Source organism: Gordonia sp. JH63 (assembly GCF_009856645.1).
Classification (GTDB): Bacteria; Actinomycetota; Actinomycetes; order Mycobacteriales; family Mycobacteriaceae; genus Gordonia; species Gordonia hongkongensis.
In genome coordinates, this window is record NZ_CP047235.1 from 4,660,613 (window position 1) to 4,718,283 (window position 57,671).

At 68.5% G+C, this 57,671-nt stretch carries 47 protein-coding genes and 1 pseudogene (2 of these 48 running past the window's edge); 18 read left to right on the forward strand and 30 right to left on the reverse strand.

What is annotated here, in order from left to right:
* Positions 1–80, forward strand: the final stretch of a protein-coding gene (locus GR168_RS20670) for a serine/threonine-protein kinase (RefSeq protein ID WP_159371987.1). The gene continues 2,521 nt to the left of window position 1, outside the view; only the last 80 of its 2,601 coding nucleotides appear in the window; its start codon lies off the left edge, out of view; it ends in the stop codon at positions 78–80.
* Positions 81–82: 2 nt separating this feature from the next.
* On the opposite strand, the gene GR168_RS20675 is transcribed toward GR168_RS20670, so the two are convergent.
* The 7 genes from GR168_RS20675 to GR168_RS20705 all read right to left on the reverse strand — a co-directional run bounded on the left by GR168_RS20675 (position 83) and on the right by GR168_RS20705 (position 9,356).
* Positions 83–1,834, reverse strand: a complete 1,752-nt coding sequence (locus GR168_RS20675) for an HNH endonuclease signature motif containing protein (protein WP_159371578.1) — start codon at positions 1,832–1,834, stop codon at positions 83–85.
* Positions 1,835–1,989: 155 nt separating this feature from the next.
* Positions 1,990–3,192 carry an acetate kinase gene (locus GR168_RS20680; protein WP_159371579.1) on the reverse strand — a complete coding sequence of 401 codons (1,203 nt, stop codon included), beginning with the start codon at positions 3,190–3,192 and terminating at the stop codon, positions 1,990–1,992.
* Positions 3,189–5,387, reverse strand: a complete 2,199-nt coding sequence (pta, locus tag GR168_RS20685; RefSeq protein ID WP_159371988.1) for a phosphate acetyltransferase — start codon at positions 5,385–5,387, stop codon at positions 3,189–3,191. The genes GR168_RS20680 and pta overlap by 4 nt, the downstream gene beginning before the upstream one ends.
* A gap of 42 nt (positions 5,388–5,429) precedes the next feature.
* Positions 5,430–7,085, reverse strand: a complete 1,656-nt coding sequence (locus GR168_RS20690) for an FAD-binding oxidoreductase (RefSeq protein WP_203235873.1) — start codon at positions 7,083–7,085, stop codon at positions 5,430–5,432.
* The gene (locus GR168_RS20695) at positions 7,082–7,687 is read right to left on the reverse strand and encodes a TetR/AcrR family transcriptional regulator (RefSeq protein WP_159371581.1); all 606 of its coding nucleotides are present in this window, start codon (positions 7,685–7,687) and stop codon (positions 7,082–7,084) included. Before GR168_RS20695 ends, GR168_RS20690 begins: the two co-directional genes overlap by 4 nt.
* A gap of 17 nt (positions 7,688–7,704) precedes the next feature.
* Positions 7,705–8,307: a hypothetical protein gene (locus GR168_RS20700; protein WP_159371582.1), complete on the reverse strand. Its 603-nt coding sequence runs from the start codon at positions 8,305–8,307 to the stop codon at positions 7,705–7,707.
* Complete coding sequence (locus GR168_RS20705; RefSeq protein WP_159371583.1) at positions 8,265–9,356, reverse strand: DMT family transporter; 1,092 nt, start codon at positions 9,354–9,356, stop codon at positions 8,265–8,267. The genes GR168_RS20700 and GR168_RS20705 overlap by 43 nt, the downstream gene beginning before the upstream one ends.
* A gap of 96 nt (positions 9,357–9,452) precedes the next feature.
* Here GR168_RS20705 and GR168_RS20710 point away from each other — a divergent pair, with 96 nt between their 5' ends.
* Entirely contained in the window at positions 9,453–10,352 is a 900-nt protein-coding gene (locus GR168_RS20710; RefSeq protein WP_058249597.1) for a LysR family transcriptional regulator, read from the forward strand.
* On the opposite strand, the gene fgd is transcribed toward GR168_RS20710, so the two are convergent.
* The gene (fgd, locus tag GR168_RS20715) at positions 10,353–11,363 is read right to left on the reverse strand and encodes a glucose-6-phosphate dehydrogenase (coenzyme-F420) (RefSeq protein WP_065630452.1); all 1,011 of its coding nucleotides are present in this window, start codon (positions 11,361–11,363) and stop codon (positions 10,353–10,355) included. It abuts the gene before it with no gap.
* A 233-nt stretch (positions 11,364–11,596) separates the two neighbouring features.
* Between fgd and GR168_RS20720 the strand changes: the two genes are divergently transcribed.
* Positions 11,597–13,513, forward strand: coding sequence for an ABC transporter ATP-binding protein (locus tag GR168_RS20720; RefSeq protein WP_159371584.1), 1,917 nt, complete (start codon positions 11,597–11,599; stop codon positions 13,511–13,513).
* A 205-nt stretch (positions 13,514–13,718) separates the two neighbouring features.
* On the opposite strand, the gene GR168_RS20725 is transcribed toward GR168_RS20720, so the two are convergent.
* From GR168_RS20725 to GR168_RS20735, 3 genes are all read right to left on the reverse strand, one after another.
* Entirely contained in the window at positions 13,719–14,000 is a 282-nt protein-coding gene (locus tag GR168_RS20725) for a hypothetical protein (RefSeq protein ID WP_159371585.1), read from the reverse strand.
* A gap of 75 nt (positions 14,001–14,075) precedes the next feature.
* Positions 14,076–14,483: a DUF202 domain-containing protein gene (locus GR168_RS20730; RefSeq protein ID WP_159371586.1), complete on the reverse strand. Its 408-nt coding sequence runs from the start codon at positions 14,481–14,483 to the stop codon at positions 14,076–14,078.
* A 4-nt stretch (positions 14,484–14,487) separates the two neighbouring features.
* The gene (locus tag GR168_RS20735) at positions 14,488–15,462 is read right to left on the reverse strand and encodes an alpha/beta hydrolase (protein ID WP_159371587.1); all 975 of its coding nucleotides are present in this window, start codon (positions 15,460–15,462) and stop codon (positions 14,488–14,490) included.
* A 159-nt stretch (positions 15,463–15,621) separates the two neighbouring features.
* Between GR168_RS20735 and GR168_RS20740 the strand changes: the two genes are divergently transcribed.
* Entirely contained in the window at positions 15,622–19,488 is a 3,867-nt protein-coding gene (locus GR168_RS20740) for a Pls/PosA family non-ribosomal peptide synthetase (protein WP_159371588.1), read from the forward strand.
* A gap of 83 nt (positions 19,489–19,571) precedes the next feature.
* Here GR168_RS20740 and GR168_RS20745 read toward each other — a convergent pair whose 3' ends face one another.
* The gene (locus GR168_RS20745; RefSeq protein WP_068971230.1) at positions 19,572–20,159 is read right to left on the reverse strand and encodes a DUF308 domain-containing protein; all 588 of its coding nucleotides are present in this window, start codon (positions 20,157–20,159) and stop codon (positions 19,572–19,574) included.
* A gap of 107 nt (positions 20,160–20,266) precedes the next feature.
* On the opposite strand from GR168_RS20745, the gene GR168_RS20750 reads away from it, so the two are divergent.
* Positions 20,267–21,145: an acyl-CoA thioesterase domain-containing protein gene (locus GR168_RS20750; protein WP_159371589.1), complete on the forward strand. Its 879-nt coding sequence runs from the start codon at positions 20,267–20,269 to the stop codon at positions 21,143–21,145.
* An 80-nt stretch (positions 21,146–21,225) separates the two neighbouring features.
* Positions 21,226–22,296 (forward strand): DUF4185 domain-containing protein, encoded by a 1,071-nt coding sequence (locus GR168_RS20755; protein WP_058252206.1) that lies wholly within the window; start codon positions 21,226–21,228, stop codon positions 22,294–22,296.
* A 44-nt stretch (positions 22,297–22,340) separates the two neighbouring features.
* Here GR168_RS20755 and GR168_RS20760 read toward each other — a convergent pair whose 3' ends face one another.
* The 4 genes from GR168_RS20760 to GR168_RS20775 form a co-directional block, all read right to left on the reverse strand.
* Positions 22,341–22,850 carry a nitroreductase/quinone reductase family protein gene (locus GR168_RS20760; protein WP_159371590.1) on the reverse strand — a complete coding sequence of 170 codons (510 nt, stop codon included), beginning with the start codon at positions 22,848–22,850 and terminating at the stop codon, positions 22,341–22,343.
* Between the two features lie 153 nt (positions 22,851–23,003).
* Positions 23,004–23,651, reverse strand: coding sequence for a DUF305 domain-containing protein (locus GR168_RS20765; protein ID WP_159371591.1), 648 nt, complete (start codon positions 23,649–23,651; stop codon positions 23,004–23,006).
* A gap of 103 nt (positions 23,652–23,754) precedes the next feature.
* Positions 23,755–24,171, reverse strand: coding sequence for a hypothetical protein (locus GR168_RS20770; protein ID WP_159371592.1), 417 nt, complete (start codon positions 24,169–24,171; stop codon positions 23,755–23,757).
* A 17-nt stretch (positions 24,172–24,188) separates the two neighbouring features.
* Positions 24,189–25,478 carry a phosphatase PAP2 family protein gene (locus tag GR168_RS20775; RefSeq protein ID WP_238994957.1) on the reverse strand — a complete coding sequence of 430 codons (1,290 nt, stop codon included), beginning with the start codon at positions 25,476–25,478 and terminating at the stop codon, positions 24,189–24,191.
* 236 nt (positions 25,479–25,714) lie between these two features.
* Here GR168_RS20775 and GR168_RS20780 point away from each other — a divergent pair, with 236 nt between their 5' ends.
* Both GR168_RS20780 and GR168_RS20785 read left to right on the forward strand, forming a co-directional pair.
* On the forward strand, positions 25,715–25,930 hold the full coding sequence (locus tag GR168_RS20780) for a hypothetical protein (RefSeq protein ID WP_058252309.1): 216 nt from the start codon (positions 25,715–25,717) through the stop codon (positions 25,928–25,930).
* Between the two features lie 115 nt (positions 25,931–26,045).
* Positions 26,046–26,816 carry a deoxyribonuclease IV gene (locus GR168_RS20785; protein WP_068971224.1) on the forward strand — a complete coding sequence of 257 codons (771 nt, stop codon included), beginning with the start codon at positions 26,046–26,048 and terminating at the stop codon, positions 26,814–26,816.
* Between the two features lie 8 nt (positions 26,817–26,824).
* Here the strand turns inward: GR168_RS20785 and GR168_RS20790 are convergent, their stop codons facing one another.
* Positions 26,825–27,391, reverse strand: coding sequence for a hypothetical protein (locus GR168_RS20790; RefSeq protein ID WP_058252212.1), 567 nt, complete (start codon positions 27,389–27,391; stop codon positions 26,825–26,827).
* A 252-nt stretch (positions 27,392–27,643) separates the two neighbouring features.
* Here GR168_RS20790 and GR168_RS20795 point away from each other — a divergent pair, with 252 nt between their 5' ends.
* Positions 27,644–29,479: an acyl-CoA dehydrogenase gene (locus GR168_RS20795; protein ID WP_159371593.1), complete on the forward strand. Its 1,836-nt coding sequence runs from the start codon at positions 27,644–27,646 to the stop codon at positions 29,477–29,479.
* Positions 29,480–29,491: 12 nt separating this feature from the next.
* On the opposite strand, the gene GR168_RS24030 is transcribed toward GR168_RS20795, so the two are convergent.
* The 8 genes from GR168_RS24030 to GR168_RS20835 all read right to left on the reverse strand — a co-directional run bounded on the left by GR168_RS24030 (position 29,492) and on the right by GR168_RS20835 (position 40,925).
* Complete coding sequence (locus GR168_RS24030) at positions 29,492–30,400, reverse strand: hypothetical protein (RefSeq protein ID WP_238995116.1); 909 nt, start codon at positions 30,398–30,400, stop codon at positions 29,492–29,494.
* A gap of 162 nt (positions 30,401–30,562) precedes the next feature.
* The gene (locus GR168_RS20805; protein WP_238994958.1) at positions 30,563–31,168 is read right to left on the reverse strand and encodes a hypothetical protein; all 606 of its coding nucleotides are present in this window, start codon (positions 31,166–31,168) and stop codon (positions 30,563–30,565) included.
* A 337-nt stretch (positions 31,169–31,505) separates the two neighbouring features.
* A complete protein-coding gene (locus GR168_RS20810; RefSeq protein ID WP_159371595.1) occupies positions 31,506–33,590 on the reverse strand; it encodes a TerD family protein in 2,085 nt (694 codons plus the stop codon).
* Between the two features lie 118 nt (positions 33,591–33,708).
* Positions 33,709–34,926, reverse strand: coding sequence for a glycerate kinase (locus tag GR168_RS20815; protein ID WP_159371596.1), 1,218 nt, complete (start codon positions 34,924–34,926; stop codon positions 33,709–33,711).
* Between the two features lie 94 nt (positions 34,927–35,020).
* Positions 35,021–36,583, reverse strand: a complete 1,563-nt coding sequence (locus GR168_RS20820; RefSeq protein ID WP_159371597.1) for an SLC13 family permease — start codon at positions 36,581–36,583, stop codon at positions 35,021–35,023.
* Positions 36,584–36,730: 147 nt separating this feature from the next.
* Positions 36,731–37,510: an SDR family NAD(P)-dependent oxidoreductase gene (locus tag GR168_RS20825; protein WP_058252218.1), complete on the reverse strand. Its 780-nt coding sequence runs from the start codon at positions 37,508–37,510 to the stop codon at positions 36,731–36,733.
* 106 nt (positions 37,511–37,616) lie between these two features.
* Positions 37,617–39,314 carry a VanW family protein gene (locus tag GR168_RS20830; RefSeq protein WP_238994959.1) on the reverse strand — a complete coding sequence of 566 codons (1,698 nt, stop codon included), beginning with the start codon at positions 39,312–39,314 and terminating at the stop codon, positions 37,617–37,619.
* Between the two features lie 297 nt (positions 39,315–39,611).
* Positions 39,612–40,925, reverse strand: coding sequence for an acetyl-CoA C-acetyltransferase (locus GR168_RS20835; protein WP_058252220.1), 1,314 nt, complete (start codon positions 40,923–40,925; stop codon positions 39,612–39,614).
* A 90-nt stretch (positions 40,926–41,015) separates the two neighbouring features.
* On the opposite strand from GR168_RS20835, the gene GR168_RS20840 reads away from it, so the two are divergent.
* Both GR168_RS20840 and GR168_RS20845 read left to right on the forward strand, forming a co-directional pair.
* The gene (locus tag GR168_RS20840; protein WP_159371598.1) at positions 41,016–42,380 is read left to right on the forward strand and encodes a 3-oxoacyl-ACP reductase; all 1,365 of its coding nucleotides are present in this window, start codon (positions 41,016–41,018) and stop codon (positions 42,378–42,380) included.
* On the forward strand, positions 42,380–43,267 hold the full coding sequence (locus GR168_RS20845) for a MaoC/PaaZ C-terminal domain-containing protein (RefSeq protein ID WP_159371599.1): 888 nt from the start codon (positions 42,380–42,382) through the stop codon (positions 43,265–43,267). Before GR168_RS20840 ends, GR168_RS20845 begins: the two co-directional genes overlap by 1 nt.
* A 114-nt stretch (positions 43,268–43,381) precedes the next feature.
* Here GR168_RS20845 and GR168_RS20850 read toward each other — a convergent pair whose 3' ends face one another.
* On the reverse strand, positions 43,382–43,984 hold the full coding sequence (locus GR168_RS20850; RefSeq protein ID WP_058252311.1) for a TetR/AcrR family transcriptional regulator: 603 nt from the start codon (positions 43,982–43,984) through the stop codon (positions 43,382–43,384).
* A 98-nt stretch (positions 43,985–44,082) separates the two neighbouring features.
* Complete coding sequence (locus GR168_RS20855) at positions 44,083–45,246, reverse strand: glycoside hydrolase family 3 N-terminal domain-containing protein (protein WP_159371600.1); 1,164 nt, start codon at positions 45,244–45,246, stop codon at positions 44,083–44,085.
* 98 nt (positions 45,247–45,344) lie between these two features.
* On the opposite strand from GR168_RS20855, the gene GR168_RS20860 reads away from it, so the two are divergent.
* The 5 genes and pseudogenes from GR168_RS20860 to GR168_RS24285 form a co-directional block, all read left to right on the forward strand.
* Positions 45,345–45,902, forward strand: coding sequence for a universal stress protein (locus tag GR168_RS20860; RefSeq protein WP_058252224.1), 558 nt, complete (start codon positions 45,345–45,347; stop codon positions 45,900–45,902).
* A gap of 389 nt (positions 45,903–46,291) precedes the next feature.
* A complete protein-coding gene (locus GR168_RS20865; RefSeq protein WP_159371601.1) occupies positions 46,292–47,257 on the forward strand; it encodes a GlxA family transcriptional regulator in 966 nt (321 codons plus the stop codon).
* A gap of 36 nt (positions 47,258–47,293) precedes the next feature.
* A complete protein-coding gene (locus GR168_RS20870) occupies positions 47,294–48,016 on the forward strand; it encodes a DJ-1/PfpI family protein (RefSeq protein WP_078113247.1) in 723 nt (240 codons plus the stop codon).
* Positions 48,017–48,091: 75 nt separating this feature from the next.
* The gene (locus tag GR168_RS20875; RefSeq protein WP_004023745.1) at positions 48,092–48,292 is read left to right on the forward strand and encodes a DUF2613 domain-containing protein; all 201 of its coding nucleotides are present in this window, start codon (positions 48,092–48,094) and stop codon (positions 48,290–48,292) included.
* A gap of 139 nt (positions 48,293–48,431) precedes the next feature.
* Positions 48,432–50,459, forward strand: a pseudogene (locus tag GR168_RS24285) (DUF3367 domain-containing protein); the annotation flags it as partial.
* A gap of 2,072 nt (positions 50,460–52,531) precedes the next feature.
* On the opposite strand, the gene GR168_RS20885 reads toward GR168_RS24285, so the two are convergent.
* A complete protein-coding gene (locus GR168_RS20885; RefSeq protein WP_203235874.1) occupies positions 52,532–53,872 on the reverse strand; it encodes an acyltransferase in 1,341 nt (446 codons plus the stop codon).
* 44 nt (positions 53,873–53,916) lie between these two features.
* Between GR168_RS20885 and GR168_RS20890 the strand changes: the two genes are divergently transcribed.
* Positions 53,917–55,101 (forward strand): DUF3068 domain-containing protein, encoded by a 1,185-nt coding sequence (locus tag GR168_RS20890; protein ID WP_159371602.1) that lies wholly within the window; start codon positions 53,917–53,919, stop codon positions 55,099–55,101.
* Between the two features lie 12 nt (positions 55,102–55,113).
* Here GR168_RS20890 and GR168_RS20895 read toward each other — a convergent pair whose 3' ends face one another.
* Both GR168_RS20895 and GR168_RS20900 read right to left on the reverse strand, forming a co-directional pair.
* Positions 55,114–55,584 (reverse strand): SRPBCC family protein, encoded by a 471-nt coding sequence (locus GR168_RS20895; protein WP_078113249.1) that lies wholly within the window; start codon positions 55,582–55,584, stop codon positions 55,114–55,116.
* 49 nt (positions 55,585–55,633) lie between these two features.
* Entirely contained in the window at positions 55,634–56,818 is a 1,185-nt protein-coding gene (locus GR168_RS20900) for a polysaccharide biosynthesis protein (RefSeq protein WP_159371603.1), read from the reverse strand.
* A gap of 162 nt (positions 56,819–56,980) precedes the next feature.
* Between GR168_RS20900 and GR168_RS20905 the strand changes: the two genes are divergently transcribed.
* Positions 56,981–57,671: the 5' portion of a CoA ester lyase gene (locus GR168_RS20905; protein ID WP_058252230.1), read on the forward strand. It continues 248 nt past the right edge of the window; the window shows 691 of its 939 coding nt (coding positions 1–691); its start codon is at positions 56,981–56,983; its stop codon lies off the right edge, out of view.

The window sequence follows — 57,671 nt, forward strand, 5'->3', positions numbered from 1 at the left end:
GCCTGACCCGCACCAACCGGGACCACCGGTTCATGCTCGTCGACCTCGCCAACTACGTCCGGCCGAATACGTTGTTCTAGGGCTATCCGAAGAACGTCCCTGCTGCGTTGCGCACGAGAGGGTCTTCGCCCAAGAGCTCCGCGAGGTGGGCCTCGACCGGTGACGGACGGGTGCTGCGACGCACGCGCAGTGGCGGTCGGACGTCGATGACGTGGCTGGTTTTCAGCCATGAGCGGCGCGCTTGATCGCCGGGCCCCCTGCTCCCTGAGGAGCGCCCGGAGCTTGCGGAGGGCGCGTCACCCCAGCTCCCTGAGGAGCACCCGGAGCTTGCGGAGGGCGCGTCACGAAGGGTCCGGCGACCGAGCCCGCGAAACCCTTGTGTGGTCGGTCCGTGGATCTCGTCGCGCACGGTATTCAGGTGTTCTGCGAACCGCCGCTGTATGTCGGGTCGGCGGTTCAGGCGACCGGGATTGGGTGGGGCGCCGGGTTCAGCGTTCAATCGCCAGACGCAGCGGCCTTCATCAGGTCCCGAGCGCTCGATGTGCATGGTGTACTGGCCGGGATTGTCGCCGACCATCCGGTTGTGTCGCGGGCAAGCCGGCGCGAGATCGTCGATGTCGGTGAGACCGCCCTTGGCCCAATCCTTCTGGGCGTGATGCATGTCGACGTGGGTGGCGGGCTGATCGCAGCCGGGAGCCGAGCACACTTCACCGTCAGGGCGAGCAAACGAAACGAGTCGTTGTTCGCGGGTGGCGAGGCGTTTGCCGCGCCCGAAGTACAGCGGGACGGTGGTGGCGTCTTTGAAGATCGCCAGCCAGGGTTGCGCATCGGCTGCCAGCCGGATGACGTCTTTGACGGGGAGCAGGGTGCCGGTGGCGGTGGTCGCGAGTCCGGCTTCGCGGATCAGGTCCCCGAGGTCGGCTTTGATGATCAGTTGCACGGGCAGGCCGCGGTGCGAGGTGCCGAGTGTTCCGTCGGCGAAGCCTGCGGCGAGTGCGGCGTCGAGGGCGTCGTGATTGGTCTGGGCGAGGGTGCGTTGGTCGCGGTCGGCTGCGGCGGTCAGGGCGTCGGGGTCGGCGGTGCCGGCCGGGCCTTGGGGCGACTGTGGGTCGTCGGGGTTGTTGAGTCCGGGTTTGGCCCACACCGCGAACATCATGGTGAGCCGGGCGGCGAGTGCGGGGGTGAGGGTGCCGGAGATCTTGGCGGTGCCGTCGGCGCGTTGCCGGCCGATCCACAGGCCGCGGCGTCGTTTCTGGTCGGTGTCGTCGGACAGTGTGCCGTCGGGATCGAGGTGGGCGAGCAGCCGCGAGCCGAGCTGGGTGATCTCGGCAGGCGTGTGGGCTTCGGCGATCTCGGCCATCTGTCGCTCGGCGGCGACCTTGATGTCGTGTTCGACAGCATGCGGGATCTGGTCGAGGACATCGATGGCGGCCTGGACATGCCCGGTTCCCACGGCACCTTTGGCGAAAGCTTCTGCCAGCGTCGGGTGTTCGGGTTCGAGACGGTCGCCGTTGAGGCAAGTCAGCGCGGCAGTGGCGTTCAGCTGCTTGCGTCGACGCATCGGGTTGGAGATCCGCAGCCGATGGGTCATGAACTGCATCAGAGTGCGGCAGCCGGTCTTGCGGGGCAGATCACGAGCCTCGATTTCGGCGACTTGCCGGTCGCCGGCGTAAGTGGTTCGAGCGATCGCGCGTTCGGTAGCGGCGGCGACTTCCATCAGTTCTTCGTCGGTGCACTGGGACAAGTTGACGGTCTGCAGTTTGTCGAGGGTCGCGTGCAGCTCGGCCACCAACTCGACGGCGCGCGGTTGCGGCCTGCTTGATTCGTCAGACATTGTCACCCCCCGGAGACGATTGCGCGAATGCATGTTGTTCGAGTGTAGCCGCTATAGCGCTGGTGTGCAACGCTTTTCGTTGTCCAGTCGTATAGCGCATTCTGTCGGTGGTGCGTGGTAGGGGCAGCCGATTCTCGCACCTGCGGCCTGGGGGGTCAGCCCGCCACCACCGCCGCCGACTGCCGCGCGATGGCCAGCTCCTCATTGGTAGGCACAACAAGCACGTCCACCGCACTGTCATCCGCCGAGATGCGTCGAGCCTCTTTGCCACGCACAGCGTTTCGCTCGTCATCGACGACGATCCCGAACCCTTCCAACCCCGCCAGCGCACGGGCGCGGACCACGGCGGAGTTCTCCCCCACGCCGGCCGTGAACGTGATGGCATCGACGTGGCCGAGGGCGAAGGCGTAGGCGCCGAGGTAGCGGCGCAGGCGGTGGATGTAGACGTCGAAGGCGCGTCGGGCGGCGTCGTCACCGTTGTCCATCAGCTCGGTGATGGCGCGGAAGTCGTTCTCGCCGCACAGACCTCGAAGTCCCGAACGCTTGTTGAGCAGCGTGTCGATCTCGTCGACGGACAGGTTCGCCACCCGGTTCAGATGCAGGACCAGTCCGGGGTCGAGGTCACCGCTGCGGGTCCCCATCACCAGCCCCTCGAGCGGGGTCATACCCATCGACGTGTCGATCGGCTGCCCGCCCGCGATGGCCGACGCCGACGCGCCGTTGCCGAGGTGCAGCACGATCTGGTTCATCGACGCCGGGTCACGGTCGAAGAACTCGGCCACCCGGCCGGAGACGTATTCGTGGCTGGTGCCGTGAAAACCGTAGCGGCGGATGGCATGTTCGTCGGCGACCGCACGGTCGATCGCGTACGTCGCCGACGCGTCAGGGAGCCCGTGGAAGAACGCGGTGTCGAACACGGCCACCGAGGGGACGTCGGGGAGCAACTCCCGGGCCGCCAGGATGCCGACCAGGTTGGCCGGATTGTGCAGCGGCGCCAGCGGGGAGATCCGCTCGATCTCCGAGATCACCTCGGGGGTCACCACCGTCGGCTCGTAGAACGACCGGCCACCGTGCACCACCCGATGTCCGACCGCGCTCAGTCCCGCGTCGGCCAGATCGGTTCCGTTGTCGGCGAAGTAACGTTCCGCCCGTCGGACCGCGGCGAGGTGATCGTCGAGTTCCAGTGTCTCGGTGACGGTCTCGCCATTCTGTTCGTGTGTCATCGACGAACCGGAGTCGCCGATCCGCTCCGCGATGCCCTCCGCGATCACCGTGCCGTCCGCCGGCTGCACCAGTTGGTATTTCAGCGACGACGAGCCGGCGTTGAGCACCAGCACCGCACCCGACGCCCCGCTCATCGGGGGCCCTCGGCCTCGGCGGAGGCGACGTTCTCGGCGAGTGGGTCAACACCTTCCTGCTGGGCCTGGATCGCGGTGATGGCGACCGTGTTCACGATGTCCGAGACGAGGGCGCCGCGACTCAGGTCGTTGATCGGCTTGTTCAAGCCCTGCAGCACCGGGCCGATCGCGACCGCGCCCGCGCTGCGTTGCACCGCCTTGTACGTGTTGTTGCCCGTGTTGAGGTCGGGAAAGATCAGCACGGTCGCACGGCCGGCCACCGGCGAGTCGGGCATCTTGGTCTTCGCCACCGAGGGTTCCACCGCGGCGTCGTACTGGATCGGCCCCTCGACCAGCAGATCGGGTTGCCGCTCGCGCACGAGTTCGGTTGCGGTCTTGACCTTCTCGACGTCGGCACCCGATCCGGACGTCCCGGTCGAGTACGACAGCATCGCGACCCGGGGATCGATACCGAAGGCCGCCGAGGTCTGCGCCGAGGAGATGGCGATGTCGGCGAGCTGTTCGTCGGACGGATCCGGGACGATGGCGCAGTCTCCGTACGCGAGCACCTTGTCGGCCAGGCACATGAAGAACACGCTCGACACGGTGGACACCCCCGGCTTGGTCTTGATGATCTCGAAGGCCGGCCGGATCGTGTGGGCCGTGGTGTGCGACGCCCCCGACACCATCCCGTCGGCGCGCCCGGTGTGCACCATCATCGTGCCGAAGTAGGACACGTCCCGCATCTTCTCCTGTGCCCGTTCCAGATCCATGCCCTTGTGCTTGCGCAGCTCGGTGTAGATGCGGGCGAACTCGTCGAGATACTCCGACTCGGCCGGGTCGATGACCGTGACGTCGGAGAGGTCGAGGCCGAGTTCGATGGAACGCTCGCGCACCGCTTCGGGATCACCGAGCAGAGTGAGGTCGGCAACGCTGCGCCGCGCAAGCCTGTTGGCGGCCCGTAGGATTCGGTCGTCGTCGCCCTCCGGTAACACGATGTGCTTCCGGTCGGCGCGCGCGCGGGAGATCAGCCGGTACTCGAACATCTGCGGCGTCACCACGGTCGGCGTCGACACGTTGAGGTTGCGCATGACCTTCTCGGGGTCGACATGGGTCTCCATCATCGCCAGTGCGGCCTCGATCTTGTGTACCGAGCCCACCCCCACCTTGCCGCGCGTGTGAGCGGCGGTACGCGCGGTGTCGTAGGTGCCCTGCGGGCAGCTGATGATCGGCAGGGTCGGCTTCAACCCGCTCACCAGCGCCTCGATCATCGGGTGCGGCTTGAGTCCGCCGTTGAGGATGATGCCGGCGAGACGCGGGAAACCCTGTGCGGTGTTGGCGTTCACGAGTGCGAGGAGAACATCCGACCGGTCGGCGGGCGTGATGACCACGGTGCCGTCGGTGAGCCGCTCCAGGATGTGCTCGACGGTCATGCCACCGACCATCACCCGGAGCGCCTCGCGGTCGAGCAATTCCTCGTCACCGCTGTACATCGTCGCGCCGAGCGCCTCCTTGAGCTCCCCCATCGTGGGGGCGAAGAGCACCGGCTCCTCGGGTAGGCACAGCGCCGGAATCCCGGTGCTGCGCAACTGGTCCCGGATCTCGTCGAGGCGATCGGGGTCACACCGGTTGGCGACGAGCGCGACGGGGGTGGCATGGGCAGCGGTCACCTCGGCGATCAGCCCCTCGGCCAGACCGTGCATCTCTTCCGGCGACCGGTCGATCGCCTTGATCGCCAACACCATCGGCGCCGACAGATTCGCGGCGATCCGGGCGTTGTAGCTCAGCTCCGACGGGGTGCCGACGTCGGTGTAATCCGAACCCACGATGACCACGCGGTCGCAGCGGGACTGGATCGCGTGGAAGCGCGCGACGATCTCGGCAACCGCGCCCTCGGGATCGTTGTGCACCTCCTCGTAGGTGACACCGAGACAGTCCTCGTACGGGAGGTCGGCCGATTCGTAGTCGAGGAGGAGATCGAGGATCGGATCACGATCCTCCGCGGCCGTCCGCGAGATCGGACGGAACACCCCGACCCGCCCGCCGGTCGCCGACAGCAGGGCCAGCAACCCCAGCGCGACGATGGACTTACCGGTCTCGCCTTCAGCCGAGGCGATGTAGATGCTGGTCGTGGGGTCGGAGACGATCTGATCCGCGCTCGCGGGTCCGTCGGCGTCGGCGGTCTGGACTCTATCCGTGGCCATGCGCCCCAGCATAGTGGCGGACGGGCCGGGCAACCCCGGTCCCGGAGTCGGGCGTCAGAGCAGAATACCCGGATTGCACACACCGTCGGGATCGAGCGACTCCTTGACCGCCCGCAACGCGTCCAGGGCCAGGGGCCCGATCTCGTCGTGGTACGCGTCACGATGATCCCGCCCGACCGCGTGATGATGGGTGATGCTGGCACCGGACGCCCGGATCGCGGAATTGGCCGCGACTTTCGCCGCCCCCCACTGCGCGAGCGGGTCGTCGGCGAACGGTGCGACGACCGTGAAGTACAGCGAGGCACCCGACGCGTAGACGTGACTCACGTGGCACATGATCAGCGGCGGCGTACCCGACGCAGTGAGCGAGTCCGTCAGGGCGGCCGTCACCGCGGCGCGCGCATCGTGCAGCCTCGACCAGAACGCGACCGTCTCGAGCGTCTCGACCAACACCCCGGCATCGAGCAACGGATCGCGAAGGTACGGCCCCGCGAAACGTCCTGTCCGCCAGGCCTCTCCGGGACCCTCCCCCAGCGCCCCGCCACCGGCTTCGATCAACACCGACGACGCCGCATCGCGTCGCCGCGCCACCTCGTCGGCCGCACCCTCGTACCCGGCGACGACCAGACACCCGGCCCCGTCATCGCCGTGCTCGCTTCCGGCGCCGGCGTCATCCGGCGACCCGCTCGCTTCGCTCCCGGCGCCGGCGGGATCAGCGAGTTTCAACGCCGTCTCCACCTCGTCGGACAGGCGGAGCACCGTCGGCAGGGGACCGTCCTGGGCCAGCCGACGGAGAGCGGTCGCGCCCTCGGCGAACGAGGCGAACCGCCAGGCGTCGAAGACGCGGGTGGTCGGGGCCGGGCGGATACGGATCTGCACGCTCGTGATGACACCGAACACGCCCTCCGACCCGAGGACGAGCTGACGCAGGTCGGGTCCGGCCGCCGACCGCGGCGCGGTACCGAGTTCGATGGTTCCCCGCGGAGTCGCCAACACGAGACCCTCGACCATCTCGTCGAAGCGCCCGTACCCAGCCGAGGACTGGCCGGCCGAGCGAGTCGCGGCATATCCACCGATCCCGGCGCCCTCATAGGACTGCGGGAAATGACCGATGGTCCAACCCTTCTCGCGCAGGATCGCCTCGGCCGCGGGTCCGCGCAGACCGGCCTGCAGGGTCGCCGTCCGGGAGATCTCATCGATCTCCACCACGCGGTCGAGGCGGCGCAGGTCGAGACTGATCACGCCGGCGAATCCGGCGCGGTCCGGCGTCAACCCACCCACCACGGACGTCCCGCCGGTGAACGGCACCACCGCGATCCGTCGCTCCGAACACAACCGCAGGATCGCGACAACTTCCTCGTGGTCGCCCGGGTACACGACGAGGTCGGGCGCGTCGTCGGCGTCACCCGCGCGCAACCGCAGGATGTCCGGGGTGGAGTACCCGCGCGTGTGCTGCACCCGTGCCGCGTCCGCGTCGGAGACGTGGTCGGCGCCGACGACAGCCGAGACCTCTTCGCGGACAGCAGCATCGACCGTCGACCGAGCCGGCGAGATCGTCCCCGGGTCGACGCCGGCGTCGGTTTTCCGGTCCCCGGCCAGCGCAGCCGCGGCGCCGGGCAGTTCGGCCGTGCGCGCCGGGTCTCCCCAGCGCGGCCGAAGCATCCCCACGACGGGGATCGCGGTTTCGTCGGACACGTGCTCGCCGGTCATCGGACCGGGCCCGGCCGGTTGCCGCCCGTCGGCGCGCCACCGCTCTCGGTGTCGTCTCGGACGATCGCCCGCACGACCAGTTCGGCGATCTGCTCGTCACTCAAGAAGCTGTCGGGGATGAGCATGAGGGAGTAGATGGTGCGCACGAGGAACTCCGCGGCACCCCGCGGGGTGGGGAACAGCTGGTCCCCGATCTCGGGTTCCAGATCGGGCAGGGCCTCCGACACGATCTGATGGATGAGGGTGGGCCCGGCCGAATCGTTGGTGGCGACGAGCGCGCGGACCACTTCCTCCGGCTCCTTGCGCAGCACGTACTGCAACGCGTCGTGGTTGCGGATGTAGGGCAGCACGTTCACCACCTGCGCGTGGATCTTGCCCGCCGCGTCGGGCGCGGTCGCCGACCACTCGATCAACTTGCCCCGGAGCAGCGACACCTCGCGTTCCACGATGGCCGTGACCAGCGCTTCGCGGCCGCCGAACATCCGGTAGGCGGTCGCCCGCGCCACCCCGGCGTGCCGGGCCACCGACGTCAGACTCAGCGTCTTGGCCCCGAACCGGGACACCAGCCCGACTCCGACATCCACCATGCGGTCACGATCCATGCGAAAACCGTAGCGAATCAGGATGAGGCGGGAACCGTCGTGGTGGTCGTCGTGGTGGTCACGGCGTTGCCCGGTGCGGCGTCCTCGGTGGTCGGAGGCGTCGTGGTGATCTCGGCGGGGCCCTCCGGCTCGGATGACGTCGAGGGCGCCGACGGGACAGGCGCCGGTGACGTACGGCGGACCGAAGGCGTCGTCCGCGCCGGCTCCGGCGTCTCGGCGCGCGCGGTGATCGTGGTCTGCCGGTCCACGCGGTCGGCGCCCGCACCGCCGCCGAGGCAATGGACGACGAAGGTCCTCGGCAAATTCGGATACACCGACGCCGTGAGGGCCCCACGCGACCCCGGCCCCATCGTGGTGGCGGCGGTGGGGTGGACCGCGCCGCTCGGTGTGAGGGTGCATTCCACCGCCGGATTGCGCGTCGCATTGTTGTAGAGACCGATCTGCAACCGGGTCCCGTCGACGCGGTACGAACACCCGGGGATCGGTCCGGAACCGGTGAGCGGTCCGCAGTTCACACTGGGCGACGCCGCGGGCGACTCCGAGTCGACAGCCAGAAGCGTTGTCGCCGTGGCGAAAGTCAGCGATCCGCCGATGGCGAGGCCGGCGACGAACTTGCGCATGGCGATGTCTCCTCGGTTGCGGTCGTGCCGGGAACGCGTCGTGTATCGGAGGGCGTCATCGTCGGCGACGACACGTCCAGGCTACGCGCCGACCGGCCCGTACGCGGTCTCATCGGCAGCAATCGGCGGGCGATGGCGACCCCACCGAGACAGAGGAGTCCCCCGACAATGCCGACGCCGGTGGGCAACTCGTCGAGCAGCGCCCACGACAGGACGATGACGATTGCGGGGACCACGAGAGTGGTGGCCGCCATCGCACTCGCGTCGGTGCGGGCCAGCGCATAGGCCCACGTGGAGAACGCGATCGCGGTCGGCCCGACCCCGAGGTAGATCACCGCCCAGATCGCCCCCGACTCGGCGCCGGACAGCTCGGTTACGGCGACGGGGGCGAAGGGCGCGGTGGCCACGAGACCGGCGACCGCACCGAGCCAGGTCGCGGTCAGCGCGTCGACGCTGCGTAGGGCCGATTTTTGGATCAGCACACCGGTCGCGTAGAGAACCGCCGCGGCGACCCCGAGCACGATGCCGAGCCAGTCGGCGTGCGCGTCCGCGGTGGCGGACCCGCCGGCGGCGATCAGCACCACACCGGCGAAGGCGATCGTCATACCGATCACGAGGTGACGCGGGAACCCTTCTCCGAGAAAGAGTCCCGCGGCGACGGCCACGAGGATCGGTGCCAGGTTCACCAGCAGCGCCGCGGTCCCGGCGTCGAGGTGGCGTTCGGCCCAGTTCAGCAGGACGGTGTAGCCCGCGAACCAAGCGACCCCGTACGCCGTCACCAGGGCGAGCGCACGGCCGCGCGGTAGCAGCGGACGGGCCGACGCCCCGGTTGTCCGTGCGCGCAGACGTACCACCATCACGATGAGCGTCAGCGGGATCACCGCAGCCAGCAACCGCAGGAACGCCATGGAACCCGGTGAGAACGTGTCACCGAGCGCGCGGATGCCGATGAACGCCGACGCCCACAGCACGACGGTGACGACGGCGGCCAGAGCCGGCAGGGAAGCGGTGGCGGACCCAGCCGATGCCGGTGTCGGGCGCGAGGACATGTGTTCCAGATTCACTCATCCGGCACTTCAGGACAAGTGAATACTTGTTCCGAACATTTCAGCGCCGCTGCACAGTTGCCGCGGTATCGTCGCCCCATGGTCGACATCCACCGCCTTCGGGTTCTGCGCTCGGTCATCGGCGAGCAGTCCATCGGCGGAGCCGCGGCCTCGCTCGGATACACGCCGTCAGCGGTCAGCCAGCACATCGCCACCCTGCAGCGCGAGACCGGGTTGTCGCTGGTGGAGCGAGACGGTCGCGGCATCGTACCCACCGAGGCCGGCACCATCCTGGCCCGCGAGTCCGACACCGTCTTCGAGCAGATCGCCCGTATCGACGGTCTGATCTCGGAGCTGCGCGACGGCCGGCTCGGTCAGCTGCGCATCAACTACTTCGCCTCGGCGGGCGCCACCTGGATCCCGCCGATCGTCGCCACCATCTCGCGCGAATTCCCCGGATTGCGATTGGATCTCCGCCTCATCGAGCTGATGGGCCCGTCGTCGGCGGCACCCGACATCGAGATCTATGTCGAGGACAGTCAACGCCCGTCCGCGGACGTGGCCGGGTTCGTCGGACGCCGGCTGACCACCGACCCGTATTCCGCTGTCGTACCCGTGGATTCAGCATGGGCGGCGCTGGAGTCGGTGACCCTGCGCGAACTGTCCCAGGTCCCGTGGGTCGACAACGACGTGGCGCGGGGACCCTGCCGGCAGGCAGTGCTCGACGCATGTACGTCGGTCGGTTTCGTACCCGACTTCAGCGTCGAGACCCAGGACTATCCGACCGCGATACGGTTCGTCGCGGCCGGGGTCGGACTCACCGTCGTCCCCCGGCTCGCGCTCGTCGACCTGCCGCCCGGCGTCACGGCAGTTCCCATCGTCGACCCAACGCCCGCACGCGAGGTGCGGGTCCGGGTACGGCAGAGCGGACTCGACCTGCCGCCCGTCCGACGAGTGCTCGAGATGCTCGACGCCGCCGTCGCGCAGGGGTTTTCGTGATCAGCCGAGCTTGCGCAGGCGCGGGGCGAGGTCGCGTTCGAAGTTCTCCAGGAACCGCTGCTGGTCGTGCCCGGGGGCGTGGAAGACGAGGTGGTTGAGCCCGGCGTCGGTGTAGAACTTGACCTTCTCGACGGCCTCGTCGGGGTCGGAGGAGACGATCCACCGCTTGGCGACCTGTTCGATCGGGAGCTCGTCGGCCAGCCGCTCCATCTCGGTCGAGCTGTTGACGCTGTGCTTCTGCTCCGGGGTCAGCGACAGCGGGGCCCAGAAGCGGGTGTTCTCCAGCGCCAGTTCAGGATCGGGATCGTAGGAGATCTTGATCTCGATCATCTTGTCGATGGTGTCGACATCGCGCTCGGCCTTTGCCGCTCCTTCGGCGACCGCGGGCAGCAGCTTCTCGGTGTAGAGCTCGGGCCCCTTGCCCGAGGTACAGATGAAACCGTCGCCGGCACGGCCCGCGTAGCGTGCGACCACCGGCCCGCCGGCGGCGACGTAGACCGGGATCGGTTGCTCGGGAATGTCATACATGTAGGCGCCCTGCGTGTGGTAGTACTCGCCGTCGAAGTTGACCTCTTCGCCGGTCCACAGTTCGCGCATGAGTTTGATCGACTCGCGCAGGCGCGCGAAGCGTTCCTTGAACTCCGGCCACTCTCCCTGGAACCCGGTCGCGTACTCGTTGAGCGCTTCGCCCGTGCCGACACCGAGCATGATGCGTCCGGGGTAGAGGCAGCCCATCGTGGCGAAGGCCTGCGCGATGACCGCGGGGTTGTAGCGGAAGGTCGGGGTCATGACCGAGGTGCCGATCTGCACGCGCTTGGTGCGCTCGCCGACCGCCGCCATCCAGGCCAGCGAGAACGGGGCGTGGCCGCCGTTGTGCCGCCAGGGCTGGAAGTGATCGCTCACCGCAACCGAATCCATGCCGTGCTCTTCAGCCGCGACCGCGATCTCCACCAGCTCGCGCGGATCGAACTGCTCCGCCGACGCCTTGAAACCGAGCTTGAGTTCTGCCATGTCCATCGCTCCTTCGCCACCGGCCCTCACCCGCCGGCGCGGGCCGGTCTGCGGAGTCGGCCCAATCGTCGTGTGACCTCGCATACCAACGTAGAGCATGCGGACAGACGCCGACGTCGGGAGCCGGACGGGACCTCAGCCGGCCGGGGCGACCCAGCATGTTCGCACTCGGGATTCCTCTGGCAGCGAACAAGCTGGACCTCAAGTTGGGTTTAAGTTCTACCGTGGACGGCATGAGTATGCAGTCCGTGGCCTGGGACATGATGTACAAGTCCTCCACCCAGCCCAGCAGCAAGCGATTACGGGGCGACCGCCGGGTGACACTTCGCCGTATCGGTGGGTTCGCCCGACCGCACCGACGCCGGATCGGATGGTTCCTCCTGCTGTCGGTCTTCACCGCGGTGCTGACCGTCGTGACCCCGCTGTTGGCGGGTCGCGTCGTCAACGTCATCACCGAGAGCGGCTCGGAGATGATGATCGTCGGACTCGCGGTCGCCATCGCGCTGATCGCCGTCGCCGAGGCCGCCGCGGGAATCGGGGTCCGGTGGCTGTCGGCGAACATCGGGGAGGGTCTCATTCTCGACCTACGGCGAGCTGTCTTCGACCACGTGCAGCGGATGCCGATCGCGTTCTTCACCCGCACCCGCACCGGGGCCCTGGTGAGCCGGCTCAACAACGACGTCATCGGCGCCCAGCGGGCATTCAGCGACACCTTGTCCGGCGTCGTGTCCAACATCGTCACACTCACCCTGACGCTGGGCGTCATGATCGCGATCAGTTGGCAGATCACATTGCTTGCGCTGATCCTGCTGCCGGTCTTCGTGATACCGGCGCGGCGGATGGGCCGGCGCATGGCCGCACTCTCCCGCGAGGCCGCCGAGCACAACGCCCGGATGTCGACGCAGATGACCGAGCGCTTCTCCGCCCCCGGCGCCACGCTGGTGAAACTGTTCGGGCGCCCCGATCTCGAGTCGCGCGAGTTCGCCGACCGCGCCGACCGGGTCCGCGACATCGGCGTACGCCGGTCGATGTTGCAGGCGTACTTCATGACGACGCTGATGCTGGTGTCCGCGTTGGCCCTCGCCCTGGTCTACGGGCTCGGCGGATGGCTTGCGGTACAGGATCATCTGTCCGCGGGCGCGGTCGTCTCTCTGGCGCTGCTGCTCACCCGGATGTATGCGCCGCTGACAGCTCTGGCGAACGCCCGCGTCGAGATCATGAGCGCCCTGGTCAGTTTCGAGCGCGTCTTCGAGGTCCTGGACCTACAACCCCTCATCGCTGACGCACCCGACGCGATCCCGGTGCCCGGCACCGAGAGCGGGCGGCCCGTCCCGGTGTCCGTCCGATTCGAGGACGTGTCCTTCGCCTATCCGGCGGCGGACAAGGTGTCGCTGGCATCACTGGAAGAGGTTGCCCAACTGGATAATCGGGCCGGCACGACGGTCCTGCACCATGTCGACCTAGACGTCCCGGCCGGCAGCATGGTGGCTCTCGTGGGCAGTTCCGGTGCCGGCAAGTCGACCATCGCGAGTCTCGCGACCCGCCTCTACGACGTCGACGAGGGCTCGATTCAGCTGGCCGGAGTCGACATCCGGAAACTGCAGACCGCATCGGTCCACCGGACCGTCGGTCTCGTCACCCAGGACGGCCACCTCTTCCACGACACCATCCGGGCGAATCTCGTGCTCGCCCAGCCGAACACGTCCGATGACGAGATCTGGGACGCACTGCGACGGGCTCGGCTCGACGAGCTGGTCGGCTCACTGCCCGACGGACTGGACACCGTCGTCGGCGAACGCGGGTACCGGCTGTCCGGCGGTGAGCGCCAACGCATGACGATCGCCCGTCTGCTGCTCGCACAACCGTCGGTGGTCATCCTCGACGAGGCGACCGCGCATCTCGATTCGACGTCGGAGGCGGCGGTCCAGGCGGCGCTCGGCGAGGCCCTCGAGGGACGGACCTCGATCGTCATCGCGCACCGGCTGTCGACGATCCGAGCCGCCGACGAGATCGTCGTGCTCGAAGCCGGGCGTGTCGTCGAACGCGGTGATCATCCGACGCTCCTGGCGCGCAACGGACGCTATGCCGAGCTCTACCGGACGCAGTTCGCCGAGGACGACCCCGAGGACTCGGATTCGCTGACGGCGTGACCCTTCGTGACGCGCCCCGGTTTCCTGCTCCCTGAGGTGCGAACGAAGCGAGCCCAACCACCGCTCCCTGAGGTGCGAGCGAAGCGAGCCACGAAGGGTCTCGCAAGGTGTCTCACCAGGCCCTTCGTGGCTCGTCGCTAGCGCTCCTCGCACCTCAGGGAGCAATGGATATGTCGTTCTCTCGGATCAGGGAGCAGGGGTGAGCTCAGTCGTCGAGGTCGTCGAAGTTGTCGATCAGGCCGCGGCGCCGGGGGCGATCGTCGGTGTCCTTGACCCGCTCACCGAGGCGGCGGCGGAGCTGCATGGCGATCAGCACGACGTTCACGATCACCACGGCGATCCCGACGGCCACCCAGAACCACCGGCCGTCCTGCCACCAGCCGACCGTCAGCCAGCCGATGCAGAAGATGAGGATGGTCGCGCCGACGATTGTCAGCGTCATCGAGAACGTCTGCGCGCTCCGCGAGAAGTCGGGGCCGGTGGTCACGATGATCTCCTGCAGTGGTGGACAGCTGATGGTCGCGGCCGCCGACATGGGCAGAGTGCCGTTGTGGAGCGCAGGTCAGGACTGGATCACCATGGCAACCGCGACGAGGACGGCCACCACCACTATCGCAGCGACCACGAGCATGACCTGCGCCGGCCCCGGCATCTCGCCGCCGGTGGTCAGCGCTCGCGTGGTCCGTCGCCACCGCCAGGCGCCGAGGACCGCCAGCGAGGCACCGAGTCCGACCATCACGACGCCGAGCGCGACGTCGACCATCGGCGTCGTCTCGTCGGGAGCGAGGTAGACCACCGCGATACCGGCCGCCATGAAGCCGAGTGCGGTCCGCACCCAGGCGAGCAGCGTTCGTTCGGCGGCGAGGGTGAACCGGGCGTCCACTGCGCCGGGCGGTCTGGTCTCCAGCTCGTCGGCGTACGACTGCCCCGGGTTCACCGCATCCGGAGTCGCCGGGTTCGGGGTACTCACCCCGTCAGCCGGCCCGTTTGCCCGTTCGCTCGTCAGTGCTCTTGCCCTCTCGGATCGCTTCGGCGGCGAAGGCCGCGGTCACCTCGACCGCGTCCAGGGTCTCCGGGTGGCGGGCGCTCAACACCGGGAAGGCGTGCACCTGCCATGCGTAGAGGTGCGCCACGGCCGTGACGCCCGCAGCGTCGAGCGACTCGACGAGGTCGATGACGTCGGGCTCGAGCATCTCACCTTCGGCCGCGACCAGCACGGTCGGCGGGAACGAGGTGAGATCGGCGTCGGCGATGCGGCGCACGCCGGTCAGCTGGACGGGCCCCTGATCGAACTGGGGCGCCAACCGGGCCATCTTCGACTTGGGCAGATAGGCGTCGGATCGACTCGAACGGTCCGGGTGGACCCCCAGGTCCATGTCGAGGAGTGGCGAGAACCCGATCAGCGCCGTGGGTGTGGGCAGGCCGCGCGCCGTGGCCGCCTCGACCACCTTCGCGGCCAAGAAACCGCCGGCCGAGTCACCGGCGACGATCACCCGCCGGAAGCCACGCTCGTTGATCAGCTCGGCGTAGGCGTCGACCGCGTCCACGACGGACGTCCCGACACCGGCCTTCGGCAGCTGCCGGTACTCGAGTGAGAACACCGGCACCTCACACGCCCGCGCCATCCGCGCGGCGATCGATCGGTGGGTGCCGAGCCCGCAGACCACGAAGGCGCCGCCGTGCAGGTAGAGCATCGCGGTGTCGCCGTCCCGGCGGGACGGTCCGACCGGCATGATCAGCTCGGCGGGCCGCCCGGCGAGGACCAGCTGCTCACGGACCACGCCGCGGGGTTTGGGTCCAACGGCAAAGATGCGGTCGATGAGGAACAGCCCCGCCAGCCCCTGCTTGTTGATCGGCCACAGCGCCAGGGTCGGTTTCAGGAGCGCACGCGCACCGAACCAGATGGGGAACGACCGCAGGCTCGGCCGACGGTGATGAACGATGGGCATCAGATTCCTCCTGTGCCCGAACGTACACCCCGGGAGCGTCCGTTTCAGTCCGTTCGTCGGGGTCGCCGTTCACGGTGTCGAGGTCGTTCGGTCACCTTCGTCGGCTATATTCTCGGACTCGTGACCAGATCGCGGATGCGCCCGGCAGGTGCCGCTTAGGTGCCCATTCCACCTCAATTCCTCCTGTCTGCACAGGCAGACCCGCCGCGCACCCTCTGCGACGTGCTCACCGCCACCGCGCGTGCACACCCGGATGCCGCGGCCATCGACGACGGCGAGATGACCCTCACCTACGGCCAGTTGCTGGCCGTGGTCCGCCGCACGGTCGCACGTCTCGGCGAGGTCGGCGTCGGGCGGGGAAGCCGGGTCGGCATCCGGATGCCGTCGGGGTCGCGGGACCTGTACGTCGCGATCCTGGCGACCCTCTATGCCGGCGCCGCGTACGTGCCGGTCGACGCCGACGACCCGGACGAACGCGCCGAGCTCGTCTTCGGCGAGGCCGAGGTCGACGCCATCGTCGACGCCGACGGACCCCGTTCGACGAAACCGGCGTCGACGCCCGCGCAATCTCCTGCCCGCCCCACACCCGACGACGACGCGTGGATCATCTTCACCTCCGGTTCCACCGGCAAGCCGAAGGGCGTCGCGGTCACCCACCGCAACGCGGCGGCGTTCGTCGACGCCGAGGCGGCCATGTTCCTGCCGGACGCCCCGATCGGCCCGCACGACCGTGTCCTGGCCGGACTGTCGGTCGCGTTCGACGCCTCGTGCGAGGAGATGTGGCTGGCGTGGCGCAACGGCGCGTGCCTGGTGCCCGCACCGCGCTCGCTGGTCCGCAGCGGCATGGACCTCGGTCCGTGGTTGGTGGCGCGCGACATCACGATCGTGTCGACGGTTCCCACGCTGGCATCCCTGTGGCCGCCGGAGGCGCTGGAAGCCGTGCGGCTGTTGATCTTCGGCGGCGAGGCCTGCCCGCCCGAGCTCGCCGACCGGCTCGCCGTCACAGGTCGCGAGGTGTGGAACACCTACGGCCCCACCGAGGCGACGGTCGTGGCGTGCGCCGCCCCGCTGGGCGGCGACGGCCCGGTCCGTATCGGATTGCCGCTGCGCGGTTGGGATCTCGCGGTCGTCGATGCCCAGGGCCAACCGGTGGCCGAAGGCGAGGTCGGCGAACTGGTTATCGGCGGCGTCGGCCTGGCGCGCTACCTCGATCCCGCGAAGGACGCGGAGAAGTACGCACCGATGCCCACGCTCGGCTGGGAACGCGCCTATCGCAGTGGCGATCTCGTGCGCCTGGACACCGCCGGCCTGTTGTTCATGGGCCGCGCCGACGACCAGGTGAAGGTCGGCGGACGGCGCATCGAACTCGGCGAGATCGACAACGCTCTGCAGAACCTGCCCGGCGTGAGCGGAGCCGCAGCCGCGGTCCGCAAGTCCGCGGCTGGCAACAGTCTGCTCGTCGGCTATCTCGTGTCGGCCGATCCCGGCTTCGACGTCGCCGAGGCGCACGCCGAGCTGCGGCGACAGCTGCCCGCCGCGATGGTCCCCACCCTCGCCCTCGTCGACGAATTGCCTACGCGCACTTCGGGAAAGGTCGATCGTGATGCGCTGCCCTGGCCCCTGCCGGGCAGCGACAGACCAGTGGATGACGACGTTGAACTCAGCGAGACCGAACTGTGGCTGGCGCAGCTGTGGACCGACGTCCTCGGCATGACCGTCTCCAGCCCGGACGTCGACTTCTTTGCCGAGGGCGGTGGATCACTGGCCGCGGCCCAGCTCGTCACCGCGGTGCGGGAACGCTACCCCGACATCTCGGTGGCCGATCTCTACGACCGTCCGCGCCTCGGGTCCATGGCCGAGATGCTCGACGCCCGCCGCCCGACGACGAGCATCGATGAACGCCTCGTCGAACCGACCCCACGCTCGGCCGGGCTGGCGCAGCTCCTGCTGACCATCCCGCTGACTTCGCTCACCGGATTGCAGTGGGCCACATGGCTCGGTGTGGCGAACAACGTGGCGCTGCTCGTCGCCGACCGGATGGATCGCACGGTCGAGTGGCTGGTCGAGATCAACTGGTGGGTCCTGCTCGCGGCGTTCCTGATCTTCATCACCCCGCCCGGTCGCATGTGCATCGCGGCGCTCGGTGCGCGGGTGCTCCTCGCCGGGGTCGCTCCGGGCGTTCATCCGCGGGGCGGGAGCGTCCACGTCCGGCTTTGGGTGGCCGAGCGACTCCTCGACGCCAGCGGTGCCGCCAACCTGTCCGGTGCGCCGTGGATGATCTACCTCGCGCGGGCTCTCGGTGCGTCGATCGGGCGCGGCGTCGACCTGCACACCATCCCGCCGGTGACCGGACTGCTCACGGTCGGGGACGGCGCGTCCGTCGAACCCGAGGTCGACATCTCCGGATGGTGGATCGACGGCGACGACGTCCACATCGGCGAGATCGCCATCAAACGCGGCGCGTCGATCGGTGCCCGGTCGACGCTCACCCCTGGTGCGGTCGTCGGACGTGACGCGGTCGTCGCCCCGGGTTCGGCGGTGTTCGGCCGGGTCAAGGCCCGGCAGCACTGGGCCGGGTCGCCCGCGGTGAAGATCGGCAAGGCCGAGCATCCCTGGCCCGACCACCGGCCCCCGCGGGCGACGTGGTGGGTACCGATCTACGGACTGTCGTCGTTGGGGCTCGCCGCCATCCCCCTGCTCTCGCTCGCCTCCGGCCTGGCCGTCATCGGCGCCTGGGCGCTGACCGCGGACCGGTTGCGCGACGTCGGGATCCGGGCGCTGATCCTGTTACCCGTGGCCACCGTCACGAGCCTGTTCGTGTTCGCGGCGATCACCGCGGTCCTGGTCCGGCTCGCCTCGATCGGGCTCCACACCGGGTATCACCCGGTCCGGTCCCGCGTCGGCTGGCAGGTCTGGATCACCGAACGCCTTCTCGACGCGGCCCGCACCTATCTGTTCCCGCTGTATGCCAGCCTGCTGACCCCGACGTGGTTCCGCATCCTCGGCGCGAAGGTCGGTGAGGGAACCGAGATCTCGACCGCGCTCGTGCTCCCCAAGTTCACCACGATCGGCGACGGCGCCTTCCTCGCCGACGACACGATGGTCGCGTCGTACGAACTCGGTGGCGGCTGGCTGCACATCGACGAGGCGAAGATCGGCAAGCGCTCCTTCCTCGGCAACTCCGGCATGACCGGCCCCGGGCGCAAGGTCCCCAAGAACGGTCTGGTGGCCGTGCTGTCGGCGACGCCCGACCGGGCCAAGTCGGGCTCGAGTTGGCTGGGCAGCCCACCGGTCCGCCTGCGCCGCACCGCCGCCGAGATCGACACCTCACGCACCTTCGACCCGCCGGCGACGCTCAAGGTCGCCCGCTCGCTGATCGAGACATTGCGCCTGGTGCCGGTCATGGTGTCGTTCGGGCTCGGCGTCGGACTGCTGCTCGCGCTGCAGTATGTGGCTGTCCATGAGCACTACGGGGTCGCGGCAGCGGTGAGCGGTCTGCTCCTGCTCGTCGTCGGCGCGATCGCCTGCGTCACCGCAGCGGCGGCGAAATGGCTGGTCGTCGGCCGCATCACGGTGAGCGAACATCCGCTGTGGAGTTCGTTCGTGTGGCGGAACGAGCTGTCCGACGCCTTCGTCGAGACAGTCGCGGCTCCGTGGTTCGCCAACGCCGCGACCGGCACGCCGATCCTCAACCTGTGGCTGCGGATGCTCGGCGCCAAGATCGGCCGCGGCGTCTGGTGCGAGACCTACTGGCTGCCCGAGGCCGACCTCGTCACCCTCGGCGACGGCGCGACCGTGCAGCGCGGCTGCGTCGTGCAGACCCACCTGTTCCACGATCGGGTCATGGCCATCGACCGTGTCACGCTCGGGGCGGGGGCGACCCTCGGCCCGCACTGCGTCGCCCTACCGGCGTCCGGACTCGGCGACTCGGCGACCGTCGGGCCGGCATCGCTGGTCATGCGCGGCGACGTGGTCCCGGCCCACACCCGCTGGCAGGGGAACCCCATCGCTCCCTGGCCGCGCTGATCTCCAGCTGGTCGAGCAGCGTCGACCGAGCGCAGCGAGGGGTTTCGACAAGCTCAACCGGCAGAAGGGGTCGAGGCCACCTGTCAGACCGCGGGCTCCCCGGTGGCCGGCTGCTCGACCTTCTTGGGCAGCGTGAGCAGCGTGGCGATCGACAGCGCGACGAGCATGATGCCGCCGACCCAGGCCAGCACCTCGAGCGAGAACGCGGGCAACACCATCATCACGATGCCCGCGATGATCGCGATGATGCCGGAGAGGATCAGGAACCAGGTGGGTGCGTGCCCGGACTTGGTGATCGCGGCGTACAGGTCGGCGACTCCCTGGAAGATCCAGCCGATGCCGATGAACACGGCCAGCAGCCACACGGCGTCGCCGGGACTGAACAGCGCGATCACGCCGGCCAGCAGCACGATCGCGCCGACGATGCCGAGCATCACCCGGACCCCGGTGCTCAGGAACGACGCCGCGAAGGCCTGATAGATGCGGAAGATGCCGGCGATGATCAGCGAGATCGCGAACAGGATGGCGAGGACGACGATGGTCGGCCCCGGCCACAGGATCGCGATGACCCCGATCACGATGCCGACGATCGACGTGATGATGAGTGCCGTGCGGACGGCACCGACCAGTTCGTCGGGGAAGTGCTTGGTGTACACCGTGGCGAAAGTCATGGTGGGAGGTTATCCGGCACAGCAGGATCCGGCGCGCTATTCGCTCAGGAGCGGCACAAACCCGACCGCATCGCCGACGCGGATGAACAGCGGGGTAACAAGTAACGATGACCAACATCGCGTTCTTCGAGCCGATCTCCGACACCGGCCGGCCCGGCGCCGGTCTCCGATACCGGCCGACACCCTTCGCCGCCAGCCTGTGGGCGCCCGGCACCCTGAACGGTCCGGCGGTGTGCGGCCTCGCCGCGCGGGCGGTCGAGACCGAGTTCGGTGACGATGAGTTCGTACCCGCCCGGTGCACCATCGACCTCTTCAAGGCCGCGCGCGACATCGTCACCTCGACCCGGGTCCGAATCGTCCGATCGGGCGGACGAATCCGGGTCGTCGACGTCGACGTGCTCCAACACCCCGAAGGTGCGGATGAGGTGGTCGTCGCGCGCGGCACGACGGTGTTCCTGCGCACCTCGACCAACCCGCCCGGGCAGCGGTGGCATCGCCCCGCGGACGCGGTCACCTTCCACCCACCCGAGATCGCCTCCGACGACGACCTGTCCCCCCGGTTCGCCTCCGATGCCGCGGACGACGCCGTCGGCGAATGGGAGCGCGACATGGGCAATCACCAGAACGGGCACCGCAAACGGATGTGGTCGCGGGCCGCACCCATCGTGGCGGGCGAGAAGCTCACCCCGTTCCAGCGGGCGGTCGTCAGCGCCGAGTCCGCGAGCCTGGTGTCGAACTGGGGCAGCACCGGCATCGGTTTCATCAACTGCGATCTGACCGTCGCCCTGAGCCGTCTGCCGTCGGGTGAGCGGGTCGGGGTCGAGGCCGACGTCCACATCGAGGACGACGGCGTCTCGGTCAGCAACGCGGGACTCTACGACGCCGACGGCATGTTCGGGACCGCGCTCGTGACCGCGGTGAACAATGCCGCCGCGCAGATCGACTTCACCACCGTGGACACCTCGGAGCGCTATCGCGAAGCCTGAGTTCGACACGACTGTTCGCGGTGGTCGGGCACCGTAGCGGACCTCACACATATCTCTCAGGTCTTGATAAGGTCACGGCCATGACACGGCGCCTCGCACGGCTTTTCCTGGGTCTTGTCGTCACCTTGCTCGCTCTGGCCCTGACGACGACCCTGGCCGCCTCCCCCGCCCACGCCGCCCGCTACGCCAACGGTCCGGCGACCATCGTCAACCGATTGACGGGGCCGTTCGCGATGAACGACACCATCGGACGGTTCAACATTGTCGGTACCGATCTCGGTGTCATGTGGGACAACGGCCGAGGTGAGATCCTCACGGCGTTCGGTGACACCCAGTCGTTCAACGGGTGGTCCCTCCTGTACGGCGAGCTCTACTACTGGCGGTCCAACGTCCTGCTGCGCAGCACGGACCGCCACCTGGCCGACGGCATGACGTTCACCTCGCACGCCGGCCGGCCGGGTCATGCCAAGCGCCTGCTCAAGCCGAACGTCCGCCGCGAGATCACGATCATCCCGACCGCCGGCGTGGCCGCCAACGGCAAGCAGTACATGACCGTGATGTCGGTCAAACGGTGGGATTCGCCCGGCATCTGGACCACCAACTGGGCGGGCCTCGTCTCCTCCACCGACAACGGCGAGAACTGGCGCTCGGTCGGTGCGTTCCGCCCCAATGGCGGCGGCAACAAGAAGTTCCAGATGGGCGCCTTCCTGAAGGTCGGCAAGACCGTCTACTACTACGGCACACCCGACGGCCGCTGGGGCGGTGTCTACCTCGCGCGCGTCGACGAGAAGGACATCGAGAATCTCGGCAAGTGGCAGTACTTCTCGTACGGCCGTTGGGTTCCGAACAACCCCGACGCCGCCACCCCGGTGATGGGCGCCCCGACGGGCGAGATGTCGGTCCAGTGGAACGACTATCTGGGCAAGTACATCTCGTTGGCGAGCCAGGACGTCGGCGTGACGCTGCGCACCGCCGACAACCCCTGGGGCCCATGGACTTCTGGTGAGATCGTCGCACCTTCGGTGGACCCGTACACGGGTTACGCGCCGTACATCCACCCGTGGTCGAAGGGCAGCACCCTCTACTTCACCTACTCGGTCTCCATCGGCTATCAGGTGTACCTCATGCGTCTGCCGCTGCGGCGCGGCTGATCTCGACCACTGCCTCGGGGCGATTGCCCCGAGGCTGCCGATGATCAACTGGCGGCGATGGTGAGCACGACCAGCGGGATGGGGCGGTCGACCTTGGACTGGAAGTCCGCCAGCAGTGGGTTGTTGGCCAGCACCCAGGCTGCGAACTCGTCGTAGTCCTCGCCTTCGAGCACCTTGCCGGTCCCCTGATGCGTATTGTTTCGGAACTCGATCATGACCTGTGGATTCGCCCTGATGTTGTACCACCATGCCGGGTACTTGTCCTCGATGAACGAGCTCACGTACATGGTGTCGTCGCGGTAACAGGGCCCCAGTGGAACCGTGTGCGGCTTTCCGCTCTTGGCCCCGGTGGTGGTGAGCAGGATGAGGTCCGCGCCCGCGTAAGCGCCGCCCACCTTGCCCGCGTTCTCCCGAAACTCCTTGATCACATCATCGTTCCAGTTGGCGATGCCATCCTCTTGATCCCACGCCTGGTTCCACGGCGCATTCGGATCGTCGTAGTCGGTGATATTGGTCTGATCGGGTTGTCCTGCTGTCGATTCGGTTTCACTCATGAACCGAGTGTGTCGTCGAGTTAGGACAGTTACGGTCCTAACTCAAAATCGCTACGAAAACTCGTCCTGCACCTGTCGTAGGTGACCCTCCGACACGTCGGGGCGGTTGACGTCCGTTTCCGGACCCAACCGCCCCGGCGCGTCTGTTGGTGCTCAGCTCTGGCCGAGCATGCCCTTCATCTGGTCGATCTCGGCCTGCTGGGTCCGCTTGACCTCTAGGGCAAGGGTTTTCGTCGCGGGGTCGACGCCGTCGGCGAGTACCGCATCGGCCATCGCGATGGCGCCCTCGTGGTGCCGGATCATGCCCTCGAGCCAGAGCCGGTCGAACTCGGGACCGCGTGCGTCCCGCAAGGCGGTCATCTGGTCTGGGCTGAGCATGCCCGGCATCGCGGAGTGACCACCGTGGCCCATGTTCTCGTGGCCGTCGTCGAGGCCGTCGGTACTGACTCCCCAACTCTCCAGACGGTTCTCCATCTGCTCGATCTCGGCGTCCTGGGCCTTCTCGATCGTCGACGCGAGGGCGATCAGCTCCGCATTGTCCGTCCGGCCCTCGACGAGTTCGGCCATCTCCACGGCCTGGTCATGGTGTCCGATCATCGTCGAGGTGAATTCGACGTCGGCCTCGTTGTGAGTGGCCGACGCCGGAGCTTGCGTCGCCACCGATGCCGAGGTGTTGGCGGAGGTGGCGTCGCTCGCCGTTTCGTCGGGTGAGCAACCGGCGACCGCGATGAGTGCCGCCGCGGCCAGGCCGACCCCTGACGCCGTCCGAATACGGCGCCGAGATGTGTTGTGTACGTACATGAGTGCATTCCTTGCTGCTGTCGGAGTTCCCGGCGGGCGCGACGCCGGCCGAGAGGGAGGAGAGATGACGACACGACGGACCGAGCGGTCCGCGGAGGTCAACTCAGCAGCGGATCACCTGTAGTTGCAGATGGGAGTACATGGCCCACGGCGGCGGACGACCCAGGATCGTCGTACGGCGGCGAGCGGTGTCGACGATCCGCGGAAGCGCCGCAAGCGACCAGAGCAGGAGAACGAGAACCACGGCCGGGAGATCGACGCCCGCCGCACGGATGAAGACGCAGTCGTGCGAGTGCTCACCGCAGTCGTCGGTTCCGGTCATCTCCGGGGCGGACGTCAGCGTCGACGATGCGGAGAGCGTCGAATGCTCGGCATGGTGCGACATCCCGCTCTCGCCACCGGAAGGCCCGCCATGACCCGACACCACCGTGTGCATGAGCATCACGGCGAGAGCGAGTACGAGAACGAGTGCGCGGCGCCAGACGACGGCGCCACGACCGGTTCTGCGGCGGCTGCTCACGGTGCCAGGTTACGAGATCAGGATGCCGTCGTCGACGCCCTGGCGTCGTCGGGACGCCGATCGTCTCCCGAATCCGCCGCTGCTTCCTCGGCGGCTCGGCGTCGTTGTCGCGGGAGCAAGATCTTGCGGTCGATGATCTGGTAGGTCGCGATCACCGCGGCGGCCAGCAGCCACCCGAGCACGATGTCGAAGATGTAATGCTCGGCGGTGTACACCAGGGCGAACGCCATAGCGAGGGCGTAGCCCATGAACACTGTCTTGCCGAGCGCCTTCACCCGCGGCCACATGAAGAGCGCGAGGAGCATCGTCAGACCCGCGTGCAGCGACGGGATCGCGGCGACCAGGTTGGACTTGCCCTGCCCGACCTCGACGAGGTTCGACGCCGCGTGGATGTTGAGGTAACCCCAACCGCGAGCCGAGATCCGTTCGACGTAGGGGTTGGCGTCCGGGTACTCGTTGTCCAGCGGCCCGAGCAGACCGCCGGGTTCCTTGGCCTCAGGCGAGTACATGCAGATCGGGTCGCGCGGGAAGTCCTGGACCTCGGCCGCGGTGCATCGCGCGGCGGCCCACGGCGGGGCGCCCGGGACGAGGGTGTACCCGACCAGGGCGAGGAAGGTCGTCGCCACGAAACACGCCGCGTAGCGTCGCCAGGCGGCGCGGTCCTTCAGCCACAACACGGCCGCGACCGCGTACGGGATGATGAAGTACGACATGTAGACGATGCTGACGATGACCTCCCACCAGGGCGGACTCGCCTGCTTGAGGTGCTCCTGCAGCCAGGCCGTGGGATTGACCCCGCCGGTCAGCCAAGCGTCGAAATCGATCGCCAGATGCCAGTGGGTGGGCATGTCGACGATGCGCGCGACGTCCCGGGTCCAGTCGTAGAGGATCAGGATCAGCGCGAACGGCGCCCAGTCGATGAGGATCGTGATGAACTTGCGCCGGCCGATACAGGCGGCCGCGAGTCCCAGACACATCAGGATGATCAGGCGCGTGCGGTCGAAGGCCAGACCGTAGAGGGCGACGTGCACCGCCATCAGCACGATCCAGGCGCCGATCGCGATGCGCCGGACCATCGTCAGATCGCGACGGCTCTCGGGATCGGCTTCCATCTCGGCGGCGGCGGCAAGGTCGTCGAGGATCGGTTCCACACCCGCGCGCCCGGTGTCGTCGCGGTCGGTGTCCTCACGACCGGTGGCCACCACGGAGTCCTTGGTGTCGGAGGTGGTCGTCTCGGCGCTCTCGCGCTCGTCGCGCTTGGAGGGTCTGCCCGGCTGCGGGACGCCCACCGTCTCGTCGACACTCACCCGACACAACCCCGCCCGTCACACCCCGCAGGGCAACCACCCACTTAAACTGCCGTCAGTGTAATGGCCATCTGTTGTTCGCGAGCCAAGCCGACGGCCAGGCATGTCGGATTTGAGCATTTCCGGCGCCGCGACCCAGGGCGAGGGGTCTCCGCCAGCGGTTTTCGCCGGACACCTCGCCGATCAGGGTGTTGTGGATCACACTGGAGGGCGTCGATCCCCTGAAGGAGGTCTCGGTGCCCAATCGCTACCTGCGCTACGGCGACCAGCGCTACATCATCAACAAGGAGGCGGAGGCCCGTCTCAACCGCACCCTCGACGCGGTGTACGCCGACGGAACCCGCGGTCACGAGTGGCTGAACCTCTATCACGACAGCGCGGCACCGTGTCGACTCCTCATCGCACCCGGAGTCCCGATCACCATCGAGACCGAGCCCTGCCTGGGCGACTGATCTCCCGTCGCCGCGGAGAGCCGGTTGGACGAAGCAGGTGACCGCCCCGGCGTGTCCCCGTGATCCATGACGACGGGCGCGTCCGCGTGTCAGGGCGGGCCACTATCGTTGTCGCATGCGCATCGGAGCCCATCTTCGCGAGGACGCCGACCCCTTGGCCACTGCCGCCGAGCTCGGGATCGATGTCTTCCAGATGTTCGTCACGGACCCTCAGAGCTGGAAGAAGCCGCAGCCGAACCCGCGCGCGGCGGAGTTCCGTGAGTCCGACATCGACGTCGTCGTGCACTCGAGCTACCAGATCAACGTCGCCAGTCTGAACAACCGGCTGCGGATGCCGTCGCGCAAGGCCGTCGAGCAGCAGGCCGCGGCCGCCGCCGAACTCGGCGCCTTCGGGCTCGTCGTCCACGGCGGGCATCTGCGCGACGGGGAGGACAGCGCCGAGGGATTCGCCAACTGGCGCAAGCTGTTCGACCGCCAGGCCGACAAGGGCGGCTTCGGCGTCCCGATCCTCATCGAGAACACCGCGGGCGGCGACCACGCGATGGCACGCACGCTCGAGTCCATCGACCGTCTGTGGGAGGCGGTCGGCGACTTCGACCAGGCCGGCTTCTGCCTCGACACCTGCCACGCCTGGGCCGGCGGCGAGGATCTCGTCGGACTCGTCGAGCGCGTCCGTCAGATCACCGGCCGGATCGATCTCGTGCACCTCAATAACTCTCGCGACGAGTTCGACTCGGGCCGCGACCGACACGCCAACCTCGCGTCGGGCCACATCGACCCCGAGGTGCTCGTCGCCGTCGCCGAGGCGGCGGGCGCACCGGTCATCCTGGAGACACCCGGCGACGGCATCCCCGACGATCTCGAGTACCTGCGCTCGGCGCTATAAGACGTCGATCACGACAGATTCCAGGCGGGCGCCGGCGGAGTCACCGGGTATGCGGCGACGTTCATGACGACCGTCCCGTCGCAGGGCCCGCCGTCGATCGTGGTCCGCCACACGCCCTTCAGCGTGCCGTCGCCCTGCGGGGTGTAGGTCGCGATCGACGTCGCCGGGCGCCACACCTTCGGCACACCCGCGCCCTGCCAGCAGTCCCATTCCCAGTCATAACGATGCACCCAGGATCCTGCCTCCCAGGTGTAGCGCGGCGGCTGCGGCAGCGTCGGATTCGCGGGTTTCGGCCCGTCGATCACCGTCGCCACGCACGTACCGCCGTCGCACGATGTCCTGAAGGTGTAGTCGTCGGAGAAGTCCGGCTCCGCCTGCCGGGCCGCGAGGCTCGTTCCGGTCTTCGAGGCGGCGAACCGCTTCAACGAATACACGCCGTCCCACGAGGGCGTCGCCGCGGCGTCTGCCGGGGCGACAGCCACCAGAAGTCCGGCGGCCAGGGCGACGATCGAGATCACGACGCTCACGAAACCTGTCGCGCCGAGACGTGCGGGTCCGATCACCAGTCTGCGCATTCGTTCATTGGAACGTACTCGCGGTTCCTGCGCCGGCGTTGCGGATTTCTCGGCGCTCCGGGTGCACCAACGGGCGCAGATCACACATCTTCCGATTGATCCGGCGGGGATATGGGGCTACCCTTGGGTTACCGACGAGTAACATAGCTCGGACCGAACAGCCCCTCATCCGGCCGGTACGCGCACAACCGTGAGCGATCGGACCGGGTCGAGGACGCCATCGCAGACGGCCACACCAGACAAGGAACAACCATGGGCCATTACAAGAGCAACATGCGCGACCTGCAGTTCAATCTCTTCGAACTGTTCGAGCTCGACAAGGTACTGGAGTCCGGCGACTTCGGGGACCTCGACCACGAGACCGCCGTCGACATGCTGCGCGAGGTCCGTGCGCTGGCCGAGGGCCCGATCGCCGAGTCCTTCGTCGACGCCGACCGCAATCCCCCGGTCTTCGACCCCGACGAGCACACCGTCACGATCCCCGAGTCCTTCAAGAAGTCCTACAACGCCCTGGTCGAAGGCGGCTGGGACAAGATCGGCATCGCCGAGGAGCTCGGTGGCCTCCCCGCCCCGCGGTCGCTGTACTGGGCCATCGGCGAGATGATCCTCGGCGCCAACCCGCCCGTGTTCATGTACGCCGCCGGCGCGGGCTTCGCGAACATCTTCTACAACAACGGCACCGACGAGCAGAAGAAGTGGGCTGCCATCTGCTCCGAGCGCGGCTGGGGCGCCACCATGGTGCTGACCGAGCCCGACGCCGGTTCCGACGTGGGCGCCGGACGCACCAAGGCCGTGCAGCAGGAAGACGGTTCCTGGCACATCGACGGTGTGAAGCGATTCATCACCTCGGCCGATCAGGACATGACCGAGAACATCTTCCACCTGGTGCTCGCCCGCCCCGAGGGCGCCGGCCCGGGCACCAAGGGTCTGTCGCTGTTCTTCGTGCCCAAGTACCACTTCGACTTCGAGACCGGCGAACTCGGCGAGCGCAACGGCGTCTTCGTCACCAACGTCGAGCACAAGATGGGCATCAAGGCGTCGGCCACCTGTGAGGTCACCTTCGGACAGCACGGCACCCCCGCCAAGGGCTGGCTCGTCGGCGACGTCCACAAGGGCATCGCGCAGATGTTCGAGGTCATCGAGCACGCGCGAATGATGGTGGGCACCAAGGCCATCTCGACCCTGTCGACCGGTTACCTGAACGCGCTCGAGTACGCCAAGGAGCGCATCCAGGGTGCGGACATGACCCAGATGACCGACAAGTCCGCACCGCGCGTGTCGATCACCCACCACCCCGATGTGCGTCGTTCGCTGATGACCCAGAAGGCCTACGCCGAAGGTCTGCGCGCGATCTACCTCTACACCGCGTCGCACCAGGACACCGCCGCCGCGAAGATCGTGTCCGGCGCCGATCCCGACATGGCCCACCGCGTCAACGATCTGCTGCTCCCGATCGTCAAGGGCGTCGGCTCCGAGCGTGCCTACGGCACCCTCGGCCACGAGTCGCTGCAGACGCTCGGCGGTTCGGGATTCCTCCAGGACTACCCGATCGAGCAGTACATCCGTGACTCGAAGATCGACTCGCTGTACGAGGGCACCACCGCCATCCAGGCCCAGGACTTCTTCTTCCGCAAGATCATCCGCGACAAGGGCCAGGCTCTCGCGCACGTCGCCGGACAGATCCAGAGCTTCATCGACTCCGAGGCGGGCAACGGCCGGCTGAAGACCGAGCGGGCACTGCTGAAGACGGCGCTCGACGACGTGCAGGCGATGGCTGCCTCGCTGACCAACGATCTGATGGCGGCACAGGAGAACTCGGCCGAGCTGTACAAGGTCGGACTCGGATCGGTCCGCTTCCTGATGGCCGTCGGCGACCTGCTCATCGGCTGGCTGCTCCTCCGCCAGGCCGAGGTCGCCCTCGCCGCTCTCGACAACGGGGCCTCCGACGCCGACAAGTCCTTCTACGAGGGCAAGGTCGCCGTGGCGAGCTTCTTCGCGAAGAACATGCTCCCGCTACTCACCTCCGTCCGCGTCACCGTCGAGAACATCGACAATGACATTATGGAGCTCGACGAAGCGGCCTTCTGAGACAAATCAGAGTCAGACGGAAGGCCGCCCGCCGAGGGACATCATGGAGCTCGACGAAGCGGCCTTCTGAGCCCGACCAAACCGAGAACTCCCACCGGCGAATCCGCCGGTGGGAGTTCTTCTTTGCGTCGAGCCCGCGCACATCGCGGCTCCGACCCCGCGGTGCGGCATCGTCACTCGATCACGCTGAAGCAATAGCCGACGGGGCGCGGTTTCTCCGCGAAGTAGGTCCCGTCCGAGTCGGGACATTCGGGCTCCCCCGTGGCCTTGCTGTCCACGCGGATGTTCGTTCCGCCGGAAAACCGGCGACCCACAGTCGATCTCACGAATGTCGGCGAGCGCGGTACCACCGGTCGCGGACGGGATGTAGTAACAACGACCCTCCTGGTACACCGGCGCCAGACAGAGCGCGCCCTCCTCGCCCGCGACCCAGTAGCGCGAGTAGTTGGGACCGCAGAGCCCTTGCGTGATGGACTTCTCCGCGACGACGTAGTGGAAGTCGGTGTCGCCGCAGGACACCTCGTCGGCCTTGAGGGTCTCCGGCTCCGCCGTCACGACGATGCACTCGCCGGCGTCGACGTCACTGGTGTCGGTGACCCCACCTCCCTGCGCCGACGACACCAGCACCCGCGCCACGCCACCGGCGATCACGATCAAGAGCAGCACCCCGACGATTCCCAGCGCGACCCACAGACCGGTGCGCTTCTTCTTCGGTGGCGGCGGGAACGGCGGTCCGGGCGGGTACATCCCGCCCGGCATCGGACCCGGGTACGGCTGCGGCGCGCCGTAAGGCCCCTGATTCGGTGGCGGAGCACCGTAGGGCTGATTCGGTGGCGGATACCCGCCGTTCGGCGGGTACTGCCCGGGTTGCGGTTGTGGCCCGAATCGCGGGTCCCCCGGCTGGTATGGCGAGTTGGTCACGCCGCGAAGACTACCGCCACCTGCCGCCACGTCCAGGGCACCGATGAACCTCGACTCGACTGATGGACTTCGATTGAAGTCCATCAGTCGAGGTGAGGTTCGCCGGTCCGGCGGCGGGAACCGTACCTTTGTCACCCCTCGGAACTCATGGACGCAGGCTGGTCACTCCAGGAAGGTGAGGCAGTAACCAGTGGGGGTCGGCTTCGGGATGAAGTACTTCGACTGGCCTTCGGGGCACGTCGGCTTGCCCTCGGCTTTCGAATCGACACGAATGTTGGTTGCGCCGGGAACCACAATCGGCTCGGCGCAATCGATCTCGCGAGTCTCGGCGATCGCGACGCCTTCGGTGGCAGCGGAGAGGAAGTAGCAGCTGCCGAGGTTCAGAACCTCCGCGAGACACAACCCGCCGGCCGCAGACGGATACTTGGTCGAGAACCAGAACTTCGCATACTCCGGACCACAGCTCTCCCTGCCGGTCGACATCGAGACCACGACGTAGCGGAATTCAGAACCTGAGCACGAGGCCCGCTTCGGGATGAGCGAGCCCTGCCTGACCTCCATCTGGACGCATTCACCTATGGAGATGTGGCTACTACTGGTCAGCACTCTGCTGGGCGGGATCGATTCTCCCAGTCGATGGACGCCAAGGCCCGCCACCGCGAAAACCACAATACCGACAACACCGAGCGAAACCCACAACCAGGTGCGCTTCTTCTTCCGCTGCGGCGGCGGGAACGGCGGGCCTGGTGGGTACATGCCTCCCGGCATCGGACTGCCGTAGGGACGCGGCGCCGCGTACGGCCGGTTCGACGGATAGAAGCCCGGGTGCGGAGGATAGTGCCCGGGTGGGGGTTGTGGTCCGACTCGCGGGTCCCCCGACTGATATGGCGAATTGGTCACGCGCGAACACTATCCCGAACCCCCCGATCACGGACTTTCGTATCCACCTGTCGATCCGTGACCGATGGGGCATCGGCGTATCGAGTCACCGACGAACCTCAGCTCGACTGATGGACTTCGATCGAGGTCCATCAGTCGAGCTGAGGTTCGTCAGTGGGGCGCGGTGACCGGATGGCAGCCCAGGCGTCGTGAATTCGTCTGCGGCTCAGGCATCCCTTCCCGACCGCACCCGCTCGACCACTTCCGCATAGAAGGTGGTGTTCAGGAGAACCATGGCCGTCACGAATCCACCCTCGCTGCCAGACCGTTTCGACCCCATGGACGACTCTATGGTCACCGTGAACTCGCGGATGTCGCGGCCGTCGGTGGGCATGACAGAGGTCGCGTCTACGCGAATGTCCTTCAGCAACGCCGCGGTCGACTCGACCCGACTTCCCGCGTGATGCGCCGTGATCCGTAGGTCCTCGGGTGCGCCCGAGAGTTGACGGACCAGCCAGTTGATCTTGGTCTGCGGTCGCCCTGCCCGCGGGGCTGCGGTTTTCAACGAGCAACCGATACGCCCGCGGCCAAGGTCTGCGTGCATTGCCACCGGTCCAGCCGCTCCGGATACTCGCAACAACGCGAAGAGCTCCCCTGAATCGGCCAGTTGCCGAGCGCGGCTGACCGAATCGACTCGACTCGCCGGGGCTTGTGCAGTCACGCGCTGCCCGGTCAGTGCGCTGAGCCGGAGCGCGACGTGGCGGGCCAGACGATCGAATCTGTCGCACACGTCCGACGTCGAGTCGTCCGACGCGCCGACCGTCTTGTTCTTGACCGCTTCCCGGATCTTGACCCACTGCTTACCCATGTCGTCGAAGGTCCGCATACCGGACTGGCTGTCGGCGGCGTACCAGAGGAGTTCCTCGAGCAGGCGAGCTCGCACCCTGTCGCCGACGCCGACATGCTCGTGCACGATCATTGCCTCGGCGAGGATCTCCTCCCACGAAAGATGTTTCAGGACAATGTTCTTCGAAGGTCGACTCTCGACGGCGAAAGGGTGGAGATCCGGGGAGGCCATCAGGTCGCCGCTGATCGTGATCACTGCGTCGAACGACTTCGCCTTGGCCAGTTTGAGGTAGGTTCCGACCTGATCCCCGGTCAGCTCCGCCCGGCCGGTTTTCACTTCGACAAGTGCTCGCCACACCTTGCTACCGCGACTCACCTTGATCAGTCCATCGGGGCGCACATCCTCACCCGACATCGAGAATCGAACTTCGGTGAATGCTTCGATACGTCCTCGCGGCGCTCCGGTCTGGCTGAGTACCGCGCGGCCGAACTCGGGGACCGTTTCCATCGTGGCCAACAGAATGGACGTCGTGCGCATCTCTTGTTCGGCGGCCGACTTGATGCCTGCAGATGGAAAGAGGCGCGCCCGCTTCCACTCCGACTCAACCTGTCGAGGTAGATATGCCAGAGTTCTCGACGCCCAGTCTTTCGGCAACGGCGCCGGGCGTCGTTTTCGGCCGATCGAGACCTTCGTACCGGGCTCACTCAGTGAAGGTGCGGTTTCTTGCACGGCGTCATCGGCACCCGGCATTCCGGTGTCGGCGGCAAGAGCCGCCTCGGCCGAACTTGCGTCAGGGACCGACCCGGCAACGTTCTGTTCCGTGTCCGGTTCCTCGTCCTCACCAGTCGAATCCAGGCTGCCGTCGACAGACTCTGTGTCGTCGACTTCGATCCCATGGTCGGAAACCAGGGCCTCGAGCCCTCCGTCGTAACCCTGACCGACGGCTCGGATCTTCCAGGCATCGTTGCGTCGGTATATCTCGCCGAAGATCAGCGCGCGTTCCGACGACAGACCTTCCATTGCGTGCACGACGAACGGAGCATCTGGCTCGTCTGCATGGGCGACGTACATGTTGACGAGCTCGGCGTCTCCGAAGCTCGCATCTGTCCGAGGGTCTGTGCTGGCCGTGACCATTATTCGCGCGACCGAATCGGGTATGCGCGCGAGATCGACCTCCACGGCATCTTTCTGACTGAACGAACTGCCGTCCGGGTCCTGCTGATGCACCTCGTGCGAGACCAGCCGTACAGCGCCTCCCACCCCCGTGGGCTGGTTGTAGAAGATCAGGTCGTCATTGGACCGCACTTGACCGTCGTCACCGAGGATGAGGATGCCGGCGTCGAGCCCGATCTCCTTGCCCGCAGCCGCTTCGGTCTGGATGACGACCACCAGCCGCGGTGAGTTTTCGCCGGCGACTTCGTCGACGGATACGTTTCCACCCTTGGACAGCTCACGAAGCTCCACCTCGCCAACCTATTGGCAACACCCTGGTCGGCGTGTGGCAAATCGGACAAGTGGGTCGAATTCGAGGCCCATTCGATTGATTGGAGGATCGGTCCCCGCACATCCGCGGGCGAGGAGATCAGACCGCCTTCTTCCGCTTCCGCTGCCTGGCCCGGGCGGAGACCGCGGCGCCGAGGAGGATCATCCGCATGGTGCGCTCGGCGGCGTCGGCGAGGAGCTTCTCTCCGTTGGCGACTGCCTCCGACAAGGGCATCGGTACCGTGATGATCGATGCGATCGCCCCGATCCCCACGTCGTGGACGGCGGGCGCACCGTGTCCGAGCGAACCCGCCAGCGCGACAACGGGCACACCCCGCAACTGGGCGCGGCGGGCCACCTCCGCGGGCACCTTGCCGCGAGGGGTCTGGAAGTCGATCGAACCCTCTGCGGTGATCACCAGATCCGCCTTGCCGATCCGATGATCGAGGTCGATGCCGGACAGCCCGGAATCGAGTAGTGCGTCGAACCGCGAGCGCAGTTTCCCGCCGGCTGCCGCCAGGCCCGCACCTAGTCCACCCGACGCGCCGGACCCGGCCCCCTGCCGATAGTCGATGTCGGCCAGCCCATCCCGCTGCAGTATGTCCGCCCAGACGTCGAGCGCCGCCGACAGCGAGTCGACCTGTGCGGGCGTCGCCCCCTTCTGCGGCCCGAAGACGCGGGCGACGCCGCTCGGTCCGCAGAGGACGTTGTGCGGGTTGCCCGCGACCACCACCTCGGTCTCACGCAACCGCGGATGCAGGCCGGTGAGATCCAGCGACGCCGCGCGCGCCAGTTCGTTTCCGCCGCAATCGATCTCGTCACCGTCATGGTCCAGGACGCGCGCACCGAGCGCCTGGAGCGCACCCGCGCCGCCGTCGCATGTGCCCGAGTCGCCGCAGCCGACGAGAATCGCCGACACCCCCGCGTCGAGGGCCGCGGCAATCAGTTGTCCCACTCCGTAAGTGGTGGTGGCGGCGGGATCTCGCTGCCCCGCCGGAACGAGTGCCAATCCAGCTGCGGCGGCCATCTCGACGACGCCGATGCGGTTCCGACCGACGCCGACCTCGGCCCAGTGCGACTGCACCGGCTCACCGGTGGGGCCGCAGACGGTCAGCTCGTGGAGGCGCCCGTTGCCCGCGGCCGCCAGGATGCGCGCCGTTCCCTCCCCGCCGTCCGCGATCGGTGCGATGTCGACGCGCACCCCGGGGAGCGTGCGCCGCACCCCCGCGGCGATGGCGGTCGCCACCGACACGGCGTCGAGGCTCTCCTTGAAACCACTCGGGGCGACCAGGATTCGTTGCGGAACTCGGACAGACATCGGCACTCCTGTTGATCGATCGGACAAGGTTTTGTTGACGGGAGGGGAACTGGCGCCCGGAGGCACATTCGGGACAGTCGCGGCGATGCGACGGTCAGGACGAGAGGAGGGGCAGACCCAGGTAGGGCCAGACCCAGAACCCGAAGATGATGAGCAGCACCAGCGACACCGGCGCGAGCAGCGCCGACATCGTGAGCAGGTGTCGGGGTTCGTAACCGGGGACGTCGTCGCTCGCCGCGAACATGGCGACCGGTTTGGCCGAGCTGGTGAGGGTGATGCAGAACCCGGCGGCCGCGGTGGACAGGAAGGCCGCGGCGACGGGGTCGACCCCAATGGCCGGGGCGGTCACCACGATGATCGGGATCAGCACCGCCGAACGGGCTGAACGGGATTGGATCACCAGATGCGCGAGCAGCGAGACGATCGCTGCGACGACGACGAACACCATCGCCGCCGCCGGCCCGGTCTCGGCGATGGACCCGAAGGCCTGATCCGCCAACCACTCCGCGGCACCACTGGAATTGAGCGCCATCCCCAGCGCGAGGGTGGCGGCCATGAACAGCAGGAGCGTCCACGGGACGGTCTTCAGCGCCGCGCCCAGGGTCGTCGCGCCGACCGCCGGCGCCGACGCGGCCAGCGCGCCGAGCACCGCGACGATGGCCGGGTCGACGCCGTGCAGGGGTTCTGAACACCACAGCACCACAACGAGTCCGAGAATGACGGACACTCGTCGTTGAGCAGACGTGAGCGGTCCGGAGGTCGCCGTCCCGGTCGCTGCGAGAGCGGTCGGCGGTACACACAGCGGACGTGCTCGTTCGGCGTGATCGGTCATCAACCACAGTGCCGCCTCGGCCGCGAGATGCGACCACACGAGGGCCAGGGGGATGCCGAGAACCGCCCAGTGCAGGAATCCGATACCGCTACCGGTTGCTGCCGAGACGATCTCGACGGTGATGAGGTGCGCGCCGGCACCCAGGAGCGATCCCACCGCCGAGAAGAGGATCACCATCGGGAAGACCAGAGCGAGGCAGAGCACCAGGCGGGGCCGGTCACGCAGGACCGCGGCAAGCGCGAGGAAGATCGGAAGAGCAAGGGCCGCACGCCCGGACGTCGCCGGGATCGCGAACGTGGTCAGCAACAGGGCCGCGGTGATGAGATGGACCAACTGACGAGGCGTCCGGGCCCGGCGGACGACACGCGCCGACACACGAGCCGACAGACCTGACGCCGTGATCGCGGCCGCGATCACGAAAGCACCGATCAGCAACCAGATCACGCCGGAGCCGAGCGTGCCCGCGAACGTGTTGGCGTCGATGATGCCGAAGACCACCAGAGCGATACCGCCACCCAGCGCGACATAGGTGTCATCCAGCGGCGAGAAGATCCACGCCCACACCGCGATCAAGAACACGAGCAGGGTGACGACGGCGTCGAAGGACAGCTCGCCCGACCATCCGGCGTGACCGACGAACGCGCCGGCGACGACCACGACGACGAGTCCTGCTGTCGCCCAGAGTGACAGCAGGCCGCCGAGGGTGTCCCGCAGGGAGCGTCGGGGCGGTGGCGGCACCACCTTTCGCACCGGTGGACGCGTCGCGTACATCGTCACCGGCCCCGGGTGTCCCGGGCCTCGGTCGATCGTGTGCGGAACGTTCATGGCGACCACTCTGCGGTGCCGGCGTGACACCTTCATGAGGCGCGAATGAAAGTTCTTTCACGGAAAGAACCGGTGAACAGACGGCAAACCCACCACCGGATCGGGCCGGCGGTGGGTCTGCGCGGTTACCCCAGTGGTGTGTCGGATCTACTTCGGTGGCATCCGGATGCCGCCGTCGACGCGGATGACCTCCGCGTTCATGTAGCTGTTGGTGACCAGCTCGACGACCATCGAGGCGAGCTCGTCCGGCGCACCCAGGCGATGCGGGAACAGGACCGACTCGCCGAGCTTGGCCTTGAACGCCTCAGCCGCTTCGCCTTCACCGTAGATCGGGGTGTCGATCAGACCGGGGGCGATGGTGTTGACGCGGATGCCGACCGCGGCCAGGTCGCGCGCGACCGGGAGGGTCATGCCGACGACGCCGCCCTTCGACGACGAGTACGACGCCTGGCCGATCTGGCCGTCGAAGGCTGCGACGCTGGCCATGTTGACGATCGCGCCGCGCTCGCCGTGGCCGTCGAGCGGCTCGTTGCGGCTCATGGCGGTGGCCGCGAGACGGATGCAGTCGAAGGTGCCGATCAGGTTGATCGCGATGACCTTCTTGTAGGCGTCGAGGTTGTGGGCCGACCCGAACTCACCGTCGCGACCGATGGTGCGCTGCGCCCAGCCGATGCCGGCCGAGTTGACCAGCGCACGCAGCGGGCCCAGTTCGGTGGCCGCGTTGACGGCGGCTTCGATCTGTTCGGTCGAGGTCACGTCAACGGCGACGAACTGTCCGCCGATCTCCTTGGCGAGTTCCTCGCCCTTGTCCGCGTTCAGGTCGGCGACGATGACCTTTGCACCCTTGGCCGCCAGCTGGCGAGCCGCAGCCGCGCCGATGCCGGACGCGCCACCCGTGACGATTGCACTAGCTCCATTGATATCCACGCCCCGGAGCCTATCGAGCGTTCTATCGCTCGGTAAAGCCCTTCGGGGAAACACCCCGCATCGAAATCCTCCACATCAGATCACCCCGCGCCGAACCACCCCGGGGTCAGACGCACTTCACGATGGGTTCGGGCGCGTAGCGGACGGTGCGGGTGGACCGATCGATCTCCCGTCCGGTACGCGCGTCCTTGATGATCCGGGTGTCCGATGCCGTGAAACCCTTGCTCCCGCTGCTCGGGATGCAGTCGTCCCCGCGCGGAACGCGGACTCGCGGCGGATCGGTGGGGGCAACCCGCTCACCCGTGACCGACTCGACCTCGAACGCCTTCGTTCCCCAGAGCCGAACCGTCACCGACGACGGCGACCAGGCGGTCTCGATCAGCACGCCGTGCCGCGTGTTGTTGCGGAACTTTAGGTCGATGGCGCCTTCGAACACGGTCGCCTCCCGCGCCTCCGGGTACCGCGAGATGTAGTACGCGTGCTCGGTGTGGTCGACGTCTTCGAGCCCGGCGAAATAGGTCGCGTTGTACAGGGTCGTCGCGAACTGGGAGATCCCGCCGCCGACCGCGTTCGACGCCCGACCGTGGTCGATGATCGTCGACTCCACGTACCCCTGCTCCGCTCCGCGCGGCCCGGTGTGCCCGTTGAGCGAGAACACCTTTCCGGGCAGGACGAGGGCCCCGTCGACCTCGGCGGCGACGAGCCGGATGTTCTCCCCGGAAGCGCTCGAGAAGCCACCGGTGGTGTACTCGCTGATCAGTTCGGTGACCCCGAGCTTGCGCGCGGCATCGGTCGTGAGCTTCGGCTCGACGTCGTCGTAGACGACCTCGACCCTGCGATCGCCACCGTCGGCCGCCGCACTCGTGGCGACGGCGGCCAGGGTCTTCGGCCAGTTGATCGCGGCGCCGTCGACGCCCGGCACCACCTGCGGACGGCCGGACGCCAGACTGAACGTCGCGCTGACGGGGGCCCGTTGCGAGGCGTCGAGGTCGGGGGCGAGGATCTCGCGCCCCACCTTCTCGTCGGCTCGGGGGGTGAGCCCGCCGCGGCCGTCGGGCCCGAAGGTCACCATCGACGCCAGGTCTCCCGCGGGCACCTCGACCGTCCGTTTGCGGCGGTCCACGAGACTCACGGGAGCCGCGACCACCCGTTCGGCCGGTCCGGCGACGGTCGCGGCCACGACCTCGGCGCTCACCGTCGGCGAGAAGGGTTCCATGGGCAGGTCGACGGGGGCGCCGTCCAGCCAACGGTCGACGAGGGTCGCGGCGGCAGCGTCTCGCGCGATGCGTTCACCCTTGGCGGGCTGATACCCGACGGGCTCGGTGCCGTCGTAGTGCACACCACCCTCGACCGCGGCCTTCTCGAGTGACGCGCGCTGGGCGTCGAGCGCCGCGTTCATCGCCGTCCGATCCAGCGTGACGACCGGCTCGACGTCGAAGTCGCGGCCGAACAGCGCGGCCAGACGGACGAGCGGATTGCGCGGTTGCTCGAGGAGACGAGCCCGCGTCGCATCGGCGTCGTATGTGAGTCCCAGCTCGGCGGGCGCGACCTCGGCCGAGCCCTCCGGCGTCCGCAAGACGACCGGTTGTCGCGAGCGCGCCGTCAGCTCGTCGAGTACGGAGGTGAGTTCGGCGGAGTTCCGACCGCCCGCATCGATACCGCCGACGACGGCGTTGCGTGGGGAATCGGAGCGGGTGGCCACGAACTCCGCGGCGAGGACGAGCGTGATCACGGCGACGACGGCGAGCACGGCGCGTAGCGCGAATCGTGCTCGGCGAGAGCCTGGGGTCACAACTCCATCCATCGGGGCTGGCAGCTCGGCGGGCTGACGACTTACCAATCAGGGGGTGGCCGCAGAACTACGGTCGGGAAAGCAGGCGCTCCGGCCGAGCTGTCGGGTCGGGGGTCTGACAGCGCAGCCGGAGCTATAGACATATTTACGCTACTTTTCGGCCGGAGGCATCCCCGGACGGCCGATTCTGTCGAATATGTGACGAAGTACCCCGATTCGTCCCACGAAAGTGAGACGGATCGGCCGATCAGTCGCCGATCCGTCTCACTTACCGGGATTCCAGCTCTCGATGATGTCCGCTTCGGGTCGTCAGCCCTCGATGATCGCGGTGACGCCCTGGCCGCCCGCGGCACAGATCGAGATCAGCGCGCGACCGCCGCCGTTCTCCTTGATCTGCTTGGCCGCCTGCGCGACGATCCGGCCGCCGGTCGCCGCGAAGGGGTGACCCGCCGCGAGCGACGAACCGTGGACGTTGAGCTTGCTGCGGTCGATCGAACCCAGTGCCGAGTCGAGGCCGAGGCGCTCCTTGCAGTACTCCTCGGACTCCCAGGCCTGCAGGGTCGCGAGGACCACCGACGCGAAGGCCTCGTGGATCTCGTAGAAGTCGAAGTCCTGCAGTGTGAGCCCGTTGCGGGCGAGCAGACGCGGCACCGCGTAGGTCGGGGCCATGAGCAGCCCGTCCGGACCGTTGACGTAGTCGACCGCCGCGGTCTCGCTGTCCACGAAGTAGGCGAGCACCGGCAGTCCGCGGTCGGCGGCCCACTCATCGCTGGCGAGCAGCACGGTCGACGCACCGTCGGTGAGGGGCGTCGAGTTGCCCGCGGTCATCGTCGCGTCGCCGAGCGAGACACCGAAGACCGGCTTGAGCTTGGCGAGCTTCTCCGCGGTGGAGTCGCCGCGCAGGTTCTGGTCGCGGGTCAGGCCCAGGAACGGGGTGATGAGGTCGTCGAAGAAGCCGGTGTCGTAGGCGGCCGCCATGTTCTGGTGGCTGCGGGCGGCCAACTCGTCCTGGTCGGCGCGCTTGATGCCGAACTCCTTGGCGGTGACGGCGGCGTGCTCGCCCATCGACATGCCCGTGCGGGGCTCGCCGTTGCGCGGGATCTCGATGCCGAGCTTCGTCAGCAGCTTCGCGGCGCCGAGGATCTGGTCCTTGGTGCTCCGCGCGCGATTGACCTCGAGCAGCTGACGACGCAGGCCCTCGCCCACGGCGATCGGTGCGTCGGACGTCGTGTCGACGCCACCGCCGATCGCGGCGTCGTAGCGGCCGCGGGCGATGCCGTCGGCGACCGTCGTGATGGCCTGCAGTCCGGTGCCGCAGGCCTGCTGGATGTCGAAGGCAGGGGTGTACGGCGACAACGCCGAACCGAGCACCGACTCGCGGATGAGATTGAAATCACGGGCGTGCTTGAGCACGGCGCCGCCGGCGACCATACCGAGCTGCTCGCCCTGCAGGTTGAAGCGGCTCACCAGGCCGTCGAGCGCGGCGGTGAACATCTCCTGGTTCCCGACCCTCGCGTACGCCTTGTCCTGGCGTGCGAACGGGATGCGGTTGCCGCCCAGGATCGCGACGGGACGATCGCTGCGGGTCTTCGGCTTGCTGGTGGGGTTGGACTGTTCGGCCACGTCGATCTCCCAAGGGTCGGGTGCGGTATCTATAGCGTATTCTTACTCATCAGTAAGTTCGTTGTCGAACGACAGTCAGAGGAGATCAACGTGGCCGCCAACGGAAACACTGGCCTGTACTCGAGCTTCGTCCATTCCGCGCCCGGCGCATTCATCGCCAAGCAGGCCGGGTTGCCCGTCCCGCCGCCGCTGCGGCGCTACAAGGCCTCCGAGCCGCCGCTGCCCGGCCCCGTGCTGCTCGGCGGGTCCGGCCGGCTCGTCGAACCGCTTCGCGAGATGCTCTCGACCGAGGACTATGACCTCATCCAGAACGCCACGACCGGGCGCAGCGCCGACAAGTACGGCGGCCTGGTCTTCGACGCGACCGGCATCACCACTCCCGCCGAGCTGCGTCAGCTCTTCGAGTTCTTCCAGCCCGCGATGCGTTCGACCGCGGCCTGCGCGCGCTTCCTGGTCATCGGCACCACGCCGGAGCTGGTCACCGACCCCTCCGAGCGCGTCGCGCAGCGCGCACTCGAGGGCTTCACCCGCTCGCTGGGCAAGGAACTCCTGAAGGGGTCCACCGTCCAGCTCGTCTACGTCTCCCCCGACGCCAAGACCGGTCTGACGGGCCTCGAGTCGACCGTGCGCTTCGTGCTGTCGGCGAAGTCGGCCTTCGTCGACGCCCAGGTCATCCGGGTCGGCGGCGCCGACGCCACCGCGCCGAAGAACTGGGACCGCCCACTCGAGGGCAAGGTCGCCGTCGTCACCGGTGCCGCCCGCGGCATCGGTGCGACGATCGCCGAGGTCCTCTCCCGCGACGGCGCGCACGTGATCGCCGCCGATGTCCCGCAGGCCGGGGACGCGCTGTCGGAGACGGCGAACAAGGTCGGCGGCACCGCCTTCCCGCTCGATGTCACCGCGGCCGACGCCGGCGCGAAGCTCGCCGAGCACGCTCTCGAGCGTCACGGCGGCATCGACATCATCGTCAACAACGCCGGCATCACCCGCGACAAGCTGCTTGCCAACATGGACGACTCCCGCTGGGACGCGGTCATTGCGGTCAACCTCATCGCACCGCAGACCCTCGTCGAGACGCTGCTCGAGAAGGGTGCTCTGCGCGAGGGCGGCGCCGTCGTCGACGTCTCGTCGATCGCCGGCATCGCGGGCAACCGCGGCCAGACCAACTACGGCGCCTCGAAGGCCGGTGTCATCGGCCTCGTCGACGCCTACGCGCCGATCCTCGCCGAGAAGGGCATCACCATCAATGCGGTGGCGCCCGGCTTCATCGAGACCAAGATGACCGCGGCCATCCCGCTAGCCACCCGTGAGGCCGGCCGCCTGATGAGCTCGCTGCAGCAGGGCGGTCAGACCGTCGACGTCGCCGAGACCGTGGCCTACTTCGCCAACCCGGCGAGCAATGCCATCACCGGCAATGTGGTCCGCGTCTGCGGCCAGGGATTCCTGGGGGCCTGATGGGCAAGACGATCACCCTCCCGTCCGCACCCGGCACCGCCGAGCTGTACGGCAAGGCGGTCACCGCGCTGCTGCCCGGCATCGGCAAGCCGCCACGGGTGCCGGCCGACGCCACCGCACCCGAGACGCGTTACCGACTCGACGGCGTGCGGGTGGATTCGACTGCGCTGCAGGCGTATTGCCACGCGACCGGGCAGCGGTTCGGCGGTACCCTGCCGCTGACGTACCCGTTCGTGCTGCAGTTCCCGGTCGTCATGAAGCTCATGACGTCCGACGAGTTCCCGTTCGGTGCCGTCGGTTCGGTACACATGACGAACACCATCGAACGTTCGCGGCCCATCGAGGTCGGTGAGCCGCTCGACATCGTCACGCATGCACAGAACCTGCGCGAGCACCGCAAGGGCATCCTGATCGACGTCGTCAGCGAGATCCGCGTCGGATCGGAACTCGTCACCACCCAGACGGCGACGTTCCTGAAGCAGCAGCGCACCAGCCTGTCCGACGAGCCGCGGGGTCCTGAACCGAAGTCGAAGACCCCGCCGCCGCCGGACGCCATCCTGGCCGTCGACCTCAAGCGGATCCGCGAGTACGCCGCAGCCTCGGGCGACCGCAACCCGATCCACATGGGCAACCTGCCGGCGAAGGCCTTCGGCTTCCCCAAGGCCATCGCCCACGGGATGTGGAGTGCCGCAGCAGCTGTCGCGAACGTGGAGGCGCAACTGCCGGACGCGGTCACCTACGACGTCAAGTTCGGCAAGCCGATCCTGTTGCCCGCCAAGGTGAACCTCTACACCCGCCGCATCGACGGGAAGGGGAGCTTCGACATCGCGATCCGCGACCGCCGCAAGGGATTCCCGCACCTCACCGCGACGACGCGGGAGGGCTGAGGGCCCTCGCCTTTCGCTCCCGCGGTCTCGTTTCCGTCTCGCTTATTGGATCCAATCAGCGGATGGGAAGCGGGGCCGCGGGAGCGTTTGCGTTGCACCTCAGGTGTCGACACTTCAGGCGTCGGTACCGACGCCCTTCAGGCCGCGCCAGGTGATGCCGACGAGGAGGCTGGTGGCTCGCTCGAGGTCGACGTCGCCCTCGGTGATGCGGTCGGCGACGGCCTCGGCGGCACCGACGATCGCGACGGCGGTGAGTTCGAAGTCGATGTCGCTGTCGACCTCGACGGTCGTGCCCGCCTTGATCAGCTGGGCGACCATCTCGGTGACCCGCTGGCGGCTCTCGGAGACGATGCCGGCGAAACCGGCCGTGCCGATGGCGACGCGGTACAGCACCCGCCAGGACTGCCGGTGCTCATGGACGAAGCGGAGGAACTCGCGGATGACCGTGACGGCCTGCTCACGCTGCGACAGCGACGGGTCGAAACCGACGCTCATCGCGTCGATGAACAGACCGGACTCGCGGGCGATGCACGCACTGAACAGTTCGTCCTTCGAGCCGTAGTACAAGTACAGCATCGGCTTGGAGATCTGCGCCTCGGATGCAATGGCGTCCATCGAGGTCTCGCGAAAACCGTTCTGCGCGAACACCTTGACGGCAGCATCGAGCATCTGTTGCTCGCGCACCGCGCGGGGCAGGCGCTTGGTTCCGCCCGACATGACCGCCACCTCCGTTCACGACAACCGTTCCGACCGACGATATCAACAACTTACCAATCGGTAAGGTGAAACCCCCGTCGACGCGGGGTCTCAGCAGGTCAACAGTTCACCACACCCTTGGACCGCAGGATGCGCACGACCTTGTCGTCGAGGCGGGCCGGCGCGAGGCGACCGGACGACACCGCACGCTCCAGGTTGTCGAGCACCGAACCGACACGGTCGGTGGACAGCCACAGCGCAACGTCGCCACCGGCGAGGATGAACTTCTCCACCGCCTGCTCGATGGGGTACTGCGCGCTGATCGCGGCCATGCCCGACAGATCGTCGGAGAAGATCACGCCGTCGAAGCGCGGACCGTCGTAGCCGACGCCGGTGCGCAACATCTGGATCGCGGGCCGGCTGATGCTGGCGGGCAGTCCGCGCGTCAGGCCGGGGACGATCAGGTGGCCGACCATCGCGCCGGCGGTCCCGGGGTCGCGCAGGAGAGTCCGGAACGGCACGAGATCGCTGTCCTGCAGCTCGGCGAGCGACGGGACCGTCACGACACCGAGGTGCGAGTCACCCGAGCCGTGCCCGTGTCCCGGAAAGTGCTTGTACACCGGCGTGATTCCCGCGTCGGCCAGTCCTGCCGCATAGGCGCCCGCGTACTCGGTCACGACCGCCGGGTCGTTGCTGAAGGACCGGTCGCCGATCACCTCGTTGTCGGACTCGTCGCTCACGTCGGCGACCGGCGCGAAATCGACGGTGACACCGAGGCGCTTGAGCTTGCGGCCCACATCCGCCGCGATCGCGCGCACCTGCTCGGGCGTCTTGGTCTGGGCGAGTTCACGGGCCGAGGCGTGGTCGATGCCGAGCGCGGACAGGCGCGACACCCGCCCGCCCTCCTGATCGACGGTGACCATCAGCGGGATCGGCGAGTTCTGCGAAATACGTGCTGCCGCACCGCTCGTCAGAATCGCCTTGTCGGTCCAGCTCCCGACGAAGATCCCGCCGATCTCCTCGTTCTCGACGATCTGCTGCGCGTCGGCCGCCCCGGTGACGCCGACGACGATCAGCTGCGCCAGCTTCTGGCGTACGGACAGTTTCGCGAGTTCGCTTGCACCACAACTGTTTGCGACCGGAACGGTCGTCGGCGACGCCGACGAAGACGTCGAAGCGAGCGACGACGCCGAGTACGAGGGAGTCGGTGGCGGTGAGTCCGGCGTCGACGACGCGCACGCCGCCAGCGCCGCGCACAGTACGGCGACCGTCCCTGTCGTCATCGCATTCCGGATCCAGTTGTCACGGATCCCTTCGCGACGAATCCGTCGGGGTCTGCGAGTTGGGCCCATGGCACGAGTCTGGCATGTAGTCTGAGCCAATGGACGTGGGGTCCGATTCGTCCGGGTCCGCCACCGCCGGGCGCGGTAGCGGCGGCAACAGTGCCGCACAAACACTGATGATCGCCTATGACGGGTCACCGAACGCCGACCGCGCCATTCGCTACGCCGGACAATTTCTCCGCGCGCAATCTGCAGTGGTCGTCACCGCCTGGCAGCCCGGCGGCATGACGCCGGCACGTATGTCCACCCTCGCCGGCGGGATGCAGCCGTTCATCGACACCCAACTCGACGCCGGCGTCGACCAGGCGCTCGAAGACGAGGCCGCCTCGATCAACGAGCGCGGCGTGACACTCGCCGCCGAGTGCGGACTGACCGCACGCGGATCGCTCGTGGAGGTGGAGTCGACGGTGTGGGGTGCGCTCGTCGCCGCCGCCGAAGCGCTCGACGTCGATCTCCTGGTCACCGGAACGCGCGGGGCGTCGGGACTCAAGGCACTGCTGCGGTCCAGCGTCGCCGAACGGGTCCTCAAACACTGTCATCGGCCGGTGTTCATCGTGCCCGCGAAGTGCGAGAAAGAACCGCAGGTCACGTTGTAGGGGATCTCTGCCGGGCAGGGATCTCTGCCGAGGTCACCAAGTGGCTTCGACACGGCGCCTCGCTTCGCTCGGGGCCGGCTCAACCAGCGGGGGGTGGCTTCGACACGGCGCCTCGCTCCGCTCGGAGCCGGCTCAACCAGCGGGGGCGGCACACCCGCCGGGCCGAGCGTCCCCACCTGACGGCCGAGCTTGTCGAGGTCACCAAGTGGCTTCGACACGGCGCCTCGCTCCGCTCGGGGCCGGCTCAACCAACGGGGGGCGAGCCGGCTCGACCAGGGGGCGGGGCCCGCTCAACCGGCGGTGGGGACCAGCTCGAACAACAGTGACGTGTCCTGATGTGTGGGATGCGTGGCCTGGACGCCACGGGCGGCGTCGGAAACGATGTCTGCATGACGCGATCGGTGCTGATTCTCGGGTTCCCCGGGGTACAAGCCCTGGACGTGACCGGACCGGCCGACGTGTTCACCACCGCGTCGTACGCCCTCGCCGACCAGGGCGCGCAGGTCCGCTACGACCTGCGGCTGGTGTCGACGACCGGTCTGCCGGTGGGCACCGGCGTCGGGCTGGAGTTCGTCGCGCAGCCGCTGCCCGACCCGGCCGAGCCGCTCGACATCCTGATCCTCCCCGGCGGCACCGGCGTCCACGACGCCTCCCGCGACCCCGACCTCGTCGACTGGATCCGACGGGCGGCGCAACGGGCACGACGCGTCGTCAGCGTGTGCAACGGCGCGTTCCTCGCCGCCGAGGCCGGCCTCCTCGACGGCAAACGCGCGACGACGCACTGGGCCGTGACCGGGTTGCTCGCCGAGCGATACCCGTCGATCCAGGTCGACGCCGAGGCCCTGTTCGTGCGCGGCAGCGACCGCGTGTGGAGTTCCGCGGGCGTCACCGCCGGTATCGACCTCTCGCTGGCCCTCATCGAGGAGGACCACGGCACCGAGCTCGCACAGCTCGTCGCGCGGTGGCTCGTCCTCTACATGCGGCGCCCGGGTGGTCAGAGCCAGTTCGCCCCGCCGGTGTGGATGCCCCGGGCCCGGCGCACGGCGATCCGCGAGATCCAGGAACGTATCGAGGCCGAGCCGGGCCGGGTGCACCGCGTCGACGACCTCGCCCGCGACGCGTCGATGAGCCCACGCCATTTCTCCCGCGTCTTCACCGACGAGACCGGTGAGGCGCCGGGCGCCTATGTCGAACGGGTCCGGACCGACGCCGCCCGTCGTGCACTCACCCAGAGCGACGACACGATGCCGGCGATCGCCACCCGGTGCGGATTCGGGTCCGCCGAGACGATGCGGCGCACCTTCGTCCGCCGGCTCGGCGTGCCGCCCGATCAGTACCGCCGCACCTTCCGCTAGCCGCACACCCGAGAACCCACGACCCGAAAGGCATCCATGACCCAGATCGCGATCGTCCTCTACCCGCGGTTCACCGCTCTCGACTTCATCGGTCCCTACGAGGTACTGCGCGCGCTGCCCGACGCCGAGGTCAGATTCGTCTGGCACGAGCCGGGACCGGTCGTCGCCGACTCGGGCGTGCTCGTCGTCGGCGCCACGCATTCATTCGACGAGACACCGTCGCCCGACGTCGTCCTGGTGCCGGGTGGCCCCGGTTGTTTCGCCGCGTCACAGGACGAGAAGGTCCTCGACTGGCTGCGCGCGGTACGACCGGGCGCGCAGTGGACGACGTCGGTCTGCACCGGTTCGGTCGTCCTGGCCGCGGCCGGTCTGCTCGACGGCAGGCCGGCCACGACGCACTGGTCGTCGATGGCCGCGTTGACCCTGCACGGGGCGAATGCGGTGTCCGACGAGCGCATCGTGCGCGCGCTGCCCGACGACGACCTGGTCACCGCCGCGGGCGTGTCCGCCGGTATCGACCTCGCGCTGTGGCTGGCCGAGCAGATCGCCGGGCGCGCACGAGCCGAGGCGATCCAGCTGGTCATCGAATACGACCCGCAACCGCATCTCGATTCCGGGCACCGGTCCAAGGCGTCGGCCGGCACGATCGCGACGTCGACGATGCTGCTCAGCCACGACGTCGACAAGCCCGAACTGCTGAAGACGAGTGCGCGGCTGCTGTGGGATCGCACCCTGACGAAAGTGCGGTCTCGGCGTTGACCGCGGCCGCATCGATCCGCAGGTGTCAGCGGGTGTCACCCGGAATCGGACTTCGGCGATGGTAGTTTCATCGCCATGACCAACAACCGCCTTGTCGCCGGAGCCGTCGCCGGGGTCGCCGGCATCCTGGTGGGACTCGGCGCGGTGTTCCTCGGCGGGTTCCTGGCCTCCGAGAACAGCCCGTCCACCGATCTGAACAACATCAGCCCGAACAACGGATTCGTCCAGGGTTCGGTGGACTACGGTTCGCGCGGCGGAGCCGGCGAGACCAACTGACCCATCCACGACGCCGCCGGTCCCGGCGTCTCCTGATCGACAGCAGCCGCAACTGAGTACTCCGCCTCCGCCACCGGATCAGTCCGTACTCAGCCGACGCGGTATCGCCGTCGTCGGCGCGATCTCGCTGCTGATCTGCCTGCTGCAGTCACCGGGCCGCATCGCCGCCGACACCAAACTCGACCTCACCGCGAATCCGCTCGGGTTCCTCGCGCGCGCCGCACATCTGTGGACGCCGAACGCACCGATGGGGCAGGTGCAGAACCAGGCCTACGGGTACTTCTTCCCCCACGGGGCGTTCTTCGCCCTGGGTGACCTTCTCGCCGTTCCGCCGTGGATCGTGCAACGCCTCTGGTGGGCGGTGCTGCTCACCGTCGGCTTCGTCGGCATCGTCCGCCTCGCCGAGATGCTGCGGCTGGGCTCGCCCGCATCGCGGATCATCGCCGCCACCGTCTTCGTGCTCAGCCCGCGGGTCCTGACCACCCTCGGCTCGATCTCGTCGGAGACCCTGCCGATGATGCTCGCCCCGTGGGTGCTGATCCCGGTGGTGCGGGCGCTCGACACCCGGGCGGAGAACGCTGCCCCGCTGTGGCGGGAGGCCGCGCGTGCGTCGGCGGCGGTCGCGCTGATGGGCGCGGTCAACGCCGTCGCCACACTGGCAGCGCTCGGCGTCGCCGCCCTGTGGTGGCTGCTGCACAGTCCGCGCGACCGACGCTGGTGGCGGTTCGGCGCCTGGACCGCGGCCGGCCTGACCCTGGCGTGCGCGTGGTGGCTCGTCCCGCTGCTGATCCTGTCGCGCGTGAGTCCGCCGTTCCTGGACTACATCGAGTCGTCCCGGGTCACCACGCAGTGGACCTCGCTCACCGAGGTGCTGCGCGGGGCGAGTTCGTGGACGCCGTTCGTGTCGCCGGAGCGCGTCGCCGGGGCGGTGCTCGTCACCCAGCCCGCCGCGGTGCTGGCGACCGGGACCATCGCGGCCGCGGGGCTCGCCGGATTGTGCATGCGGCACATGCCGTTCCGCGGCCGTCTCGTCGCGATCCTGGGCGTGGGCCTCGTCCTGATGTGCGTCGGCTACGCGGGTGAACTCGGGTCGCCGGTCGCCGAGCAGGTACGCGTCTTCCTCGACGGCTCCGGCGCCCCGCTGCGCAACATCCACAAGTTCGAGCCGCTGCTCCGCATCCCGCTGGTCCTCGGTGTCGCACATCTCCTGGCGCGGGTTCCGCTGCCGGGGAGTGCGAGTCGCCGGGAGACGCTCTCCGCCTTCGCCCAGCCCCAGCGGTCGCGACCGGTCGCCGCGACCATCGTCCTGCTCGTCGCCGTGATCGGCGCCGGGTCGTTGATGTGGACCGGTCAGCTCGCGCCGGACGGTACGTACCAGGCGATTCCACGCCACTGGCAGCAGACCGCCGACTGGCTGGCCGAGCACAGCGAACGCGACGACGGCGCCCCGCCCGCCCGCGCGCTGGTCGTCCCCGGCGCCCCGTTCGCCGACCAGCTCTGGGGGCTCACCCGCGACGAACCGCTGCAACCCCTGTCCGACACCCCCTGGGCGGTCCGCGACGCGATCCCGCTCACCCCGCCGGGCGCGATCCGCGCCCTCGACTCCGTACAACGGGAGATCGCCGCGGGTCGTGGCTCCCCCGGTCTCGCCGCCACCCTCGCCGGGCAGGGCATCGGATTCGTCGTCCTCCGAGCCGATCTCGACCCCGACACCTCGCGGTCGGCCCGCCCGCTGCTCGCGCAACAGGCACTCGACGAGTCGCCCGGGCTCCGTCGCGTCGCCGAGTTCGGTCCGCCGATCGGGCCACCCAGCGTCCGAGGAGTGGTGCGCGACAACGGACTACGGCCGCCGATGCCCGCGGTGCAGATCTACGCCGTCGGCGAACCGGGCGCGCCGACGACCGGCACCGGTCCGCGACTCGTCGACACCACCGGGCTCCCCCGCATTGCCGGCGGGCCCGAGGCGATCGCCGAACTGGCCGACGTCCGCGCACGCCAGGGACTTCCCCCGCTCGGACCCGTCGTGCTCGACGCCGACGCCCGCCGCGCCGGGATCGTCGACGGCCCGTTGATCGTGACCGACACACCCGCTGACCGGGAGACCGACTTCGGCCGCGTCGACGACCACAGTTCGGCGATCAGGTCGCCGTCGGACCCGCGTCGGACACAGAACGCCGTCGCCGACTACCCCGTCGACGGCCAACCACTGGTCCACGGGGAATGGTTGTTGGACAACAAGAGCGGCGAAGTCGAGGTGTCGACGTCGGGATCGGCGGCGGACGCGGTCCAGCCCGGGCAGACCTCGCCGGCCAACTCGGCGGCCGCGGCCTTCGACGGCAACCCGCAGAGCGCCTGGGTGAGCGGCGGATTGGAGACCGCGGTCGGACGATGGATGCGCATCGGTTTCACGACGCCGCGCACCGATCTCGCGGTGACCCTGACGACCGCGAAGGCGCTCGGACCCGACGTCACGAGTGCGCTGATCACCACCGAGGCGGGCAGCACGGTGGTCTCCGGTCTCGCTCCCGGCGAACCGGTCACCGTGACCGCCCCCAGCGGCCCCACCGGTTGGCTCCAGATCCGCGCGCTCCGCACCGACGACGGCACGGCGGGAAACCAATTCGCGCTCGGTGAGGTGACGGTCTCCGATCTGCGAACCGCGACGCCGTTGCGGATCCGCCACCGCGTGGTGTTGCCCGAACTCGAGGCCGGCACCGACGTGGCCCAGTGGCTGCTGTACCAGGAGCTGTCCGGGCGGGCGTCGTGCGTCTCCGACCCCGAGCGGCAGATGACCAGGTGCGCACCGGGTCTCGCACTCTCGCCGGAGACTTCGGCGGTGTTCGGGCGCGCACTCTCGGTGCCGTCGGATGTCACCGTCTCCCCCACCGCGATCCTGCGACCCCGACCCGGTGATGCTCTGGATCGGCTTCTCGCCGAGGACGACCGGGTCACGGCGCGCGGGCCCCGCCCGGTGACCGATCCCCGGGGCGGGCCCGCGGCTGCCGTCGACGGCGATCCCGGAACATCGTGGACCGCACCGGAGATCCCCGACGAGGAAGAGTCGCCCGCGCGCGACAGGGAGACCGACGATGGCGCAGCGGACGAGAACAGTCCCACCCTGGTCCTCGACCTCCCGCGCGCACAGCGGGTCGATTCGCTGACCATCGACGCCCCGCGGGGCTATCCCGCCGCGCCCACCGAGGTCGCGGTCGACCTCGGGACGGGAGAGCAGATCCGCGAGGTCGACGAGAGCGGTCTCGTGCGGCTCGATCCCGCGGTCACCGACCGCATCGAGATCACCATTCATGCACAGTCCGACCTCATCGACGTCAACAGCCTCGGGTTCGCCAGTCCCGCACCACCGGGGATCGCCGAGGTCCGGGTGTCGCCCACGCCGGCAGACGGTGTCGGTGTCGATGCCGGTGCCGACCGGGTCGTCGAGATCGGTTGCGACGACGGCATCGGCCTGACCGCTGCCGGACAGGTCGTCCGAATGTCGGTGCGCGCCAGTGTGTCCGACCTCCGCAGCGGGCAGCCGGTGATCGGCCGCCCCTGCGACGGCGGCCGGCTCGCACTCCCCGCGGGCCAGCAGGAGGTGTCGGTCAATCCCGGCGACGCCTTCACCGTCGACGCCCTGTCGCTGGTGGACGGTGATCCGGTCTCGGCGCCCGCGTCGACGTCCCCCGAGGTGACCGAGTGGTCGCCGGCGCGGCGAGCGGTGACGGTCGACGCCGGTGCGCAACGACTGCTCGTCGTGCCCGAGAGCACCAACCCGGGGTGGCAGGCGCACCTCGACGGCGCGCAGCTACGGCCGGTCGTCGTCGACGGGTGGCAACAGGGGTGGGTCGTCCCCGCCGGTGCAGGCGGAACCATCGAACTCACCTTCCGATTCGACTCGCTGTACCGGTGGGCGCTGGTGATCGGGCTCGCGCTGATGGCGCTGCTGCTCGTCGCCGCGTGGTGGCCGTCGGCGCGTCGCACCCGGGCCGGTGACCCCATCGTGGTTCCGTCCGGGCGCGGCAGCGTGCTCGCCGCGGGGGGTGCGGTGTTCGCCGCGGCGTGGCTGGTGTCCGGCTGGTGGGGACTCGCGGCCGCCGTCGTGGTCGGCACCCTCGCCGCAGCGGTACCGCAGAAGGCCGGCGTCACAATCACATTCGTGGCGATGATGACCGCGACCATCGGGCTGGCGGCCGGCCCCTGGCACGCCTCGGGCGGGTACCACGGGTCGCAATGGTGGGTTCAGCTACCGGCGCTGGTGGCGGTGTCGATGACGGCGTGGCTGGTGTTCTGGTCGGCCGTCGACGACGGGCCTGACGACGACGGGCCTGACGACGACAAGGCGTCGGCCGCGTCGTGGCGCGAACGGTGGCGACGACGATTCTCACGGTTGCGCAACCAGTTCCGGGCCGGCTCTTCGATGAAGGCATAGCTGGCCGCAGCGACGCCGATCGACAGCCCGAGGGTGATCACGAGCACCAGGAGGGTGTCGCCGCTGAACGGCACGATGCCGAACAGCGGGAAGACCACCGCGAGGATCGCGACGTGCCAGATGAAGATCCCGTACGACCATCTGCCGAGAGCCAGCATCACCCGTGAGGTGAGGATGCGGAACGGTCCGTCGTTGCACACCAGCGGAGCAAGCAGCGCATAACCGCAGAGCGCGCCGAGCACCATCTTGGTGGCGAACTCGATCTCGGTGACGTCGCCGAGACCGGTCGGACCGGCGATCCTGGTGCATGCCAGCGCGTAGGCGACGACGAGGACGCCCAGCATGAGCGGGCGGTTCGCGCTGAGGCGGATCGTTCCCGCCATCCAGCGGCCCGTCCCCGACGTCCCGGATGCAGAACCCGATTCCGGTTCACGTTCGAGGACTCCGGCGATCTCGGCCAGGACCAGACCCGCGACGAACCACGGGAGGTGGCCGAACACCCAGTTCTTGGTCTCCACGCCGTCGGCCACGGGCAGCGAGGTGCCGACCCAGGCCCAGCCGAGGCTCAGCGCACCGAGGAGGACGAGCGCCGGCACCCGCGCCCGCAGACGGCTCCCGCGCAGCCGCAGGAGAGCGAAGCCGATGAGCGGCAGCAGTGCGTAGAAGGCGATCTCGACCGAGAGGCTCCACATCTGGGTCAGACCGGCGGTCAGCGTCAGCGGCACGAAGACCTGCGTGAGCGTGAGGTTCGCCAGCCAGACCTGCGCATCCGCTCCCTGCGCCTCGGGGAGCAGCAGGATCACCAGCGTCACCACAACCACGTAGGCCGGCCAGATCCGGACGACGCGATGGCGGAGGTACCGCGGCACCGACGGGTGCCCGGTCACGCGATGCGCGGCGTCGACCCACGGTCGCCAGAGCAGAAAGCCGGAGAGCGCGAAGAACAAGGCGACCGCGAGGTCGAGGCGACCGAGGACCGGTCCCAGTACGGGGATCTCGACCGCGCGGGTCTGGAAGGCCACGTGCGTGACCAGGACCCCGATCGCGGCGATGGCCCGCATGCCCTCGAGCTGCGGATAGAACCGCCGGGCGGAACCCGTTGCGGGTTCGGCGGTGGCGGGGCTGGTGGGGCCGGGGTCGGTGCTGGTCATGCTGCTGACAGGGTAGCCGGGAGGCGTTGCGTACCCTCGCCACCATGTCCTCGCCGTCCTCGTCGTCGCACCCGGAGCCCCATCGCTGGTCGACGGCGGACCTCGCGGGACCGACGCTGATCTTTGTCGGCGCGTTCCTGCTCGCGGTGACGATCGCGCTGCCCACCCTGCTCGTCGGCGGGTTCCGCACGATCCCGCTGAGCACCGACTTCACCACCGTCGCCACGGCCGACGACGCGACGATCTTCGACCGGTGCTCACTGGAGACCCGGAGCGCCCGTACCGTCGGCGCCGATCTCGTCCGGCAGCAGCGCGTCGTGGCGGTGCAACCGTCCGACGAACACCGGGTGACGCTGCAGGCCGGCACGTCGATCCAGGCCGAGAAGCTGCGCATCGACGATCGCGAGGTCGACCCCGGCGATCCGCGCCCCGGTGTCGATGCCGATGACCCGGCACAACCGTGCAACGAGGCGACCGTGAATGCCATCAAAGATCGGGTCACACTCGACCGGAAGAACGCGCTGCCCCGACTTGCCGCCCGTGGGGCGTCGGAGATCCAGTACGACAGCGGTCAGGCCGCGGTGCTCGTCCCGGACCGTCGCGGCGTCACCTACCTGCTGCCCTTCGACACGGCGACCGCCGACCGCGAGTTCTTCGACCCGATCACCCGCACCACCGTGCCGTTGGTCTACGACGGTGACACCGAGGTGCAAGGTCGCGACGTCGCACGGTTCCGCGCCGAGGTCCCTGACACCGACCTCGCCCGCGAAGCGCTGGGTCGACCGGTCGGCACGAATGTCTCGGTCACGCGTCCGGCGTCGTGGTTCGGGTTCGGCGACTCGAGCCGGCCGTTGACCGCGAGCCTCCATCACCGGAGTTCGTGGGATCTCGCCGTCGACACCCGGACCGGCACCATTGTCGACGCCACGATCACCGTCGACGAGGCGTACCGCTTCCCCGACGGCATCCCCGGCGTCCCGGCCGGCTTCGAATTGCCGCATCTGCGTGCGACTTTCGGCTACGACGACGACACGCAGGCCCGGATGACGGACCTGGCCGACGATCTCGCGTCCCCGATCCTGATCTGGGGCCGGCTCGTACCGATCGGCACCGCGGTCCTGGGCCTGGTGGCACTGGTGGCCGGATTGATACTGATCAACCCGGCCTGGCTACCCGCCCGGTTCCGGCGCCGGAGTGGCGCGGAAACCGTTGGCGGGCAACCGGAGTGACGGAGACCGGCGTCAGGAGGTCGACTCGGCGGCGAGCCTGCCGAGGGTGTCGTTCAGCTGGTGCTCGGTGACGAGCGGGAACTTGACCTTCTCGAGCAGCTTCTTGTCGGTGACCTTCGACCAGTCGTAGGTGTGGCGCACCAGCGTCTCGTTCGGACCCTGGGACTCCAACTCCCACAGCCATTCCCACCCGGGCGGCTCGGTGCCGGCGGGGGCGGTCTGCCATGCCAGCAGCTTGTCCTTGGCGTAACCGGTGACATGGTTGTCGGTCTTGTAGTCGCCGCCCATGTGGTCGCCCGACATGTTCATCGTGAACACGTCACCGACCTGCTGGATGCGATCGGCGTGGTCCACGCCGCGGATGAAACCCGAACCGTCGAGCGCCTGATGCCGTTCGGGATTGGAGAGGACGTCGAACACCGCGTCGACGGGCGCCTCGATCGTGCGTTGAACAGTGACCTGTGTGCTCTCGTTGTCGCTCATGACACAACACTGCCGAAACTTCGGGCACTCGGCAACGTCCGACCTCAACTCAGCGCGCGACCGCCCACGTCCCCAGCGCGGCGATCGTGGCGGCCACGGCCGCGGTGCCCGCGACCCCGACCACCGAGCCGGTGAGGGTGACGATGACCAGCACCTCGGCGCCCACGACCAACCAGGTGCCGAGTGCCACGCGCGTCCGGTCGCGCGCGATCGCCGACAGCAAGACGACCTGCAGGACGGCGAGCGCGGCGCCGATGTAGGCGAAGAGCCACAGGATCGGCACCAAGGCGTCGTAGCCGTCCCCGAAGACGAACGGGACGACCGGGCCGGCCGCGCCCGCGAGAACGGTCAGGACGACCCCGATCCCGGCGACCACCGTCACCGCCTGACGCAACGAAGCCGACGACCGTGCGGGGTCGGCGAGGCGCGGATAGAAGACGACGCCGATCGCCTGCGGGAGCCAGAAGGCCACCTTCGTCGCGATCGCGCCGAGGGCGTACACCCCGACCTCCTCGGCGTCGAGGACCCGGGGCGAGAGCAGCAGGTCGATCGACGATGCGACGATCAACACCAACTGGACCTGCGACGCGCGGACCACGCTGAGCACCCCGGCGGCTCCCGACGGCGGCCGCCCCGGCCGTCCGGACCGTGGCATCGACCAGACCACGAGCCAGACGACGACCGCCGACGCGGCGGCACCCAGCGTCCCGGCCAGCAGCCCACCGGCCGGTCCGGCGCCGGCGGCGAACGCCCCGATGATCGGCATCGATCGTGCGACTCCGACGGCGGCCAGCACCCAGGACAGCGCCCGGAACTCGCCGCGCCCCTGCAGAATCCCCTGACCTGCGGCGATGAGCGCCAGCAGCGGCGCCGAGGCGAGTGCCGCGGCCGTCGTCGCGACGTCGGTGCGCAGCAGCAGCGCGACCAGCGGGGTGGCGACGACGGTGAGTACGACGACCCAGCACGTCGTCACCACACCCAGCGCGCGGAGCCGTCCCTCGTCACCGCCGAGCACGACCTCCCGGGCGATGACGTTCTGCAGCGCCATCGCCGGCACACCCAGCACGAGCATCGCCGACAGCAGGACCGCGAACTCGCCGTATTCGCTGACGTCGAGGAAATGCGCACTCGCGACGAGGTGCACGACGTACATGCAGACGTTGGCCACCATCGACCCGATCGCCACCGACCCGACGGCGCCGACCGTGCCCGTCGTCCGACGCGTCTGCTGCATGGACCAAGTGTGCCGATCGCACCGCGGCGGTCTCGCGCGGGGCGGGCACGAGGTACGCGTACCGGGTTTTGCACGGGCAGTCGGGCATAGGCAACGATGGGAAGGCTGTTGCCGAGCGCGGGTCCCCCCGATCGCGCGTGTCCACCGGACCGAGAGACCGTGATGTACGACGACAACCCCACCTACGACGCCGAGTCGACCGACATCGGTTCGCGCATCGACCCGGTGCTGGCCCGGAGCTGGCTGCTGGTCAACGGCTCCCACTACGCCAAGTTCGAGCCGGCCTCGCGTTCGCGCGCCGACATCGTCGTGCTGGACATCGAGGACGCGGTGGCTCCCAAGGACAAGGTCTCCGCGCGCGACAACGTCGTCCGCTGGCTCGGGCCCAAGGACGGCACCGCCGGTCCCGGCGCCGGAGACTGGGTTCGCGTGAACGGATTCGGCACACCGTGGTGGGCCGATGATCTCGAGGCGCTGTCGCAGACCGCCGTCGGCGGGGTGATGCTGGCGATGGTCGAGTCCGTCGACCACGTCACCGAGACCGCCAAGCGACTGCCCGGCCTGCCGATCGTCGCGCTCGTGGAGACCGCGCGCGGACTGGAACGCATCAGTGAGATCGCAGCCACCAAGGGCACGTTCCGTCTCGCGTTCGGTATCGGGGATTTCCGCCGCGACACCGGCTTCGGCGAGAACCCGCAGACCCTGGCCTATGCCCGTTCGCGTTTCACGATCGCCGCGAAGGCCGCCCACCTGCCCAGCGCCATCGACGGCCCGACGGTCGGTTCCAGCGCGCTCAAGCTCAGTGAGGCGACCGCGGTCAGTGCCGAGTTCGGCATGACCGGCAAGATCTGCC

Bases quoted from the DNA above. Each gene is read 5' to 3' on its own strand.
- GR168_RS20845 (WP_159371599.1), top strand. From the start codon at position 42,380: ATGGGCAAGACGATCACCCTCCCGTCCGCACCCGGCACCGCCGAGCTG.
- GR168_RS20860 (WP_058252224.1), top strand. From the start codon at position 45,345: ATGGACGTGGGGTCCGATTCGTCCGGGTCCGCCACCGCCGGGCGCGGT.
- GR168_RS20890 (WP_159371602.1), top strand. From the start codon at position 53,917: ATGTCCTCGCCGTCCTCGTCGTCGCACCCGGAGCCCCATCGCTGGTCG.
- GR168_RS20850 (WP_058252311.1), bottom strand. From the start codon at position 43,984: ATGTCGGGCGGAACCAAGCGCCTGCCCCGCGCGGTGCGCGAGCAACAG.
- GR168_RS20755 (WP_058252206.1), top strand. From the start codon at position 21,226: ATGACACGGCGCCTCGCACGGCTTTTCCTGGGTCTTGTCGTCACCTTG.
- GR168_RS20895 (WP_078113249.1), bottom strand. From the start codon at position 55,584: ATGAGCGACAACGAGAGCACACAGGTCACTGTTCAACGCACGATCGAG.
- GR168_RS20785 (WP_068971224.1), top strand. From the start codon at position 26,046: ATGCGCATCGGAGCCCATCTTCGCGAGGACGCCGACCCCTTGGCCACT.
- GR168_RS20745 (WP_068971230.1), bottom strand. From the start codon at position 20,159: ATGACTTTCGCCACGGTGTACACCAAGCACTTCCCCGACGAACTGGTC.
- GR168_RS20870 (WP_078113247.1), top strand. From the start codon at position 47,294: ATGACCCAGATCGCGATCGTCCTCTACCCGCGGTTCACCGCTCTCGAC.
- GR168_RS20720 (WP_159371584.1), top strand. From the start codon at position 11,597: ATGAGTATGCAGTCCGTGGCCTGGGACATGATGTACAAGTCCTCCACC.
- GR168_RS20855 (WP_159371600.1), bottom strand. From the start codon at position 45,246: ATGACGACAGGGACGGTCGCCGTACTGTGCGCGGCGCTGGCGGCGTGC.
- GR168_RS20700 (WP_159371582.1), bottom strand. From the start codon at position 8,307: ATGCGCAAGTTCGTCGCCGGCCTCGCCATCGGCGGATCGCTGACTTTC.
- GR168_RS20790 (WP_058252212.1), bottom strand. From the start codon at position 27,391: ATGCGCAGACTGGTGATCGGACCCGCACGTCTCGGCGCGACAGGTTTC.
- GR168_RS20735 (WP_159371587.1), bottom strand. From the start codon at position 15,462: ATGCCCATCGTTCATCACCGTCGGCCGAGCCTGCGGTCGTTCCCCATC.
- GR168_RS20765 (WP_159371591.1), bottom strand. From the start codon at position 23,651: ATGTACGTACACAACACATCTCGGCGCCGTATTCGGACGGCGTCAGGG.
- GR168_RS20750 (WP_159371589.1), top strand. From the start codon at position 20,267: ATGACCAACATCGCGTTCTTCGAGCCGATCTCCGACACCGGCCGGCCC.
- GR168_RS20710 (WP_058249597.1), top strand. From the start codon at position 9,453: ATGGTCGACATCCACCGCCTTCGGGTTCTGCGCTCGGTCATCGGCGAG.
- GR168_RS20900 (WP_159371603.1), bottom strand. From the start codon at position 56,818: ATGCAGCAGACGCGTCGGACGACGGGCACGGTCGGCGCCGTCGGGTCG.
- GR168_RS20815 (WP_159371596.1), bottom strand. From the start codon at position 34,926: ATGTCTGTCCGAGTTCCGCAACGAATCCTGGTCGCCCCGAGTGGTTTC.
- GR168_RS20885 (WP_203235874.1), bottom strand. From the start codon at position 53,872: ATGACCAGCACCGACCCCGGCCCCACCAGCCCCGCCACCGCCGAACCC.
- fgd (WP_065630452.1), bottom strand. From the start codon at position 11,363: ATGGCAGAACTCAAGCTCGGTTTCAAGGCGTCGGCGGAGCAGTTCGAT.
- GR168_RS20695 (WP_159371581.1), bottom strand. From the start codon at position 7,687: ATGGATCGTGACCGCATGGTGGATGTCGGAGTCGGGCTGGTGTCCCGG.
- GR168_RS20675 (WP_159371578.1), bottom strand. From the start codon at position 1,834: ATGTCTGACGAATCAAGCAGGCCGCAACCGCGCGCCGTCGAGTTGGTG.
- GR168_RS20795 (WP_159371593.1), top strand. From the start codon at position 27,644: ATGGGCCATTACAAGAGCAACATGCGCGACCTGCAGTTCAATCTCTTC.
- GR168_RS20875 (WP_004023745.1), top strand. From the start codon at position 48,092: ATGACCAACAACCGCCTTGTCGCCGGAGCCGTCGCCGGGGTCGCCGGC.
- pta (WP_159371988.1), bottom strand. From the start codon at position 5,387: ATGCTGGGGCGCATGGCCACGGATAGAGTCCAGACCGCCGACGCCGAC.
- GR168_RS20805 (WP_238994958.1), bottom strand. From the start codon at position 31,168: ATGCCGGGAGGCATGTACCCACCAGGCCCGCCGTTCCCGCCGCCGCAG.
- GR168_RS20705 (WP_159371583.1), bottom strand. From the start codon at position 9,356: ATGTCCTCGCGCCCGACACCGGCATCGGCTGGGTCCGCCACCGCTTCC.
- GR168_RS20830 (WP_238994959.1), bottom strand. From the start codon at position 39,314: ATGGATGGAGTTGTGACCCCAGGCTCTCGCCGAGCACGATTCGCGCTA.
- GR168_RS20760 (WP_159371590.1), bottom strand. From the start codon at position 22,850: ATGAGTGAAACCGAATCGACAGCAGGACAACCCGATCAGACCAATATC.
- GR168_RS20680 (WP_159371579.1), bottom strand. From the start codon at position 3,192: ATGAGCGGGGCGTCGGGTGCGGTGCTGGTGCTCAACGCCGGCTCGTCG.
- GR168_RS20820 (WP_159371597.1), bottom strand. From the start codon at position 36,583: ATGAACGTTCCGCACACGATCGACCGAGGCCCGGGACACCCGGGGCCG.
- GR168_RS20865 (WP_159371601.1), top strand. From the start codon at position 46,292: ATGACGCGATCGGTGCTGATTCTCGGGTTCCCCGGGGTACAAGCCCTG.
- GR168_RS20690 (WP_203235873.1), bottom strand. From the start codon at position 7,085: ATGACCGGCGAGCACGTGTCCGACGAAACCGCGATCCCCGTCGTGGGG.